This window comes from Rathayibacter sp. AY1E3 (assembly GCF_002932235.1).
In the GTDB taxonomy this organism is placed as follows: Bacteria; Actinomycetota; Actinomycetes; order Actinomycetales; family Microbacteriaceae; genus Rathayibacter.
In genome coordinates, this window is record NZ_PSVN01000008.1 from 1 (window position 1) to 57671 (window position 57671).

The window sequence follows — 57671 nt, forward strand, 5'->3', positions numbered from 1 at the left end:
TCCTCGAGGCCGAGGACGGCGGGGGGTTCGGGGGTGAGGCGTGTCGTGGGCGCGGACTAGGGGCCCGTCTGGGTCGTGTCGGAGCCGCCGACGGCGGCCCCGACACGACCCAGAAGGGCTCCTAGTCCGTGCCAACGACACGCCTCAGCACCGAACCCACCGCCGTCCTCGTCCTCGAGGACGGACGACGATTCCGGGGACAGGCCTACGGCGCCCGAGGCCGCACCCTGGGCGAGATCGTCTTCGCCACCGGCATGACCGGGTACCAGGAGACGCTGACCGACCCGAGCTACGCCGGCCAGATCGTCGTGCAGACCGCGCCTCACATCGGCAACACCGGGACCAACGACGAGGACATGGAGTCGCGCCGCATCTGGGTCGCCGGCTACGTCGTCCGCGACCCCTCCCGCGTCGTCTCCAACTTCCGCGCGCAGCGCTCCCTCGGCGACGACCTGGAGACCGACGGCATCGTCGGGATCTCCGGCGTCGACACCCGGGCGATCACCCGCCACATCCGCTCGGCCGGCTCGATGCGCGCCGGCGTGTTCTCCGGCGGGGACCTCGCCCTCCCCGAGGAGGAGCAGCTCGCGCTGGTCCTCGGCGGCCGGCAGATGCAGGGGCTCAACCTGTCCTCCTCGGTCTCGACCGACGAGCAGTACACGGTGCCCGCCCGCGGCGAGCGCGTCGGCTCGGTCGCGGTCATCGACCTCGGGGTGAAGACCTCGACGGTCGACTACCTCGCGGAGCGCGGCTTCGACGTGCACGTGCTGCCCGAGTCCGTGACCGCCGAGCAGGTGCTCGCGCTCGACCCGTCCGCGCTCTTCTTCTCCAACGGCCCCGGCGACCCCGATGCCTCGGACCGCCACGTCGAGCTGCTGCGCACCACCCTGCGCGCCGACCTGCCGTTCTTCGGCATCTGCTTCGGCAACCAGCTGCTCGGGCGCGCTCTCGGCTTCGGCACCTACAAGCTCCCGTTCGGCCACCGCGGGATCAACCAGCCCGTGCTCGACAAGCTCACCGGCCGCGTGGAGATCACCTCGCAGAACCACGGGTTCGCCGTGGACGCGCCGATCGAGGGCGAGCTGGACTCGCCCGAGGGCTTCGGCCGCGTCGAGGTCAGCCACTACTCCCTCAACGACTCGGTCGTGGAGGGCCTGCGCTGCCTCGACATCCCCGCCTTCTCGGTGCAGTACCACCCGGAGGCGGCGGCCGGCCCGCACGACTCCAACCACCTCTTCGACCGCTTCCGCGAGATGGTCGTGCAGCGCACGGCCGGGCGCGGGGCCTCGGAGCCCACCGACATCCCCACGACCAGCAGCATCGGAGAGCAGAAGTAATGCCGCGCAGGGAAGACATCCAGAGCGTCCTGGTCATCGGCTCCGGCCCGATCGTCATCGGACAGGCCGTCGAGTTCGACTACTCCGGCACCCAGGCCTGCCGCGTGCTGCGTGCCGAGGGGGTGCGCGTGATCCTCGTCAACTCCAACCCGGCGACGATCATGACCGATCCCGACTTCGCCGACGCCACCTACGTGGAGCCGATCACGCCCAAGGCGATCGAGGCGATCATCGCCAAGGAGAAGCCGGACGCCATCCTGCCGACCCTCGGCGGGCAGACGGCCCTGAACGCGGCCATCCAGCTGCACGACCTCGGGATCCTCGAGAAGTACGGCGTCGAGCTCATCGGCGCGAGCTTCGAGGCGATCAACCGCGGCGAGGACCGCCAGATCTTCAAGCAGCTGGTGCTGGACGCGGGCGCCGACGTCGCGAAGTCCTACATCGCGCACACCGTCGACGAGGCGATCGAGTACGCCGAGGACCTGGGCTACCCCCTCGTCATCCGCCCGTCGTTCACCATGGGCGGCCTGGGCTCCGGCTTCGCCTACACCCGCGAGGAGCTGGTGCGGATGGTCGGCGACGGCCTGCACCAGAGCCCCACCACCGAGGTTCTCCTGGAGGAGTCGATCCTCGGCTGGAAGGAGTACGAGCTCGAGCTCATGCGCGACACGGCCGACAACACGGTCGTCGTCTGCTCGATCGAGAACGTCGACCCCGTCGGCGTGCACACGGGCGACTCGATCACCGTCGCACCGGCGCTGACCCTCACCGACCGCGAGTACCAGAAGCTGCGCGACATCGGCATCCGGATCATCCGCGACGTGGGCGTGGACACCGGCGGCTGCAACATCCAGTTCGCGATCGACCCGGCGGACGGCCGGATCATCGTGATCGAGATGAACCCGCGCGTCTCCCGCTCCTCCGCCCTCGCCTCCAAGGCGACCGGCTTCCCGATCGCGAAGATCGCCGCGAAGCTCGCCATCGGCTACCGCCTGGACGAGATCCCGAACGACATCACCAAGGTGACGCCGGCGAGCTTCGAGCCGACGCTGGACTACGTGGTCGTGAAGGTCCCGCGGTTCGCGTTCGAGAAGTTCCCGGCCGCCGACAAGACGCTGACCACGACCATGAAGTCGGTGGGCGAGGCGATGGCGATCGGCCGCAACTACGCGCAGGCGCTGCAGAAGGCGCTCCGCTCGCTCGAGAAGCGCGGCTCGTCGTTCCACTGGGGCGCGCAGGAGCGCTCGGTCGAGGAGCTCCTCGAGATCGCGAGGACCCCCACCGATGGCCGCATCGTCACCGTGCAGCAGGCGCTGCGCCTGGGAGCCACGGTCGAGCAGGCGTTCGAGTCCACGAAGATCGACCCCTGGTTCCTCGACCAGATCGTGCTGATCAACGAGATCGCCGACCTGGTGCGCGAGCACGACGGCCTCGACGCCGGACTCCTCCGCCTGGCGAAGGACCACGGCTTCTCGGACGCGCAGATCGCCGAGCTCCGCGGGCTCGACGAGGCGGAGGTCCGCCGCACCCGCTACGCGCTGGACGTGCGCCCGGTCTACAAGACCGTCGACACCTGCGCGGGTGAGTTCCCGGCGCTCACGCCGTACCACTACTCCTCGTACGACGAGGAGACGGAGGTCGTCGCCGCCGACCGCCGCAAGGTCGTCATCCTGGGCTCCGGCCCCAACCGCATCGGCCAGGGGGTCGAGTTCGACTACTCCTGCGTGCACGCCTCGTTCGCGCTCTCGGACGCGGGCTTCGAGACGATCATGATCAACTGCAACCCCGAGACGGTCTCGACCGACTACGACACCTCGGACCGCCTCTACTTCGAGCCGCTGACTCTCGAGGACGTGCTCGAGGTCATCCACGCGGAGTCGCAGTCCGGCGAGCTCGTCGGCGTCGTCGTGCAGCTGGGCGGCCAGACGGCGCTCGGGCTCGCCGCGGGCCTCGAGTCGGCCGGCGTGCCCATCCTCGGCACCACCCCCGCGAACATCGACCTCGCGGAGGAGCGCGGCGCGTTCTCGCGGATCCTCGACGAGGCGGGGCTTCTCGCTCCGCGCAACGGCACCGCGACCGACCTCGACGGCGCCCGCGAGGTCGCGGTGGAGATCGGCTACCCGGTCCTCGTCCGTCCGTCGTTCGTCCTCGGCGGGCGCGGCATGGAGATCGTCTACGGCACGCCCCAGCTCGAGGACTACTTCGAGCGGATGGCCGGCGAGGGGATCATCGACGAGGCGCACCCGCTGCTGGTGGACCGCTTCCTCGACGACGCGATCGAGATCGACGTCGATGCGCTCTTCGACGGCGAGCAGCTCTACATCGGCGGCGTGATGGAGCACATCGAGGAGGCCGGCATCCACTCCGGCGACTCGGCGTGCACGCTCCCGCCGGTGACGCTCGGCCGCCGGCAGATCGACCAGGTGCGGGAGGCGACCCTCGCGATCGCGCAGGGCGTCGGCGTCCGGGGACTGCTGAACGTCCAGTTCGCGATCGGCCAGGGCGTGCTCTACGTGCTCGAGGCGAACCCCCGGGCCTCGCGCACCGTGCCGTTCGTGTCGAAGGCGCTGGGGATCCCGCTCGCGAAGGCCGCGTCGCGCCTGATGGTGGGCGAGACCATCGCCGCGCTGAAGGCCGAGGGCCTGCTGCCCGAGCGCGACGGCTCCGACGTCCCGATGGACTCTCCCATCGCGGTGAAGGAGGCGGTCCTGCCGTTCAAGCGCTTCCGTACCAAGGAGGGCCAGATCGTCGACTCGCTGCTCGGGCCCGAGATGCGCTCCACCGGCGAGGTCATGGGGATCGACCGCGACTTCCCGCGCGCCTTCGCGAAGAGCCAGGACGCCGCGTACGGCGGCATGCCGGCGAGCGGGACCGTCTTCATCTCGGTCGCCGACCGCGACAAGCGCTCGATCGTCCTGCCCGCGCTGCGCCTGCGCCAGCTCGGCTTCGACATCCTCGCGACCGAGGGCACGGCCGAGGTGCTGAACCGCAACGGGATCCAGGCCCGCGTGGTCCGCAAGTACAGCGAGACCGCCGAGGGCGACGCGCCCTCCATCGTCGAGCTGATCGCCCGCGACGAGGTCGACGTGGTGATCAACACGCCCAGCGGAGGAGCGACCCGCGCCGACGGCTACGAGATCCGCGCCGCCGCGGTCGCCGCGGACAAGCCGCTGTTCACCACGATCGCCCAGCTCGCGGCCGCGGTCGCCTCGCTCGACGCGGCGAACGAGCCCTTCGAGGTGACGAGCCTGCAGGACTACGCCCTGCGCCGCGCGGAGCGCACCGCGTGAGCGGCGGCGCGGCGGGCACCGCCTCCTTCGGCTCGCGCCTCGAGGCGGCGTTCGCCGCGCACGGCCGGCTCTGCGTCGGGATCGACCCGCACGCGTACCTGCTCGACGCGTGGGGCCTCGCCGACGACGCAGCCGGACTCGAGAGCTTCGGCCGCACGGTCGTCGAGGCGGCGGCCGGCCGCGTGGGCGTGGTGAAGCCGCAGATCGCGTTCTTCGAGCGGCACGGCTCGGCGGGCTACGCCGCGCTCGAGCGCGTGCTCGCCGACGCCCGCGAGGCCGGACTGCTGGTGATCGCCGACGTCAAGCGCGGCGACATCGGCACGAGCGTCACCGCCTACGCCGAGGCGTGGCTCCGGCCGGGCTCGCCGCTCGAGGCGGACGCCATGACCGCGGCGGCCTACCAGGGGCTCGGCTCCCTCGAGGGGATGCTGACCCTCGCCGAGGAGGCGGGCAAGGGCGTGTTCGTCCTCGCAGCCACCTCCAACCCCGAGGCCCGCCCCGTGCAGCGCGCCCTCGTGCAGGACGGCGGCCGGGCGGGATCCACCGTGGCACGCGCGGTCGTGGCGGACGTGGCATCCTGGAACGACGCTCACGCTCGCGCGTCGATCGGCTCGGTCGGCGTGGTGCTCGGCGCCACGGTCGCCCTGGGCGACTTCGGCATCGGCATCGACGAGCCGCTGCACCCCGCACTCCCGGTGCTCGCGCCCGGCTTCGGCCACCAGGGCGCGGCCGTCGCGGACGCGCAGCGGCTGTTCGGCGCGCTGAGCGCCGCCACCATCGTCAGCGAGTCGCGGAGCGTGCTCGGCGCCGGCCCCTCGGGGATCGCGGCCGAGATCACCCGCCGCGCGACCGACATCCAGGAGACCCTTGTCCGCTGAAACCGTCAGCCCCGATCCCGGCGCCTCCTCGCGCCCGGAGGCCGTGCGCCGTCCCTCGCCGCCCGAGGTCGACCGGCGCGCCGCCTCCGAGGCCGCGATCGCGGCGCGCCGTGCCCGCGCCGCCGTCAAGAAGGCCGTCGCCGCCGGACGCCGCCCCGCGACCGCCGTGCTCGCGGCGGCCCAGGCCGAGCCGCTCGGAGTCGAGGGGCGGATGCGCGTCAGCGAGCTGCTCCGCGCCGTGCCCGCACTCGGCGTGGTGAAGACGCCCCGGGTGATGGACCAGCTGCGGATCGCCGAGTCGAAGCGCCTCGGCGGGCTCGGCCGGCGCCAGGTCGAGGGCCTGTCGTCGTTCCTGGAGGAGCGGGAGTCGCGGCAGCGCCGCCCCGGCCGCAACCGCCTGCTCGTCCTCGCCGGTCCGACCGCGGTCGGCAAGGGCACCGTGTCGACCTACATCCGCGAGAACTACCCGGACGTCCTGCTCTCGGTCTCGGCCACCACCCGGGCCCCGCGTCCGGGCGAGGTGGACGGCGTCAGCTACTACTTCGTCGACGACGCCGAGTTCGACCGGATGGTCGCGGCGGGGGAGTTCCTCGAGTACGCCGTCGTCCACAACGCTCACCGCTACGGCACGCCCCGCGGCCCCATCGACGCCGCGCTGGAGCAGGGCCGGCAGGTGATGCTCGAGATCGACATCCAGGGTGCCCGCCAGGTGCGCGAGCGGATGCCGGACGCGCGGCTGGTCTTCCTCCTGCCGCCGAGCTGGGACGAGCTGGTCCGCCGCCTGGTCGGCCGCGGCACCGAGAGCGCGGAGGAGCAGGAGCGCCGTCTGGCCACCGCGAAGGTGGAGCTGGCCGCGCAGGACGAGTTCGATTTCGCCGTCGTCAACAGCACCGTGCCCGAAGCGGCCCGCGAGGTCGTACAATTGATGTCGCCTCGTGCCGACGGCGCGCCCGCTGACCCGGGCCGCTGAGACCGGGCCACCGACCACCTCCGGGCCGACGCCCCGGGTCCCACCGGGCACACGCCCCTCGGAGCCCGCGCGCCGTGTTGCTCCGGAGCCGCAGATCGGCGCTGATGCGCCTGCAAGGAGACACCCATGGCCAACAACCTCGGCATCATCGACCCGCCCATCGACGAGCTCCTCTCGAAGGTCGACTCCAAGTACGCGCTGGTGATCTTCGCCTCCAAGCGCGCCCGCCAGATCAACGACTACTACGCCGACCTCCACGAGGGCAGCCTGTTCGACAACGTCGGCCCGCTGGTCGACTCCACCATCGACGACAAGCCCCTCTCGGTCGCACTGCACGAGATCAACGAGGACAAGCTCGTCGCCAAGCCCCTCGCCGAGTAGTCCCCTCCGGGTGGGCTCCTCTCTCGAGGCCGGCCGACGGCTCAACGTCGTCGTCGGCATCACCGGCGGCATCGCCGCGTACAAGGCCGTCGGAGTCGTCCGCGCGCTGGTCCTCGCGGAGCACGACGTGCACGTCGTCGCGACCGAGGCCGCGCTGCGCTTCGTCGGCAAGCCCACCCTCGAGGCCATCTCGCGGAACCCGGTGCACACCGAGCTCTACGAGGGCGTCGCCGAGGTCCGGCACGTGGCCATCGGCCAGGCCGCCGACCTCATCGTGATCGCGCCCGCGACGGCGCACACGCTCGCCAAGCTCGCCGCCGGCCTCGCCGACGACCTGCTCGGCAACACGGTGCTCGCGAGCACCGCCCCGCTCGTGGTCGCCCCCGCGATGCACACCGAGATGTGGGCGAACGCCGCCACCGTCGCGAACACGGCGGTGCTCCGCTCCCGCGGCGTGCACGTCGTCGGCCCCGCGGTCGGCCGCCTCACCGGCGCCGACTCGGGCCCCGGCCGCATGGAGGAGCCCGAGACGATCGTGGCGGAGGCCCTCGCCGTCCACGCCCGCTCCGCCTCCGCCCGCCGCGACCTCGCGGGCGTGCGCGTCCTCGTGACCGCCGGCGGCACCCGCGAGCCCCTCGACCCGGTGCGCTTCGTCGGCAACCGCTCCAGCGGCAGGCAGGGCGTCGCGCTCGCGCTGGCCGCTGCGGCCCGGGGCGCGGAGGTCACCCTCCTCGCCGCGAACCTCGACGTGCCGGCGCCGGAGGGCGTCACGGTCCTCCCGGTGGGCACCGCGCTCGAGCTGCGCGAGGCCGCCCTCGCCGCGGCCCCCGGCGCGGACGTCGTGATCATGGCCGCGGCCGTCGCCGACTACCGGCCCGCCGCGGTCGCCGACGCGAAGATCAAGAAGGAGCAGCAGGGCGACCGTCTCGTCCTCGAGCTCGTCAAGAACCCGGACGTCCTCGCCGAGATCTCCGCCTCCCGGCGGGAGGGGCAGATCGTCGTCGGCTTCGCCGCGGAGACCGAGCCGGACCGGGACGCGATGCTCGCCCTCGGCCGCGCCAAGATCGCCCGCAAGGGCTGCGACCTGCTCGTCCTCAACAGGGTGGGCTGGGCCGAGGGTTTCCAGAGCGACAGCAACGCCGTCGTGGTCCTCGATCGGGCCGGCGATATAGTTGGCGAGGCCTCGGGCAGCAAGGCGGAGGTGGCCGATCGCGTCCTCGACGCGGTCGTGCGCTAGCCCCGCCGGTCCGCCCGCCCAGGCGCCGATCGCCTGCCGCCCGGCATCGCGCCCGCCAGGCCACTCCCGGTACGAACGACCCCGGTCCGCACGAGCCGGGACGAGAAGAGAAGCATGACCTCCGGTCCCCTCCGCCTGTTCACCTCCGAGTCCGTCACCGAGGGCCACCCGGACAAGATCTGCGACCAGATCTCGGACCGCATCCTCGACGCCCTGCTCCGCGAGGACCCGCACAGCCGGGTCGCCGTCGAGACGCTGGTCACGACGGGGCTCGTGCACGTCGCGGGCGAGGTCTCCACGAGCGGCTACGTCGAGATCCCCAAGATCGTGCGCGACACGATCGTCGAGATCGGCTACGACTCCTCGGAGAAGGGCTTCGACGGCCGCTCCTGCGGTGTCTCGGTCTCGATCGGCCAGCAGTCGCCCGAGATCGCGGCGGGCGTCGACACGGCGCTCGAGGTCCGCTCCTCCGAGGCGGGCGAGGACGCCTTCGACCGCCAGGGCGCGGGCGACCAGGGCCTGATGTTCGGCTTCGCGACCGACGAGACCCCCGAGTACATGCCGCTGCCGAGCTGGCTCTCGCACCGCCTCGCGGAGCGCCTGGCCGCCGTCCGCAAGTCGGGCGAGCTCGACTACCTCCGACCCGACGGCAAGACCCAGGTCACCATCGGCTACGACGGCACGACGCCGTCCACCATCGACACCGTCGTCCTGTCCACCCAGCACGCCGAGCACGTCAGCACCGAGACGATCCACGCGGACATCGCGGCGCACGTCATCCGCCCCGTCCTCGAGACGGTCGACCTCGACTCCTCCGCCGTGCGCCTGCTGATCAACCCGACGGGCCGCTTCGAGATCGGCGGCCCTCAGGGCGACGCCGGGCTCACCGGCCGCAAGATCATCGTCGACACCTACGGCGGAGCGTCCCGCCACGGCGGCGGCGCGTTCTCGGGCAAGGACCCGTCGAAGGTGGACCGCTCGGCCGCCTACGCCATGCGGTGGGTCGCCAAGAACGCGGTCGCCGCGGGGCTCGCCTCGCGGCTGGAGGTGCAGGTCGCCTACGCCATCGGCAAGGCGGCCCCGGTCGGCCTCTACGTCGAGACCTTCGGCACCGGCACCGTCTCCGACGAGACGATCACCGAGGCGATCCGCTCGGTCTTCGACCTGCGCCCGGCCGCGATCATCCACGCACTCGACCTGCTCCGCCCGATCTACGCGCAGACCGCGGCCTACGGCCACTTCGGCCGGGAGCTCCCCGACTTCACCTGGGAGCGCCTCGACCGGGTCGACGACCTGCGCTCCGCCGCGGGCCTCTCGTAGCGGGCGCGGCGGCGATGGCGACGAGCGGAGCCGTCGCGCGCGTGCTCCTGGACTCGCCCCTCCCGCAGCTCGACCGGCTCCTGGACTACGCGGTGCCGGAGGCGCTGCGCGGCGAGGTGGTCCCCGGCGTGCGCGTGCGGGTGCCGTTGCGGACCGGAGGCCGGATCGCCGACGCGTTCGTCGTCGAGACGGGGGAGGGGACCGAGCACGCCGGAGCGCTCAGCGGCATCGAGGAGCTGGTCTCGCCGCTCGTCGTGCTGACCCCGGAGGTCTGGGCCCTCGCCCGCCGGGTGGCCGACCGCGCCTCCGGAGGCGCGAGCGACGTGCTGCGCCTGGCCGTGCCGCGCCGCCACGTCCGCGTTGAGAAGGCGCGACTCGCCGCGGGTCCCGCTCCTGCGGCGCCCGCGGTCGAGGCGGGCGGCGTGACGGGCTACTCCGACGCCTCCTTCGCGGGACTCTTCGAGGGGGCTCGGCTGGCGGTCGGCGCCGTGCCGGCTCCGGTGAGGCTCGACTCGGGCGCGTGGGTCGGCGGCTGGGCCGTCACGCTCGCCGAGCTCGCCCGGGACACGCTCGCCGCGGGCCGCGACGCGATCCTGGCCGTCCCCGACTACCGCGACCAGGAGCAGCTGGAGCTCGCTCTCGCCGACCTCGTCCCCGCGGAGGCGGTGGTGCGCCTCGATGCGCGGCAGAAGGGCGCCGAGCGCTACTCCGCCTTCGTCCGCTGCCTCGATCCCGGGCCGCGGGTCGTCGTCGGCAACCGCTCCGTCCTCTACGCGCCCTCCTCCGCCCTCGGCCTGATCGCGCTCTGGGACGACGGCGATCCGCTCTTCGCCGAGCCGCTCGCACCCTACGCGCACGCCCGCGACGTCGCCCTGGTGCGGCAGGAGCAGAGCGGCGCCGGCCTCGTCCTGCTCGGCAACACGCGCACGGTCGAGGTCGAGCGGCTCGTCGAGATCGGCTTCGCGACCGAGGTGGAGCCGCGGCCGAGCCGCCGCCCGCACGTCGTGCCGACCGCGCAGCAGTGGGCGGCCGACGAGCACGACGCGGCAGCGCGCATCCCCTCCTCCGCCTGGCGGGAGGCGCGGAAGGCCCTCGACTCCGGTCCCGTGCTCGTCCAGGTCGCGCGCCCCGGCTACGCGCCGGTGGTCGCCTGCGCCCGCTGCCGGACCGTCGCACGCTGCAACCGCTGCCAGGGTCCGCTCGGCGTGCACTCCGAGGGCGGGCGGCCGAGCTGCGGCTGGTGCGGCCTGATCGCGGCCGACTGGACCTGCTCCGTCTGCGAGGCGACGGTTCTGCGCCTCGTCTCCCTCGGCGCGGGCCGCACCGCGGAGGAGCTCGGACGCGCCTTCCCGGGTGCCAAGGTGATCGTCGCCGACGGGCAGCGCCCCGTGCTCACCCTCCCCGACGAGCCCGCGCTCGTCGTGGCCACGCGCGGGGCGGAGCCGCGGGCCGACGGCGGCTACCACGCCGTCCTGCTGCTGGACGGCGAGCGGATGCTGGCCCGCGAGAGCCTGCGGGTCGCCGACGACGCGCTCCGCACCTGGTCGAACGCCGCGGCGCTGGCCCGCCCGTTCGCGCCGGTCCTCCTGGTCGGGGTCGGCGGCCGGCTCGCGACCGCCCTGGCGACCTGGCGGCAGGCCGAGTACCTCCGGGCCGAGCTCCAGGAGCGGCGCGCTCTGCGCTTCCCGCCCGCGGTGCGACTGGCCACGGTGAGCGGCGACGCGCACGCGGTGGAGGAGGCGCTCGACGCGCTCGACGAGGACGACCGGCACGAGGTCCTCGGTCCTGTCGGGCTCGAGGACGGCTCCGTCCGGGCGATCGTCCGGTTCGACTACGCTCGCGGTGCGGATGTGGCCGCGCGCCTCCGCTCCGCCGTGATCCGCAACGCCACGCGCCGTCGTCGCCCGCCGACCACGCCCGGCCGCTTCCGGCCGGCCCCCCGGCTCCGGGTCCGTCTCGACGACCCCGACATCCTCTGACTCCCCAGGAGACCCCCGTGCGCCTCGTCTTCGCCGGCACGCCCGCCGCTGCCGTTCCGACCCTCCGCGACCTCGCCGCCTCCGCGCACGAGGTCGTGGCCGTGGTCACCCGTGAGGACGCCCCGGTGGGCCGCAAGCGCGTGCTCACCCCCTCGCCGGTCGCCGTCGCGGCCGAGGAGCTGGGGATCCCGGTGATCCGGGCGAACCGCCTCGACGAGGACGTGACCGACCGGATCGCGGAGCTCGCCCCCGACCTCGGCGTGATCGTGGCCTACGGCGGCCTCGTCCGGCAGCGCCTGCTGGCGGTGCCGCGCCTGGGCTGGATCAACCTGCACTTCTCCCTGCTGCCGCGCTGGCGCGGGGCGGCTCCCGTCCAGCGGGCGCTGATGGCGGGCGACACGCGGATCGGCGCGAGCGTCTTCCAGCTGGTCGCCGAGCTCGACGCCGGTGACGTGTACGCCGAGCTCGCCGTCGACGCGGGGGAGCGCACCGCGGGCGAGCTGCTGACGGAGCTGGCCGGGAGCGGCGCCGGCCTCACCCTCGGCGTGGTCGACGCGCTGGAGGAGGGCACGGCCGTCGCGACTCCGCAGACCGGAGAGGCGACCCCCGCTCCCAAGCTCGACGCCGCCGACGGCCGGATCGACTGGAGCCTCCCGACCGCGCGGGTCCTCGCGCTCGTGCGCGGAACGACTCCCGAGCCCGGAGCCTCGACCGCAGTGGGCGACGCTCGCCTCAAGGTGCTCGCGGTCCGCGCGGCCGAGGGGGACCTCGCTCCCGGCGTCGTCCGCCTCGACTCGGGGCGCGCCCTCGTCGGCACCGCGGACGGAGCGGTGGAGCTGGTCACCGTCCAGCCCGCCGGCAGGACCCCGATGGCCGGCGCCGCCTGGGCCCGCGGCCTGCGCGAGAGCACGGTGCTCGCGTGAGCGCCCGGCGCGAGGCCGCTCCCGCCCGCCGGGTCGCCTACGACGTCCTGCTCGCGGTGAGCGGGTCGGACGCCTACGCCAACCTGGTCCTGCCCGCGCGGATCAGCGCCGCCGGCCTCTCGCCCGCCGACGCGGGACTGGCCACCGAGCTCTGCTACGGCACCCTGCGGATGTCCGGCTACTACGACCGCGTGATCGCCCTCGCGGCCGGCCGGTCCGTCGAGAGCATCGATGCGCCGGTGCTCGACGCGCTGCGCCTGGGCGTGCACCAGCTGCTCGCGACCCGCGTGGCCCCGCACGCCGCGGTGAACGAGAGCGTCGCGCTCGTCGCGGCCGGCTCCTCGCGGGGAGCGGTGGCCTTCGCCAACGCCGTGCTGCGCGCGGTCTCGCGCTCGAGCGCCGGCGAGTGGCGCGAGCGGGTCTCCGCGGCCGCGGTCTCCGGCGACGACCGGATCGCCGCGCTGAGCTCCCACCCCGTGTGGATCGTGCGCGCCCTGCGACGGGCGCTGGCGGCGGAGGGGGCGGCCGACGAGCTCGACGCGCTGCTCGCCGCCGACAACGCGGCTCCGCGGGTGAACCTTGTGGCTCTGCCGGGCCTGGCGTCTCCCGGCGAGATCGCCGACGCCGAATCCGACCGGTTCTCGCCGGTCGGCATGACCAGCACCGGCGGCGACCCGGAGGCGTTCCCCGCGGTGCACGAGGGCCGCGTGCGCGTGCAGGACGAGGGCTCCCAGCTCGCCGCTCTGGCGCTCTCCCGGGCACGGCCGGTCCGCCCGGGCGAGCGCTGGCTCGACCTGTGCGCGGGACCCGGCGGCAAGGCGGCGCTGCTCGCGGCGGAGGCGCGCGCAGGAGGGGCGGCGCTGCTCGCCAACGAGGTGGTCCCGGGCCGCGCGGGCCTGGTGCGGCAGGCGCTGGCCGCCGTCGACCCGTCGGTCGAGGTGCGCACCGGCGACGGGCGCGACCTGGGCGACGAGCAGCCGGGATCGTTCGACCGCATCCTCCTCGACGCGCCGTGCACCGGTCTCGGTGCGCTGCGGCGGCGGCCGGAGGCGCGCTGGCGCAAGTCCGCGGCCGACGTGGAGCCGCTGGCCGCACTCCAGGGCGAGCTGCTCGACTCCGCGGTGAGGGCTCTCGCTCCCGACGGTCTGCTGGCCTACGTGACCTGCTCGCCGCACCTCGGCGAGACCCGGCGCGTGCTCGCCCTCGCGCAGGAGCGGCACGAGCTCGAGCTCGTCGACACGCCGGCCGTGCTGCGCGCGGTGACGGCGGACCCGCTCCCGCTGCCGGACGGCCCCCTCCACGTGCAGCTCTGGCCGCACCGGCACGGCACCGACGCCATGTTCGTGCAGCTCCTCCGCCGGCCCCTCGAGGCGGCGTCCGGGAACGCCTGACCCCTCCGGAGCGGGAGCGTCCTCGGCCGGGCGGACGCGGAGGACGCTCCGATCTAGGCTGGAGGCATGCCCGCACGGATCAACCCCAGCATCCTCTCCGCCGACTTCGTGAACTTCGAGGCCGAGCTGCAGCGCATCGCCGGAGCCGACCTCGTGCACGTCGACGTGATGGACAACCACTTCGTGCCGAACCTCACCTTCGGGCTGACCATGGTCCAGCGCCTCCAGGACGTCTCGCCCCGCCCGCTCGATCTGCACCTGATGATCGACGACCCCGACCGGTGGGCCCCCGACTACGCCGAGACCGGCGCCTACTCCGTGACCTTCCACGCCGAGGCCGCGCGCGACGCCGTGGCCCTGGCGCGGCGCCTGCGCGAGATCGGCTCGCGGGCGGGGATCGCGCTCAAGCCGGGCACGATGGTGGACGACTACCTCGACCTCCTGCCCGAGTTCGACCAGGTCCTCGTGATGACGGTCGAGCCCGGCTTCGGGGGCCAGTCCTTCATGGAGGAGACGATGCCCAAGCTGCGGACCCTCCGGAACGTGGTGGACCGCACCGGGCTCGACGTCTGGCTCCAGGTCGACGGCGGGATCGCTCCCGGCACGATCGAGATCGCAGCGGAGGCGGGAGCCGACACCTTCGTCGCGGGCTCCGCGGTCTTCGGCGCGGACGACCCGGAGGCCGCGATCGCGTCGCTGCGCGAGACGGCGACCGCTCACCTGCACCGGCACTGAGGCGGCCCGCGCCCGGCCGCCGTATAGACTTCCCCGGTGAAAACTTTCGACGACCTCTTCGCTGAGCTGGGCGAGAAGGCCGCCGCCCGTCCCGAGGGTTCGGGCACCGTCCGCGAGCTCGACGCCGGCGTGCACTTCATCGGCAAGAAGATCGTCGAGGAGGCCGCCGAGGTGTGGATGGCCGCCGAGTACGAGGGCGACGAGCGCACCGCCGAGGAGATCTCGCAGCTGCTCTACCACCTGCAGGTGCTCATGCTCGCCAAGGGACTGACGACGGCCGACGTCTACCGGCATCTGTGAGCCCCGCCCCGCTCGCCGGGGTGCGCCTCCGCTCCGCGCCGTCGCGCCCGCACGCTCCCCGAGGAGCCGTGCCGCCCCCTGAACAGCCGTCGAGTCATGAAGGACGTCCCGTGACCACCACCCCCGCCCCGGCGCTCCTGCGCGTCGCCGTCCCCAACAAGGGCTCCCTCTCGGAGACCGCCGGTCAGATGCTCGCGGAGGCCGGCTACACCGGCCGTCGCGACCCGAAGGAGCTGCACGTCGTCGACGAGCGCAACGGGGTGGAGTTCTTCTACCTGCGCCCGCGCGACATCGCCACCTACGTCGGCTCCGGCGCTCTCGACGTCGGGGTCACCGGCCGCGACCTCCTGATCGACTCCGGCTCCGAGGCGCGCGAGATCGCGAGCCTCGGCTTCGCGAACTCCACCTTCCGCTTCGCCGGGCCCGCAGGCCGCTACGACGAGCTCGCGCAGATCGACGGCCTCCGCGTGGCGACCAGCTACCCGGGCCTCGTGGGCCGCTTCCTCCGGGAGCACGGCGTCGAGGTGACGCTGATCCGCCTCGACGGCGCGGTCGAGTCCGCGATCCAGCTCGGCGTCGCCGACGTCATCGCCGATGTCGTCGAGACCGGCACCACGCTCCGCAAGGCCGGCCTCGAGATCTTCGGCCCGGTCATCCTGGACTCGACCGCCGTCCTGGTCTCCGCCGCAGGGGAGCCCGAGGGCATCCCGGTGCTGCTGCGCCGCCTGCAGGGCGTGCTGGTCGCCCGCGAGTACGTGCTGCTCGACTACGACTGCCCCGTCGCGCTCCTGGAGAGCGCCACGGCGATCGCCCCGGGCTTCGAGTCCCCGACGGTCTCGCCGCTGCACGACGCCGAGTGGGTGGCTGTCCGCGTGATGGTGCCGCGCGCGGACATGAACCAGGTGATGGACCGCCTGTACGACCTGGGCGCCCGCGCGATCCTGGTCACCTCCATCCACGCCGCGCGCCTGTAGAGGGGGAGCCGATGAGTCTCGCCGTCCGCGTCATCCCCTGCCTCGACGTCGCCGCCGGCCGCGTCGTGAAGGGCGTCAACTTCCAGAACCTGCGCGATGCGGGCGACCCCGTCGAGCTCGCCCGCCTCTACTTCGAGCAGGGCGCCGACGAGCTGACCTTCCTCGACGTCACCGCCACGGTCGACGACCGCTCGACCACCTACGACGTGGTGCGGGCGACCGCCGAGCAGGTCTTCATCCCGCTCACGGTCGGCGGAGGCGTGCGCAGCGCCGAGGACGTCTCGCGACTGCTCGCGCACGGCGCCGACAAGGTGGGCGTCAACTCCGCCGCGATCGCCCGGCCCGAGCTCCTCGGCGAGATCGCCGACGTCTTCGGCGCGCAGGTGCTCGTGCTCTCGCTCGACGTCAAGCGGAGCGACGCCACGGCGTCCGGCTTCGTCGTCACCACTCACGGCGGACGCCGCGAGACCGAGCTCGACGCCCTGGCCTGGGCGGCCGAGGCCGTCGAGCGCGGCGCCGGGGAGCTGCTGGTCAACTCCATCGACGCCGACGGCACCAAGCAGGGCTTCGACCTCGAGCTGATCGCCGCGATGCGCGAGCTGAGCTCCGTGCCCGTCATCGCCTCTGGAGGCGCCGGTGCCGTCGAGCACTTCGCTCCGGCCGTCGACGCGGGGGCCGACGCCGTGCTCGCCGCCTCCGTCTTCCACAATCGCGAGCTGACGATCGGCGACGTCAAGCGCTCGCTCGCGGCCTCCGGGATCGAGATCCGATGACCCCCGCCGAGCTCGACGCCGTCCTGGACCGCGCCGCCTTCGATCCGACCGGGCTCCTGCCCGCGATCATCCAGCAGCACGACACCCGCGAGGTGCTCATGATGGGCTGGATGGACCGCGAGGCTCTCCGGCGCACCCTCACCGAGGGCCGCGTCACCTTCTGGTCGCGCTCGCGTCAGGAGTACTGGCGCAAGGGCGACACGTCCGGGCACGCGCAGTACGTGCGGGGTGCTGCCCTCGACTGCGACGCCGACACCCTGCTGGTCCAGGTCGAGCAGATCGGCGCCGCCTGCCACACGGGCGAGCACGCCTGCTTCGACGTCGACCCCCTCGTGCCGTTCACCGGCCTCGGCCCGGTGGAGTGAGCATGAGCGGACGGCGGCTGAAGTACACGGCGATCCTCGGGGTCGTGCTGCTCGCCGCGCTCGAGCTGACCTCCTCCACCCAGACCTGGTCCACGCTGACCCTGGCCGCGATCGAGGGGGAGGGCCAGCGGATCGACGTGGCCGGGACCGTCGCCGCGCCCGCGCTCTCCGCCCTGGCGCTCGCAGGCCTCGCCCTCGCCGCGGCCCTCGCCATCGCCGGCCCCGTCTTCCGGATCGTGCTCGGTCTTCTCCAGGCCGTCCTCGGCGCCTCGGTGGTGCTCGCGGCCGCGACGGCACTGGGCGACCCCGTGCGCGCCGGCGCCTCGCTGGTCACGGAGGCGACCGCCATCGCGGGGGAGCAGTCCGTCGCCGCGCTCGTGGCCTCGTCCTCCGCGACGGCCTGGCCCGTCGTCGCCCTGGTCTGCGGCGTGCTCACCGCGCTGCTCGGGATCGGCGTCCTCGCGACCTCGCGCCGCTGGCCGGGAGCGGCGCGGGAGCGCGCGTCCCGCTTCGAGCCCGCCGACGGCTACGGCCACGGCGCGTCGACCGTGCAGACGGACGACGGCGACATCGATCCGGTCGTCTCGTGGGACGAGCTCTCGCGCGGCGACGACCCCACCTCGGGCCGCTGACACCGGCCGGGGACGTGTCCGGCGGTCCGGCATCCCCGCCTCCTGCAGGCGACTGCGCAGGCGAGTCCGGGGCCGGGCGCTCAGGCGCCTCACGCTAGACTGCTCTCGTCCCGATGCACCCCCAGGAGGAGACCCATGAGCACCGAGCACGACGACGACAACCACGGCCACTCGCCCGCAGCGTGGACGGCCGTCGTCATCATGCTGGTCGGATTCACGATCGGGACGATCGCGTTCTGGTTCGACGTGCCCCTGGTGGTCTGGCTCTCGGCCGGCCTGGTCGTGGTGGGTCTGCTCGTGGGCATGGGCATGGCCAAGGCGGGCTACGGCGTCAACGGCGCGAAGGCGAACCCGAAGGCGCGCGCCTAGGTGCTCGCCGACCTCACCGCCGGCGCCCTGGCCGACGCGGCCCGGCGCCGCGAGAGCGCCCCGCTCGAAGCCGTCGAGCGCCGCGCGCTCGCCCAGGCCCCCGCCCTCGACGCCCTGGCCGCTCTGGCCCCCGCCGAGCGCGTCAGGATCATCGCTGAGGTGAAGCGCGCCAGCCCGTCGCGCGGAGCCCTCGCCGACATCCCCGTCCCCGCCGAGCTGGCCGGGCAGTACGAGCTCGGGGGAGCGAGCGCGATCAGCGTCCTCACCGAGGAGCGCCGCTTCAAGGGGTCCCTGGCGGACCTCGAGGCGGTCCGCGAGCGCGTGTCGATCCCCGTCCTGCGCAAGGACTTCGTCGCCGAGCCGTACCAGGTCCTCGAGGCCCGCGCGGCCGGAGCCGACCTGGTCCTCCTCATCGTCGCCGCGCTCGAGCAGCCCCTGCTCGCCGAGCTGCACGCCCTCGTCCTCGAGCTGGGGATGACCCCGCTCGTCGAGACGCACTCGGCCGACGAGCTCGAGCGGGCCGCCGACCTCGGCGCGCGGCTCATCGGCGTGAACGCCCGCGACCTCTCCACCTTCCAGCTCGACCGCGACCTCTTCGGCCGCCTCTCCGAGCGCTTCCCCGACGACGCGGTGAAGGTGGCCGAATCGGCCGTCCTCACCGCCGACGACGTCGCGCACTACCGCGGCTCCGGAGCCGACGTCGTCCTCGTGGGCGAGGCTCTCGTCACCGGCGGCGACCCCGTCTCCACCCTCGCCGGCTTCCTGGCGCACTGACCACACCGATAGGCGGTACCCCCATGGCACTCCGGGATGAACTCGGCCCCTACTTCGGCGAGTTCGGCGGACGCTACGTCCCCGAGTCCCTCGTCGAGGCCCTCGACGAGCTGAGCGCCGAGTACGAGCGCACGAAGGTCGACCCCGCGTTCGCGGCCGAGCTGATGGAGCTGCACCGCAGCTACACCGGTCGTCCGTCGATCATCACCGAGGTGCCGCGGTTCGCCGAGCACGCCGGCGGTGCGCGGATCATCCTCAAGCGCGAGGACCTCAACCACACCGGCTCGCACAAGATCAACAACGTGCTGGGCCAGGCGCTGCTCACCAAGCGGATCGGCAAGACCCGCGTCATCGCCGAGACGGGAGCGGGCCAGCACGGCGTCGCGACCGCCACGGCCGCCGCCCTGTTCGGCCTCGACTGCGTGGTCTACATGGGCGAGGTCGACACCGAGCGCCAGGCCCTCAACGTCGCCCGCATGCGCCTGCTCGGCGCCGAGGTGATCCCCGTGACGACCGGCTCGCGCACCCTCAAGGACGCGATCAACGACGCGATGCGCGACTGGGTGACGAACGTGGGCACCACGAACTACATCTTCGGCACCGTCGCGGGCCCGCACCCGTTCCCGGCCCTCGTCCGCGACTTCCAGAAGATCATCGGCGAGGAGGCGCGCGAGCAGGTCCTCGAGCTCACCGGCTCGCTGCCCACCGCGGTCACCGCCTGCGTCGGCGGCGGCTCCAACGCGATGGGGATCTTCCACGCCTTCCTCGACGACCCCGAGGTCCGCCTCGTCGGCTTCGAGGCCGGCGGCGACGGGATCGAGACCCCCCGCCACGCGGCGACCATCAGCAAGGGCCGCCCCGGCGTCCTGCACGGCGCCCGCAGCTTCCTCCTCCAGGACGAGGACGGCCAGACCGTCGAGTCGCACTCGATCTCGGCCGGCCTCGACTACCCGGGCATCGGCCCGGAGCACGCATGGCTCTCGAGCATCGGCCGCGCCGACTACCGCGCGGTCACCGACTCGGCCGCGATGGACGCGCTCATGCTGCTCAGCCGCACCGAGGGGATCATCCCGGCGATCGAGTCCGCGCACGCGCTGGCCGGCACGCTGGAGCTCGGGCGCGAGCTCGGCCCCGAGGCCACCATCCTGGTCAACCTCTCGGGCCGCGGCGACAAGGACATGACGACCGCTGCGCACTACTTCGGCCTCATGGACCAGGGCGCGGTGCAGTCGTGAGCGGCCGCGGACCGAGCGTCGCCGAGACCGTCCGGCGCCGGAACGAGGAGGCGGCGGGCGCCCTGATCGGCTACCTCCCCGTCGGCTTCCCCGACCTGCCGACCAGCATCGACGCCGCCGTGGCCATGGCGGAGAACGGCGTCGACGCGATCGAGCTCGGTCTGCCCTACTCCGATCCGGTGATGGACGGACCCGTCATCCAGGAGGCGACCCAGGCCGCCATCGCGGGCGGCTTCCGCCTCCGCCACGGCTTCGAGGCCGTCCGCGAGATCCGGGCGCGCGTCGACGTGCCGGTCCTGGTGATGACCTACTACAACCCCGTCCTGCAGTACGGGGTCGAGCGCTTCGCCACCGATCTGGCCGAGGCCGGCGGGTCCGGCCTCATCACGCCCGACCTGATCCCGGACGAGGGCGCCGAGTGGCTCGCCGTCTCCGAGCGGCTCGGACTCGACCGCGTGTTCCTCGCGGCGCCGTCCTCGACGGACACGCGCCTGCGCCAGGCCGTCGACTCGAGCCGTGGATTCGTCTACGCGGTCTCGACGATGGGCATCACCGGCGCGCGCACCGATGTCGACTCCGCGGCCCGCACCCTGGTCGACCGCCTCCGCGCCGCCGGCTCCGAGAGCGCGTGCGTCGGCCTGGGCATCTCGACCGGCGAGCAGGTCGCCGAGATCCTCGCCTACGCGGACGGCGCCATCGTCGGATCCGCCCTGGTGCGGGCGCTGGCGTCCGGCGGGGTCGACGCGGTCGCCGAGACCTCCCGCGGCCTCGCCGAGGGCACCCGCCTGCGCTCCGCGCGCTGACACCCTCCCGCTACAATCGGGATGCCCACCGGGGCGCGGCCGAGCCGCGCCCGGGGGACCCCCTCCTTCGAAAGGTCGAGTACCGGTGTCCGTACCGCTGAGCATTCCGAGCCCCCCCGACGCGTGGAGTCAGTACGACCTCACGATCGGCACCTTCACGCTCGCGATCCACACCTACGCGCTCTGCATCCTCGCGGGGATCATCGTGGCGACGATCATCACGAACCAGCGGCTCAAGCGCCGCGGCGCGGAGCCGTGGGTCGTGCTCGACATCATCATCTGGGCTGTGCCGCTCGGCATCGTCGGCGCCCGCGCCTACCACGTGCTCACCCACCCCGGCGACTACTTCTACGACGGCGCCGACCCGTGGGAGGTCGTCCGCATCTGGAACGGCGGCAACGCCATCTTCGGCGGGCTGATCGGAGGCGCGGTCGGCGCGTTCATCGGCTGCCGCTGGACAGGAGTGCGGTTCTGGACCTTCGCCGACGCCCTCGCCCCCGGCATGCTCGCCGCGCAGGCGCTCGGGCGTCTGGGCAACTGGTTCAACCACGAGCTCTTCGGCCTGCCCACGACCCTGCCCTGGGGCCTCGAGATCGAGACCACCAACCCAGCCTTCCCCGTCGGCCTCCCGGCGGGCACGCTCTTCCACCCGACCTTCCTCTACGAGATCCTCTGGAACGTCGTCGGCATCGCGGTCATCCTCCTGCTCGAGCGCCGTCTCAAGCTGCAGTGGGGCACCGTCTTCGCCGCCTACCTGATCTGGTACGGGATCGGCCGCGTCTGGTTCGAGTCCATACGGATCGACCCGAGCGAGTTCTTCTGGGGCATCCGCACCAACGTCTGGGCCGCGCTCATCGCCGTGGTCATCGGCCTGGTCCTCGTGGTGATCCAGAAGCGCGAGCACCCGGGCGCCGAGCCCTCGGCCTACCGGCCGGGTCGCGAGTGGACGCCCGCCCCGGCTGCGGTAGAATTCGAGGACGTCGAGTCCGACTCCGACGACACCACCACCCCTGCTTCCGGCACCGACGCCGAGAAGCCGACGGTCTCCCGCACCTGACGGAGGTCGCGGAGCCTCCGCGACCGCCTCCCGGGTGCCCGACACCTCCACGACCGCCCCATCGCGGCGCAGCCACGAGCGCTGCCGCGGGCGGGTCGTCGTGCAGGCACCGCCGGCGGCGCGCGACGCTCGCGCCACGGCAGAACCCTGCGGCCCTCCCGATCGGGGAGCCGCTCCTCCTCCACCACCGCGGGCCAGCGACGTCCCGATCAGCCATCACCCCCGTGAGGACGGTTCCCATGGCCTCCGCCCAGCCCTCGACCCCGGCCCGCGCCGTGCCCTTCCTGGGCATGCCGCCGGCGCAGGGGATGTACGACCCGGCCGCCGAGAAGGACGCGTGCGGTCTCGCGATGGTCGCCACCATGCGCGGCACCGCCGGCCACGACATCATCGACGCCGCGCTGAACGCGCTGCGCAACCTCGAGCACCGCGGCGCCGTCGGCTCCGACGCGGGAACGGGCGACGGCGCGGGGATCATCACGCAGATCCCGGACGAGTTCCTCCGCGCGGTCGCTCCCTTCGAGCTCCCGCCGCTGGGCCAGTACGCGGTGGGCAACGCCTTCCTCCCGGTGGACGTGTTCGAGCGCGAGCGGGTCAAGTCGACGATCGCCGACATCGCCCGCGAGGAGAACCTCGCCGTGGTCGGCTGGCGCTCCGTGCCCGTGCAGCCCGACGAGATCGGCACGCTCGCCCGGGCCGCCATGCCGGCGATCGAGCAGCTGTTCATCCGGAGCGAGCTGACCGACGAGAGCGGCACGCCCCTCTCCTCCGTGCGCCTCGACCGCCTGACCTTCCGCCTGCGCAAGCGCGTCGAGCGCGAGCTCGAGGTCTACTTCATGTCGCTCTCGAGCCGCACGCTCGTCTACAAGGGGATGGTGACGACGCTCCAGCTGGAGCCGTTCTACCCGGACCTGTCCGACGAGCGCTTCGCGTCGAAGCTCGCGCTGGTGCACTCCCGGTACTCCACCAACACCTTCCCCTCGTGGCCGCTCGCTCAGCCGTTCCGGATGATCGCGCACAACGGCGAGATCAACACGGTGCAGGGCAACCGCAACTGGATGCGCGCGCGCCAGTCGCAGCTGAAGAGCCGCGAGCTGGGCGACCTGGCCCCGCTGTTCCCGATCGTCTCGCCCGGCCGCAGCGACTCCGCCTCGTTCGACGAGACCGTCGAGCTGCTCAATCTGGCCGGCCGGTCGCTCCCGCACGCGATCATGATGATGGTGCCGGAGGCCTGGGAGAACCAGGACGGCGCGCTCGACCCGAAGCGCCGCGCGTTCTACGAGTACCACTCGATGCTCATGGAGCCGTGGGACGGCCCGGCCGCGATCGTCTTCACCGACGGCGAGCTCGTCGGCGCCACCCTCGACCGCAACGGGCTCCGACCCGGCCGCTACGTCGTCACCGACGACGGGCTCGTGGTGCTCGCCAGCGAGATCGGCGTGCTCGACATCGACCCCGCGAAGGTGGTCCGCAAGGGACGCCTGCAGCCCGGCCGCATGTTCCTGGTGGACACCGAGCAGGGCCGCATCGTCGAGGACGAGGAGATCAAGGGGCAGCTCGCCGCCTCCGGTCCGTTCGAGGAGTGGCTCGAGAAGGGCCGCATCAACCTCAAGGACCTCCCCGAGCGCGAGCACATCGTGCACACGCCCGCCTCGGTCAACCGCCGCCAGCGCACCTTCGGCTACACCGAGGAGGAGGTCCGCCTCCTCCTGCTGCCGATGGCGCGCGCCGGTGCGGAGCCGCTCGGAGCGATGGGCTCGGACACCCCCGTGGCCGTCCTGTCCAAGCGCCCCCGCCTGCTCTTCGACTACTTCACGCAGGCCTTCGCGCAGGTGACGAACCCGCCGCTGGACTCGATCCGCGAGGAGGTCGTGACCTCGCTCCGCCTGGGCCTCGGCCCCGAGCGCAACCTGCTGACCGCCGGTGCCGAGCACGCGCGCCAGGTCGTCCTCGACTTCCCGGTCATCGACAACGACGAGCTCGCGAAGATCCAGCACATCGCGCCGCGCCCGCTGAGCCACATCACCACGACGATCCGCGGCCTCTACCGCGTCGACGCGGGACCCCGCGCGATGCAGGACCGCATCGACGAGATGTGCGACGAGGCCGACGAGGCCATCGCCGCGGGAGCGCAGTTCCTGGTGCTCTCGGACCGCGACTCCACCAAGGACCTCGCGCCGATCCCCTCGCTGCTGATGCTCGCCGCCGTGCACCACCACCTCATCCGCACCGAGAACCGGATGCGAGTGGGGCTCGTGGTCGAGGCGGGCGACGTCCGCGAGGTGCACCACGTGGCGACGCTCATCGGCTACGGCGCCTCCGCGGTCAACCCGTACCTGGCGATGGAGACCTGCGAGGACCTCGTCCGCAGCGGCATGCTGTCGGACGTCTCGCCGGAGAAGGCCGTGAAGAACGTGATCAAGGCGCTCGGCAAGGGCGTGCTGAAGATCATGTCCAAGATGGGCATCTCCACCGTGTCGAGCTACGCCGGGGCGCAGACCTTCGAGGCCGTCGGCCTCAGCCAGGCGTTCGTCGACCAGTACTTCACCGGCACCGTCTCGAAGCTCGGCGGCATCGGCATCGACGTCGTCGCCGAGGAGAACGCCGCGCGTCATCGCGCCGCCTATCCCGAGGACGGCGCGATCGTCGCGCATGAGCGCCTGGCGGTCGGCGGCGAGTACCAGTGGCGCCGCGACGGCGCCCCGCACCTGTTCAACCCGGACACGGTGTTCCGCCTGCAGCACTCGACGCGCAACCGCCGCTACGACGTCTTCCGCGAGTACACGAAGATGGTCGACGACCAGGCGAGCTCGCTGATGACCCTCCGCGGCATGTTCAAGCTCGACACCGCGGGGCGCACGCCGATCCCGATCGACGAGGTCGAGCCGGTCGAGGCGATCGTCAAGCGCTTCTCGACGGGCGCGATGAGCTACGGCTCCATCTCGCCGGAGGCGCACGAGACGCTCGCCATCGCGATGAACCGCCTCGGCGCCAAGTCGAACACGGGCGAGGGCGGCGAGGACACCGAGCGGCTGCTCGACCCGGAGCGCCGCTCCGCGATCAAGCAGGTCGCCTCGGGCCGCTTCGGCGTTACGAGCATGTACCTCACCCACGCCGACGACATCCAGATCAAGCTCGCCCAGGGCGCCAAGCCCGGCGAGGGCGGTCAGCTGCCGCCGACGAAGGTGTACCCGTGGATCGCGCGCACCCGGCACGCGACCGCCGGCGTCGGCCTGATCTCGCCGCCGCCGCACCACGACATCTACTCGATCGAGGACCTCAAGCAGCTGATCTTCGACCTCAAGCGGGCGAACCCGTCGGCGCGCATCCACGCGAAGCTGGTCAGCCAGTCGGGCATCGGAGCGGTCGCCGCCGGCACCGCGAAGGCCCTCGCCGACGTGATCCTCGTCTCGGGTCACGACGGCGGCACCGGCGCGAGCCCGGTGAACTCGCTCAAGCACGCGGGCACGCCCTGGGAGCTCGGCCTGGCCGAGACCCAGCAGACGCTGATGCTCAACGGCATGCGCGATCGCGTGGTCGTGCAGGTCGACGGCCAGATGAAGACCGGTCGCGACGTCGTCATCGGCGCGCTGCTCGGGGCCGAGGAGTTCGGCTTCGCGACGGCCCCGCTGATCGTCGAGGGCTGCATCATGATGCGCGTCTGCCACCTCGACACCTGCCCGGTGGGCGTCGCGACGCAGAACCCGGAGCTGCGCCAGCGGTTCTCCGGAAAGCCGGAGTTCGTCGTCAACTTCTTCGAGTTCATCGCCCAGGAGGTGCGCGAGTACCTCGCGCAGCTCGGCTTCCGGAGCGTCGACGAGATCGTCGGCCACCGCGAGCTGCTCGACATCGACCAGGCGATCGAGCACTGGAAGGCGAGCGGGCTCGACCTGACGCCGATCCTCGTCGGACCGGTCTTCACGGCGGAGGAGCCGCGCCGCCACGGCCGCGCGCAGGAGCACGAGCTCGAGCACCACTTCGACAACGAGCTGATCCGCCTCGCGGCGAACGTGCTCGACCACCGCGGCACCGTGCGGATCGAGCGCGAGATCAAGAACACCGAGCGCGCCGTCGGCACCATGCTGGGCCACGAGGTCACCGTCCGATTCGGCGAGAACGGCCTGCCGGCCGACTCCATCGTCGTGTCGCTCCGCGGCTCGGCCGGGCAGTCGCTCGGAGCGTTCCTCCCCGCCGGCATCACGCTGCGGCTCGAGGGAGACTCCAACGACTACGTCGGCAAGGGCCTCTCGGGCGGCCAGATCGTGGTGCGGCCGGACCGCCGCAGCACCTTCGACGCCTCGACGAACGTGATCGCGGGCAACGTGATCGGCTACGGGGCGACCCAGGGCACGATGTTCATCCGCGGGATGGTCGGCGAGCGCTTCCTGGTCCGCAACTCCGGCGCCACCGCGGTGGTCGAGGGAGTGGGCGACCACGCGCTCGAGTACATGACCGGCGGCCTGGCGGTGATCCTCGGCGAGACCGGGCGGAACCTCGGCGCCGGCATGTCGGGCGGCACGGCCTACATCCACGGCCTGCGCCGCGAGCTCGTGAACCGCGACGCGATCGCCTCCGGCGAGCTGACCCTCTCCGAGCTCGGCAGCGCCGACGTGGAGATCCTGCGCGACCTGCTCGAGCGGCACGTCGCGGAGACCGAGTCGACCCTGGCCCAGGGGATGCTCGACGATTTCGACGGAACGGTCTCGCGTTTCGTCAAGGTACTGCCCCGCGACTTCGCCGCGGTGCTCGCGACGCGCGCATCCGCTGTGGAGGAGGGGCTCGATCCCGACGGCGACGTCGTCTGGGGACGGATTCTGGAGGTGACCGGTGGCTGATCCCAAGGGGTTCCTGAAGGTGCAGGACCGGGAGCTGCCCAAGCGGCGTCCCGTGTCCGTCCGCCTGATGGACTGGAAAGAGGTCTACGAGCAGGGCGACTCCGCCGTGCTGCGCCGGCAGGCGGGCCGCTGCATGGACTGCGGCATCCCGTTCTGCCACAAGGGCTGCCCGCTGGGGAACCTGATCCCCGAGTGGAACGACCTGATGTGGCGCGGCGAGGGCCGCCAGGCGATCGAGCGCCTGCACGCGACGAACAACTTCCCGGAGTTCACGGGCCGGCTCTGCCCGGCGCCGTGCGAGTCGTCCTGCGTGCTCGGCATCAATCAGCCCGCCGTCACGATCAAGCAGATCGAGGTCTCGATCATCGATCAGGCCTTCGGCAACGACTGGGTGCAGCCGCACCCGCCGGAGCGCCTGACCGGCAAGACCGTCGCGGTCGTCGGCTCCGGCCCGGCGGGGCTCGCCGCCGCTCAGCAGCTCACCCGCGCCGGGCACACCGTCGCGGTCTACGAGCGCGACGACCGCATCGGCGGCCTCCTGCGCTACGGGATCCCGGACTTCAAGATGGAGAAGAAGCACCTCGAGCTCCGCCTGAACCAGATGAAGGCCGAGGGCACCCGGTTCCGCGCGGGCGTCGACATCGGCTCCGACATCACCTGGGACGACCTGCGGGCGCGCTACGACGCGGTCGTGGTCGCCACCGGTGCTCTCGTGCCGCGCGACCTGCCGATCCCGGGTCGCGACCTCGACGGCGTGCACTTCGCCATGGAGTACCTCGTGCAGTCGAACCGCGCGATCGCGGGCGACCGCGTCTTCGAGCAGATCTCGGCCGAGGGCAAGCACGTCGTCGTCCTGGGCGGAGGCGACACCGGAGCGGACTGCATCGGCACCGCCCACCGCCAGAAGGCCGCGTCGGTCACGAACCTGGCGATCGGGCAGCAGCCGCCGTCGCAGCGCCCGGACAGCCAGCCCTGGCCGATGGACCCGACCGTGTTCGAGGTCTCGAGCGCCCACGAGGAGGGCGGGGAGCGGATGTTCCTCGCGTCGACCGTGGAGTTCCTCGCGAACGAGGGCGGCGAGGTCCGCGCGGTGCGCGTGGCCGAGACCGAGTACCTCGACGGGCGCCGCGTCCCCAAGGCGGGCACCGAGCGCGAGATCCAGGCCGACCTGGTCCTGCTCGCCCTCGGCTTCACCGGCCCGGAGGCGGACCACCTCGGCCGCCAGCTCGACGTCCCCTTCACCGAGCGCGGCAACGTCGCGCGCGGCGACGCCTTCGAGACCACCGTCCCCGGCGTCTTCGTGGCCGGCGACGCCGGGCGCGGCCAGTCCCTGATCGTCTGGGCGATCGCGGAGGGCCGCTCCGTCGCGGCCGAGGTCGACCGCTACCTCGAGGGCACGACCCAGCTGCCGGCGCCGGTCGGCCCCAACGACCGGGGCTTCACGCTCTAGTCCTCGGGACGCGATAGTCTCGGCCCGCCAGCAATCAGCTCACCCTCCCCGCTAACGACGCGCCTCCGGGCGCAGAACAACGGAGCACCCCCTCAATGAGACGAGCGAAAATCGTCGCCACCCTCGGCCCGGCAACGTCGTCGTACGAGACCATTCGTGCGATCATCGACGCCGGCGTGGACGTGGCCCGCATGAACCTCAGTCACGGAAGCTACGACGTCCACGAAGGCATCTACCGCATCGTGCGGAAGGCCGCGGACGACGCCGGGCGCGCGGTCGCGATCCTCGTCGACCTGCAGGGTCCGAAGATCCGCCTCGGCAAGTTCGAGGGCGGCCCGTACGCCCTCGCCGAGGGCGACGTCTTCACCATCACCACCGAGGACGTCCTCGGCACGCGCGAGCTCTCGGGCACCACGTTCAAGGGCCTCCCGGACGACGTGAACCCGGGCGACATGCTCCTCATCGACGACGGCAAGGTCGCTGTCCGCGTCACCGCCGTCGAGGGCCCCCGGGTCGTCACCGAGGTCGTCGTCCCCGGCAACGTCTCGAACAACAAGGGCATCAACCTGCCCGGTGTCGCGGTCAACGTCCCCGCCCTCTCCCAGAAGGACGAGGATGACCTCCGCTGGGCGATCCGTCTCGGCGCCGACATCATCGCCCTCTCCTTCGTGCGCAACGCCAGCGACATCGAGCGCGTGCACGAGATCATGGCGGAGGAGGGCCGCAAGGCTCCCGTCATCGCCAAGATCGAGAAGCCGCAGGCGGTCGACAACCTGCAGGAGATCATCGACGTCTTCGACGGCATCATGGTCGCCCGCGGCGACCTCGGCGTCGAGCTGCCCCTCGAGGCGGTGCCGATCGTGCAGAAGCACGCCGTCGAGCTCGCCCGCCGCTGGGCGAAGCCGGTCATCGTCGCGACCCAGATGCTCGAGTCGATGATCGAGAGCCCCCGCCCCACGCGGGCCGAGGCCTCGGACGTCGCGAACGCCATCCTCGACGGCGCGGACGCGGTCATGCTCTCGGGCGAGACCAGCGTCGGAGCCTGGCCCGTCGTCACCGTGCAGACCATGGCCCGCATCGTCGAGTCCACCGAGGAGCACGGCCTGGAGCGCATTCCCCCGCTGGGCAGCAAGCCCCGCACCCAGGGCGGATCCGTCACGCTGGCCGCCGCCGAGGTCGCGGAGTTCGTCGAGGCGAAGTTCCTCTGCGTGTTCACGGAGTCGGGCGACTCGGTCCGCCGCATGACGCGCCTGCGCCACGGCATCCCGATCATCGGCTTCACCCCCGAGCCGGCCGTCCGCCGCCGCATGGCGCTGAACTGGGGCGTCCAGTCCTTCGTCACGCCGCGCGTCAACCACACCGACGCGATGTTCGCGCAGGTGGACGCGGTGCTGCTCCGCGAGGGCCTCGCCCAGGCGGGCGAGACCGTGGTCGTCGTCTCCGGATCGCCCCCCGGGCGCGCCGGCACGACGAACGACATGCGGGTGCACATCGTCGGCTCGTCCAGCTCGGCCGACAGGGCCGAGAACTGGGACCACTGAGTCCAGCACCCTCCGGAGGGCCCGGTCGCGCGAGCGGCCGGGCCCTCCGGCGTTCCCCGGCGGCCCGCGTGGCGGGACGTGCCTCCGCGGGCGGATACCGTGGACCCATGCGACTCGGCGTGCTCGACATCGGCTCCAACACGGTCCACCTGCTCCTCGTCGACGCGCACCCCGGCGCCCGCCCGGTGCCCTACCGCTCGCACAAGCGGAGCCTCGCTCTCGTGGCGCACCTCGACGAGGCGGGGGAGATCACCGAGCGGGGCCAGCGCGAGCTGATCGCGTTCGTGACCGAGGCCGCGGAGGTCGCCCGCGAGCACCGCGCGGAGGACCTGCTGGCGTTCGCGACCTCGGCGATCCGCGAGGCCGGCAACGGCGCGGCGGTCCTCGACCGGGTCCGCGCCGAGACGGGCGTGCACCTCCAGGAGCTCGGCGGCGAGGCGGAGGCGTCGGCCACCTTCCTCGCCGTGCGCCGCTGGTTCGGCTGGGGCGCGGGCTCGATCCTGGACCTCGACATCGGCGGCGGCTCGTTCGAGCTCTCGATGGGCGTGGACGAGGTGCCTGAGCTCGCCGTGTCGGTCCCGCTCGGAGCGGGGCGGGTGACGCGGGACCTGCTGGTCGGCGATCCCGCCTCGGCCACGAGCGTGAAGGCCGCCCGGCGTCACGCCCGCGAGGTGCTCGCGGAGCCCGTCCGCGGCTTCCTCGCCCTGGGGCGCCCCGACCTGGTCGCAGGCACGTCGAAGACCTTCCGGTCTCTGGCGCGGATCACCGGCGCCGCTCCGAGCGCCGCCGGTCCGCTGGTGCGCCGCGAGCTGCACCTGGTCGACCTCCGGCTGTGGTCCGCCCGCCTCGCCGCGATCAGCGCGGCCGACCGCTCAGCGCTGCCCGGCGTCTCCGCTCTGCGGGCGCCGCAGCTGCTCGCGGGCGCTCTCGTCGCGGAGGCGGCCATGGACGCCCTCGGCATCGAGACGCTGGTGATCTGCCCCTGGGCCACCCGCGAGGGGCTGATCATCCGCCGCTTCGAGCTGCTCGACGCGCAGATCCAGCGCGACGTTCAGCTCAGCGCGATGCTGTAGGACAGCGACCGCCGGCCGCCCGGCTCGAGGACGATCTGGCGCGGCTTGTCGACGATGTCGCCGTCCCAGCCCTCGGGGGTCGGGACGCTCCGCCACGGCTCGAGGCAGACGAACGGGGCCCCGACGGGCTTCCACACGCCGACCACGTCGAAGTCCCCGGTGTCGACGACGATCGCGCGGGCGGCACCGTCGGCCTCGAGCCGGAGGGTCCGCCGGCGCGGCTCGTCGAAGATCATCACGCCCTCCTCGAAGTGCGCGTCGTCCACTGTCAGGACCCCGTCCTCGAGCGGCGCCGGGTGGCGCGCCTCGAGCAGCAGGTTCTCCGGAGCGCGGCGGTACCCCTCCGGCTCGGGCTGCGCGAAGCGGATGCGGTGCTCGCCGCGGCCCTCGGGCAGCGGCAGCGCGAAGGCCGGGTGGTTCCCGAGCGAGAAGCCCAGCGGAGAGGGACCCCTGTTCTCGACGGTCTGGGTGATCCGGAGCGAGGCCCCGGTCACGGCGTAGGCGATGAGGAGCGTCCAGTCGAAGGGGAACACCGCGCGCGTGGCGTCGTCGCTCCGGAGCCGGAACACCGCCTCGTCCGCCGAGACGCCCGCGAGCTCGAAGACCCGGTCCCGCGCGAAGCCGTGCTGCCCCATCCGGTGGTCCGCGCCGTCGTGGTGCAGCGTGTCGCCGGGGAGGCGGCCGATGATCGGGAACAGGACGGGAGCGTGCCGGCGCCATTCCGGGCCGGCCTGCCACAGGTACTCGCGGCCCTCGTCGTCGCGGAGGGACGTCATCTCGGCCCCGGCGGTCGTCAGGGCGAGGCGCAGGCTCTCGCTTCCGAGGGTGAGGACGGTGGGCGCGGGGGAGTCGCTGCTGGTCATCCTCCGATTCTGCCCGTCACGCGGCGCGGGCGGGGGTGTCGGCGGCGCGTGGCAGCATGGGGCGGTGCCTCCCGAGTCGACCCCCTCCTCCTGGCGCGCCCGCGTCGGCGAGCTCAGCGGATCCGCCGAGACCGAGTCGCCGACCGTCCTGACTCCGATCGGGCTGCAGTTCGAGCTGCGCCGGCTGGTGCGCCGGGCCGACGATCCGTGGCGGGCGCCGGCGAGCGAGCGCGTCACGGCGAAGACCTACGACCCCGACGAGCGCCGCGACCACCGTCTGGCCACCCGCCCCGTCGTCCGCGGGCGCGGGGGCGCCTGGAACCGCACCACCCTGACCTGGAAGTCGCTGAACTTCCAGACCCACCGGCTCTCGCTCGACCCCGCTCACCAGCGCTGGTTCGCCGAGTTCGCGGCCCTGCACCGCGCCACGCGCACCGTCCACCTGGGGCAGGACCCCGACTGGATCCACCTCGACGACTACGAGAGCCCACTGCTCTGGCGGCTGCTCGAGCAGGCGCAGGCCGCCGGGATCCCGCTGCTCGCCCCGGAGAAGGGCGCGGTCCGCCTCGCCGGTCCCGCGCATGTGGCGGTGACGGTCTCGGCGGAGGAGGGAGCGCTCCGGCTACGGCCCGTCCTGCGGATCGACGGCGCGGAGCACGCGCCCGAGTCGGCGCGTCCGGTCGCCCGGCACGGCGTCTACGCAGTCGAGGGCGGCGATCCGTCCTCGCTCCTGCTCGCGCCCGCGTCCCTGCCCTTCGACGACGAGGAGCTGCGGCTCCTCGACCACCCCGAGGAGACGGAGGTCCCGGCGGAGGACGTGCCCGAGTTCGTCGGCGAGCACCTCCCCGCCCTCCGCAGCCGCGTCGCGGTCCGCGAGGAGGGCGTCGACCTCCTCCTGGACGATCCGGAGCCCCCGCGCCTGGTCTGCACGGTCTCGTTCGAGCCGCGGCGAGCTGTCGGAGTGGGCTGGCACTGGCGCCGCGCGCCCGATCGCGCGGGCGAGCTCGACGGCACGGCCGACGCGGCTCTCGAGCGCGCGGTGCTCCGCCGGGTGCGCTCGGTGCTCGGCGAGGCCGGGTCCGCTCTCGTGCCGGAGCCGGGGACGAGCGCGGTCCTGCGCGGGGCCGAGGCGGCGGTGTTCGTGGTGGAGCAGCTCCCGCAGCTGGAGGGGATCGGCGGGGTCCGGATCGAGCGCGAGGGCGCGGCCCCGGACTACCGCCTGCTGACCGGACCGCTCACGCTCACCATCACCGCGGTCGACACCGAGAGCGCCGACTGGTTCGACCTCGGCGTCGTCGTGACCATCGGCGACGCGACCGTGCCGTTCCTGCCCCTCTTCCGCGCTCTGGCCGCGGGCGGCGACCGCATCCGCCTGGTCGACCACTCCTACCTCTCGCTCGCGCACCCCGGCCTCGACCGGCTCCGGGAGCTGCTGACCCGGGCGGACGAGCTCGAGGAGTGGGAGACGGGACCCCGGCTCGGCCGGCACCAGACCGGGCTGTGGAACGAGCTGGAGGAGCTCGCCGACGAGAGCGTCCCCTCCGACGCGTGGCGCGCCGTGCTCGACTCCGCGCTGGCCGCCGGGTCGCCGGAGGACGTGGACCCGCCGGAGGGACTGACCGCCCGGCTGCGCCCGTACCAGCGGGCGGGCTACGCCTGGCTCGTCCACCGCCTCCGTCACGGGCTCGGCGGGATCCTGGCCGACGACATGGGCCTCGGCAAGACCCTGCAGGCGCTGGCCATGATGCTCGACGCGGTCGAGGAGGCGGGCCGCGCCGGGATCCGCCGCGCGCCGTTCCTCGTGGTCGCCCCCACCTCGGTCGTGCCGGGCTGGCGCTCGGAGGCCGAGCGCTTCGCGCCCGCCCTGCGCGTCCACGTCGTCGCGAGCTCGCGGGAGGGCGCGCTCGACGCGATCCCGGCCGACGCGGACGTGGTCCTCATCAGCTACGCGGTCCTGCGCCTCGGCGGCGAGCGCTGGGCGTCGAGGACGTGGTCGGCGCTGATCCTCGACGAGGCCCAGTTCGTCAAGAACTCCGCCTCGCAGACGCACCGGGCCGCCCGCGGGGTCGGCGCGCCCGTCACGCTCGCGCTCACCGGCACACCGCTGGAGAACTCGCTCGACGAGCTCTGGGCGGTCCTCGCCCTGGTGGCGCCCGGGCTCCTGCCTCCGCTGCGCCGCTTCCGCGAGGAGTACACCCGGCCGATCCTGCACGCGGAGGCGCCCGTCGGCATCGCCTCGCCCGATCTGTCCGAGGGACGGACCGTCAGCCACACCGAGGGCGCGCGCCGCCGCCTCGAGAGACTGCGCCGACGACTGCGTCCGTTCCTGCTCCGCCGCACCAAGGAGGCGGTGGCGCCGGAGCTCCCCGAGAAGCAGGAGCAGACGATCGAGGTCGCGCTGACGCCCGCCCACAGGGTGCTCTACGACGGCTACCTCCAGCGCGAGCGGCGGAAGCTCCTGGGCCTGGTCGACGACCTCGACCGGCAGCGCTTCACGGTGTTCCGATCGCTCACCCTCCTGCGCCTGCTCGCGCTCGACGCGTCCCTGGTCGACCCGGCCTACCGGCACGTCCCGTCCGCGAAGCTCGACGTGCTCGTCGAGCAGCTCGACGACGTGATCGCGGAAGGCCGTCGGGCCCTCGTCTTCAGCACATTCACCTCGTACCTGGAGCGGGCGGGGGAGCGGCTGCGCCGGCGCGGCATCCCGTTCGTGCAGCTCGACGGCTCCACGCGGGACCGCGCGGGAGTGATCGAGGAGTTCCGCTCGGGAGCCGCGCCCGTCTTCCTGATCAGTCTGAAGGCGGGCGGCACAGGGCTCACCCTCACCGAGGCCGACCACGTCTTCATCCTCGACCCGTGGTGGAACCCGGCGGCCGAGGCGCAGGCCGTCGACCGCGCGCACCGCATCGGCCAGGAGCGGCGGGTGAACGTGTACCGGCTGGTGGCGACGGACACGATCGAGGAGAAGATCGTGCGCCTCCAGGAGCGCAAGGGCCGCCTCAGCACGGCGGTGCTCGACGAGGGCGAGCTCTTCGCCCGGGCGCTGTCGGCCGACGACGTCCGCGAACTGCTGGCCGAGTGACCACGGCCCCACGAAGGGTGACAGAACGGCCAGCCGCGGCCCAGGATCCGAGCGCACACTGAGCGGGTGAGACGCCGCCGCCCCCGCCCCCGCGCCGACTGGATCGTCGCCCTCGAGAAGGGCGACGACGCCGGGCTCTTCGGACCGGGCAGCGCGGTCTGGGCGGTCAACGGCGGCCTGCCCACGATGATCGCCGGAGTGCGGGCTCTGCTCATGCAGACCCTCCACGCCGGAGCGATGGCCGGTGTCCACGACCACTCCCGCTACCGCGAGGACCCGATGGGCCGGCTCGACAACACGGTCCGCTGGGTCCTGACCACCAGCTTCGGCGACACCGCCGCGGCGAGCGGAGCGGCGCGCTGGGTGACCGGCGTGCACGAGCGGATCGTCGGCTCCTACGAGGACGCCGGCGGGCGCGAGCGCTCCTACTCGGCGCAGGACCCCCGCCTGCTGCTCTGGGTGCACGACGCCTTCACCGACGCGTTCCTCGGCGCCCACGAGATCTGGGGCGGACGGATCCCCGGCGGCCCCGACGCCTACGTGCGCGAGTGGGCCGCCTCCGGCCGGCTGCTCGGAGTGCAGGATCCGCCCGAGAGCGTCGCGGAGCTCCGCGCGCAGCTCGCCGGATTCGCGGGCGAGCTCAAGCCCGACGCACGCGTGCACGAGGCGGTCGGCTTCCTCCGCGACATCCGGCTGCCGGGCGAGGCGGGCGTGGTCTACCCGCTGCTGTTCGCCGGCGCGGTCGCCTCGCTCAGCCCCGAGGTGCGGAGGCTCCTGGGCCTCCGGCGCCCGTGGTGGCCCGCGATCACGGCGAACCGCCTGCTGTTCGTGTTCCTGGGCCGGTATCTCGGCCGGGTCTCGCCGAGCGAGCAGGCCGCGATCGACCGCATCGCCGGCCTCGACCAGGTGCGCACCGGCGCCTGACGCTCTTCCCGTACACCTGTCCGGGAAGTGGTAGACTGACGTCGATGACTTCCGCCCGCCTCGCCTCCGTGCCCGCGGCGGAGTCCCCCTCGGCGCTCGGCTCCGCCGATCCGCGAGCCCGGCGCACCCGCCGCCGCGTGTTCGACGCGGTCGAGCGGCTCGTCATGCAGAGCGACGGCGAGAGGGCCGAGGGCATCGCGGTGAGCGACATCGTGCGCGAGGCCGGGATCAGCCGCAGCTCGTTCTACGCCCACTTCGACGACGCGGCGGGAGTCGCCTCCGCGCTGCTCCGCCAGGACCTCGTGGTCGCCGACGTCGCCGAGGGCGATCCCGCCGACCGCTCCGGAGCCGACGCCCTGCAGCGCGGCTACTCGCGGCTCGTCGAGCGGCTGGTCGACCGCCACGCCTTCCATGCCCGGCTCCGCGCGCGGGCCTCCGCCCGGGTCGCCTCCGACGACGCCGTGCTCGACACGGCGCTCGCCCTGCACCGCGAGGTGCTCGCCCGGGTCGACGTCCCCGCAGCGGTCGACCCCGAGCTCACCGCGGTCTTCGCGGCCGGCGGCGTCCTCTCCGTGGTCGGCGCCTGGCTCGCCGGCTCCCTCGACGGCACCGACGAGGAGCTGGTCGAGCACCTCGTCGCGCTGCTCCCGGCCTGGCTCGCCGCGGCGCCGCTGCGCCCCCTGGACTCCTCACTCCCACCACGCCCCACGACGAAAGGCACGACATGATGACATTCGAGGTCGGCGAGACCCTGGTCTACCCGCACCACGGAGCGGTGACGATCACCGGGCTCGAGAAGCGCTCGGTCAAGGGCGTCGAGAAGACGTTCATGACGATGAACGTGCACACCAGCGAGCTCACCATCACCCTCCCCGTCGAGAACGCCGAGCTCGTCGGCGTCCGCGAGATCATCGACGACGCCGGAGTCCAGGCGGTCTACGACGTCCTGCGCAGCGACGTCGCGGAGGAGGCCAGCAACTGGTCCCGCCGCTTCAAGGCCAACCAGGAGAAGATGGCCAGCGGCAGCGTGTACCGCGTCAGCGAGGTCGTCCGCGACCTGTGGCGCCGCGAGCAGGCGGGCGGCGTCTCGGCCGGCGAGAAGCGGATGCTCCTCAAGGCGCGTCAGATCCTCGTGTCGGAGCTCTCGCTCGCCCTGAAGGGCACCGACGAGGAGGCCTCGGCCAAGCTCGACGAGGTCCTCGCCTCGGCGATCTGACCCCGCGTCGCGGCGGGTCGGCTCACTCGGGCCGGCACGCCGCGATGATCCTCGCGGCGACCTCGTCCTGCGAGGCGGAGCCGTCGATCCGCACCAGGAGCTCGCGCTCGTCGTAGACCTCCGCCAGAGGAGCCGTCTCGCGCTCGTAGACCTCGATCCGGTTCCGCACCACCTCGGGGTCGTCGTCGGCGCGGTCCTGCTCCTGCGCCCGCACGTGCAGCCGTTCGAGGACCACGTCCGCGTCGGCCGTCAGCAGCACGACGCACGAGAGCGGCGTGCCCCGCTCCTCGAGGAGCTCCGCCAGCGCGTCCACCTGGGCGAGCGTGCGCGGGTAGCCGTCGAGGATGAACCCGTCCCGGGCGTCCTCCTCGGCGATGCGCTCGGCGACCAGGGCGTTCGTCAGCTCGTCCGGCACGTACTCGCCGGCCTCCACGAGCGCCCGCAGACGCCGTCCGAGGTCGGTGCCGTCGGCGACGTGCGCGCGGAACAGATCGCCGGTGGAGATCGCCGGCACCCCCAGCTCGCGCGACAGCACGGCCGCCTGGGTGCCCTTGCCCACGCCGGGCGGGCCCATCATGATGACGCGCATCGCTCGTCCTCCTCGGTGTCGTCAGGCGATGCTAGCGGTGCGGAGCGGGGTGGCCGGTGCACACCGCGCCCGTAGGCTGGCGGGACGAGCCGAGGAGGAGCGATGCCCGCAGCACCCGGGGCCGAGCAGGCCGCCGCCGATCTGGCCGCGCTCCTGCGCGGGGTCTCCGCCGAGCTCGACGCCCGCGGCATCGCCGACCAGGCCGTCGCCGAGCTGCGGACGCCGCGCGCGATCCTCGGCTTCCGCCGCAAGCCGGTGATGGCGCCGGTGACCCGCGCGTGGCGCCTCGGCGTGGTGCTCCTCGGACGCGAGGGCGAGCTCCTCGCGACGGGCTCGGTCACTCGTGCCGTCGCTCCGCTTCACGCCAACAACCAGTCCGAGTCGCAGGAGGCGCGCCGCGAGATCCGGCGCGCCGCCTTCGACGGTCCGTTCCAGGAGGGCGAGATCGTCAACTACGGCTGGCGGCGCCTCGCACTGGACGCCGCAGCGCTCGAGTCGGGCCAGGAGCCGCTGGCCCTGCGCGGCTCCGAGGTGCTCGTGCGCTGGGCGCCCGGTCTGGGCGAGCAGGGACTGATGCCGCTGCGCCGGTACCTGGCCGACCGCCTCGACCTCCTCGAGGCCGACTAGCGCCGGGTCACTCCTCCTCGGCCACCGGGTGGAACCACGGCGGATAGACGGCGACGCGGGGAGAGGCGTCGATGCCCTCGAAGAGAGCCTTGACGCGGTTGCGGGCGGCGACCGACGCCACGCCGACCGTCGCGACGCCCTCGAGCGGGAAGCGCTCGGGCACGAGCGCCTCCGCGCTGCGCAGGGCCGGCTCGTCGACCAGGAGGCGCGCGAAGGTGCGCACGAGCGCGTCGCCCTCGGTGAAGCGCGTGAGGACGTGGGAGGCGTCGCCGTCGCTCAGCACCGGGGCGGAGGCGAGCGAGCCCACCAGGACGACGTACTGCGAGGCGGTGGTCTCGTGGGCGCTCGGCGACCAGTGCGGAGCGACACGCTCGCCGCGCAGGTCGGCCCAGAGGGCGGCGTCGGGGGAGAGGAAGAAGGGCACGAAGCCGGCGACGCTGACGCCGTCCTTCACCTGCACGGCACGGCGGTGCTCGCGGGTGGTCTCGGCGCTGACGTCGATCGCGGGGCGCTCCTGGAGCTGCTGGTCCGCCAGGATCGCGCCGGCGGCGACGATCGCCTCGAGGTTGTCGAGGTGGGTGACGTGGTAGATCCGCTGCGCGGCGATGTCGACCTTCGGCAGGGGCTTCTCGCGCGCCGTGCCGCGGGCGGCGGCGCGGGCGGTGGCCGCACGGGAGGTCCCGGGCACGCGCGCGGGGGTGCGGGTGGCACGGCCGACCTGCTCGGGGAGCTTCTTCGGGGTGCAGACGTCGCAGAGCGCGATGTCGAGGCCGTGGATGCATTCGGTGGGCACTCTGGATTCCTTCTGCGCGCGGGCTCGGGGTTCCGCCGCAGGGACGACGTTACGCGACCGGGGCCCCCGCGCGTCCCGGCGGCGGGGATCTGCGGAGCCGCGGCGTCCGCCCGGGCATCCTCTGGGAGGCGCCGGAGCACCGCTCCCCGCCGCGTAGCGTGAGCGGGATGAAGCGCGTGCCGCCCGCCGAGGGCCAGGAATCCGTCTGGGACTACCCGCGACCCCCGAGGGTCGAGACCACCACCGAGCACGTGGTCGTGCGGCTGGGCGGCGTCGTCGTCGCCGAGTCCCGCGACGCTCTCCGCGTCCTCGAGACGAGCCACCCTCCCGTCTACTACCTCCCCGTGTCCTCGTTCGCGCCCGGGGCGCTCGAGCCCGCGCCCGGCCGCAGCATCTGCGAGTTCAAGGGCGCGGCCTCCTACCTGACCGTGCGCGGGGGAGGAGGAGCGGTCGCGGAGGCGGCGGGCTGGACGTACCCCGAGCCGATGGCCGGCTTCGAGGCCCTCGTCGACACCGTCGCCCTCTACCCCGGCCGGATGGACTCCTGCACGGTCGACGGCGAGGCGGTCCAGCCGCAGCCGGGCGACTTCTACGGCGGCTGGATCACCTCGCGCGTGGTCGGTCCGTTCAAGGGCTCGCCGGGCACGATGTTCTGGTGAATCAGACGGGGGAGGGCGGACCGAGCGGGTCCTGGACGAGGACCGCTCGTGCGGCGTCGATCCCCGAGGCCTCCAGCGTCCATTCCGGCCGCACCAAAGTCTCCGGCGTGACGCGGAACCGCAGCTCCTCGACCGACATACCGTCCGGACCGACGATCCGGTGCGTCCCGTTCGGCCGGTAGCCGAGGGTCTCCGAGACCCGGATCGAGCGGGTGTTCCAGGCGAGAGCGGCGCTCTCGGCGACCTCGGCTCCGAGGTGGTCGAAGGCGAGGAGGAGGACGGCGGCGCGCATCTCCTGCCCGAGGCCGCGGCCCTGCGCCGAGCGGGTGAGCCACGAGCCCGAGGTCAGGGTGCGGGTGGCGGCGAAGGACTCGGCGACCACGTCCTGGCAGCCGACGACGCGGCCGTCCTCGACCACGGCGAACGCGATGCGCCACGACTCCCGCGTCGTCTGCGCGCGCTGCGACCAGTGGAAGCGGGCGAGCTCGCCGGGCAGGCGCTCCGCCGGCGCCTCGGCCCAGGGGGAGGGGAACGGCGAGCGGCCGCTCTCGTGCACGCCCGCGAGGGCTGCCTCGGCGAGAGGGCCGAGGTCGGCGTCGCGGACCGGATGCAGCTCGAGCCGCGGCGTGCGCAGCTCCAGCGAGAACAGGGGCCAGGGGTCGGTGCTCATCCGACGACGCTAGCGAGCGGAGGCGCGCACCGCGCGACCAGGCGGGTACCGGTGGTGGGACTCGAACCCACAAGCCCTCTCGGACAGAGCATTTTGAGTGCCCCGCGTCTGCCATTCCGCCACACCGGCTCATCACCAGCCCGTCGAGAATACCGTAGGCTCATCGGCGTGACTGACCAGGAACCCTCGTCGACCGCACCCCGTCGGGTCGTCGTCGCCGAAGACGAATCCCTCATCCGCCTCGACATCGTGGAGATCCTCCGCGACAACGGCTTCGAGGTCGTCGGCGAGGCCGGCGACGGAGAGACCGCTGTGGCCCTCGCCACCGAGCTGCGCCCCGATCTCGTCATCATGGACGTCAAGATGCCCCAGCTCGACGGCATCTCGGCGGCCGAGCGCCTCTCGAAGGCGCACATCGCGCCCGTCGTCCTGCTCACCGCCTTCAGCCAGAAGGAGCTCGTCGAGCGCGCCAGCGAGGCCGGAGCGCTCGCCTACGTCGTGAAGCCCTTCACGCCCAACGACCTGCTGCCCGCGATCGAGATCGCCCTCTCGCGGTACGCCCAGATCCTCACCCTCGAGGCCGAGGTCGCCGACATGGTCGAGCGCTTCGAGACCCGCAAGCTCGTCGACCGCGCCAAGGGCCTGCTCAATGAGAAGATGGGGCTCACCGAGCCCGAGGCTTTCCGCTGGATCCAGAAGGCCTCCATGGACCGCCGGCTCACCATGCACGACGTCGCGCAGGCGATCATCGAGCAGCTGAGCACGAAGAAGGCGTAGCGCGAGGCCGGGCCCGAGGGCCCACGGCCTCAGGGCCAGAGGCGGGTGCGCTCCCACGGGGAGCCGCCCGCCTCCGTCGTTCCCGGGCGGTACTCGAGACGGGTGTGATCCTGCTCCGGCGCGGTCGAGCCCTGCCAGAACTCGATGCGCTCGGGCACGACGCGGTAGACGGCCCACTCCCGGTCGAGCGTCGCGGGTGAGCAGCCCACGGCGACGCTGGTCTGGAGCGTGACGAGGCCGAAGTCCTGCGCGCTGCGCATCGGCTCGCTCTGGCGTCCGACGAGCAGGGCGGTGCGAGCGGCCTCGGAGCGGCGGCGGAAGTCGTCGGCCGACTCCTGCGCGGAGGCGCGGTCGACCCGGCCCTCGACCCGGACCTGACGGCCCTGGACCGGCCAGAAGAAGGTCAGCGCGGCGTGCGGGTTCTCCTCCATGGCGCGTCCCTTGGGGCTGGTGGCATGGGTGGAGAACGCCCAGCCCGCCTCGTCGATCTCGCGCAGCACGAGCACGCGCGCCGAGACGGTGCCGTCGTCGGAGGCGGTGGAGAGCGTGGCGCCGTGGGGGAGGAGCTGGCCCGCGTCCTTCGCCTCCTCGAGCCACTGCGCGAACAGCTCGAGAGGATCGGCCGGAGCCGCCTCCGCATCGAACGAGGGCAGCTCGGAGGGCATGGACGGGAGGCTCTTGAGGAGATGGCGAAGGCTCATCCGCTCAGTGTCGCCCTTCGGGCACCACCGGGCACAGTCGCGCGCCGTCGCTTGACAGTGCCGCTCGCCGCGGTGCCGGGTCCCCGAGCGGCGCGGCCGACCGGTCGATCCCCGGTCGCGCGCAGGCGCGGGCGGTCCCGACGACGGTCGCGGTCCTGGGCGCGGTCCTCGCGCACCGCTCCCGCGAGGGGGACCCGTCCGCTCCCGTCAGCGGGCGTCGCGGATGATGTTGGTGATCCGCACGGTGGAGAGGCGGCGCCCCTCCTGGTCGCGCACGACGATCTCGTGGGTGGTGAGGGTGGAGCCCAGGTGGATCGCGTCGCAGGTGGCGATCACGAAGCCCGAGTGGACCGACCGGCTGTGGCTCGCGTTCAGCTCGATGCCCATCGCCAGGCGGCCCGCGCCGGCGTGCACGTTCGCCGCGATCGAGCCCATCGACTCGGCGAGCACGACGTGCGCGCCGCCGTGCAGGATGCCGACCGGCTGCCGGTTGCCCTGGACGGGCATCGAGGCCACCGAGTGCTGCGGGGTGAGCTCGTGCCAGAGGATCCCCATCCGCTCGGCGAGCTCGCCCATGCCGCGGCCGATCCCGGCGACCAGGTCGAGCGCGGGCGGGCGGATCCAGGCGGTCGTGGTGGGGGTCGGCTCGGTCACGTCGCTCCTCGCGCTGGAGCCTCGGAGCGGCCCTGACCGGCGGGCGCGAGCGGGCCGATCCGGTGTCGGAGGCGCTGTGTAGTCTGGCCCTGTGTCAGATCCGGAACAGCCTACCCTCCTGCTCGTCGACGGCCATTCCCTGGCGTTCCGGGCGTTCTACGCGCTCCCGGTCGACAGCTTCCAGACCCGCGAGGGCCAGCACACGAACGCCATCCACGGCTTCCTCTCGATGCTGATCCTGCTGCTGAAGAACGAGAAGCCGACCCACCTCGGCGTCGCGTTCGACATCTCCCGCTACTCGTTCCGCACGCGCGAGTACCCGGAGTACAAGGGCACCCGCGGCGAGACGCCGCCCGAGTTCAAGGGCCAGGTCCCCCTCCTCGAGGAGGCGCTGCACGCCATGAACATCCGGACCGTCTCGAAGGAGGACTTCGAGGCCGACGACATCCTCGCGACGCTCGCGCGCCAGGGGGCCGAGGCCGGCTTCCGCGTGCTGGTCGTCTCGGGCGATCGCGACACCATCCAGCTGGTGACCCCGGACGTCACCCTGCTCTACCCCTCCACCCAGGGCGTCTCGCAGCTCACCCGCTACGACCGCGACAAGGTGTTCGAGAAGTACGGCGTCGAGCCGCACCAGTACCCCGAGATCGCCGCCCTCGTCGGCGAGACCAGCGACAACCTGCCCGGCGTCGACAAGGTCGGCCCCAAGACGGCCGCGAAGTGGGTCAACCAGTACGGCACGGTCGCCGACATCATCGCCCACGCCGACGAGATCAAGGGCGTGGTCGGCGAGAAGCTGCGCGAGCAGAAGGAGAACGCGCTCCGCAACCGCCGCCTCAACCGGCTGGTGACGGACGTCGAGCTCCCCCTCGGGCCGCACGATCTGACGCGCCGTCCGATCGATCCCGACGCGGTCCGCGAGATCTTCAGCCGCCTCGAGTTCAAGACCCTGCAGGAGCGGGTCCTCACGATCGCCGCGGAGGAGGGCGTCGACGGCGCTGCCGCGGCCCTGGCGGGCGACGTGGTCACGACCTCCGCACCCGCCGTCCGCACCCTGGTCGACGAGGAGCTCGCGCACTGGCTCGACCGCGTGTCGGCGAAGGGCACCGCGCCCGTCGCCGTGCAGGTCCTGCTCGGAGCCGGCGGGCTCGAGGGTGTGGGCCTCGCGGTCGAGAAGGAGACGGCGTTCGTCCCGTGGGCCGCCGAGCGGCCCGACTACACCGCGCTCGAGCAGTGGCTGGCTGGGCCCGCCCCCAAGTACTTCGCCGACGCGAAGCCCCAGATCAAGGCGCTGCGGAGGGCCGGACTCCCCGTCGCGGGGCTCGCGTTCGACACCCGCGTCGCCTCCTGGCTGGTGCAGCCCACCGGGCATCCGGCCACGCTCGCGGCGCAGGTCGCGCAGCACCTCGACGAGACCATGGCGCAGGGCGACCCGAACCAGCTGGTCCCCACCGTCGAGCCGATGGGGCCCGCCACCGAGGCCTGGTACGCGTACCGGCTCGTCGCTCCGCTGCGCGAGCGGCTGGGCGAGGGGATGCTCTCGGTGCTCGTCGACATCGAGCTGCCGATCGTCCAGGTCCTCGCGACGATGGAGCTCACCGGCGTCGCGATCGACGCCGACGTGCTGGCGCGCCTCCGCGCCGAGCTGACCGTCTCGGCCGCCGACCTCGCGAGCCGCGCGTTCGCCGAGATCGGTCACGAGATGAACCTCGGCTCGCCCAAGCAGCTGCAGCAGGTCCTCTTCGAGGAGCTCGACATGCCGCGCACCCGGGCCACGAAGACGGGCTACACCACCGACGCCTCCGCCCTCGCCGACCTGCAGGAGTCCCACCCGCACCCGTTCCTCGGGCTGCTCCTCGAGCACCGCGACGCGACCAAGCTCAAGCAGATCATCGAGACGCTCGAGAAGTCGGTCACCGCCGACGGCCGGATCCACACCAGCTACGACCAGACCGGCACGGCCACCGGCCGGATCTCCTCCAACGACCCGAACCTGCAGAACATCCCCGTCCGCAGCGAGGTGGGCCGCCGCATCCGCACCGCCTTCGTCCACGGAGCGGAGGCGAGCACCCTCCTCACCGCCGACTACTCGCAGATCGAGATGCGGATCATGGCGCACCTCTCCGGGGACGCCGGGCTGATCGAGGCCTTCCACTCCGGCGAGGACCTGCACCGCTTCGTCGGATCGCGGATCTTCGGCGTCGATCCGGGCGACGTCACCTCGGCCATGCGCAACAAGGTCAAGGCGATGTCGTACGGTCTCGCCTACGGCCTGAGCGCCTTCGGCCTGTCGAAGCAGCTGCGCATCTCGAGCGCCGAGGCCAAGCAGCTGATGACCGACTACTTCGTCCGCTTCGGCGCGGTGCGCGACTACCTCCGCAGCGTCGTCGAGCAGGCCCGCGAGACCGGCTACACCGAGACGATCTTCGGACGCCGGCGTCCGTTCCCCGACCTGCAGAGCGCGAACCGCGTCCTCCGCGACAACGCCGAGAGGGCGGCACTCAACTCGCCGATCCAGGGCTCGGCCGCCGACATCATGAAGCGCGCGATGATCGGCGTGCAGGCCGACCTCGACGAGCAGGGGCTCGGCTCGCGGATGCTCCTCCAGGTGCACGACGAGCTGATCTTCGACGTCGCCCCCGGCGAGGAGGAGCCGCTCGAGGCGGTCGTACGCGGCCGGATGGCGGGTGCCGCCGACCTGAGCGTCCCGCTCGAGGTGCAGGTGGGCCACGGGTCCGACTGGGACGTCGCCGCGCACTGAGCCGGCCGCAGGGCCTGGCTAGGCTCGGAGGCATGAGCACCGACACCCCCCGCGAGCCCACCGCCGTCGACGCCGTCGCCGAGCGCTGGGTCGACACGCTCGTCGACCTCGACCCCACCCTCGGCACCGCGATCGGACGCAGCGGCGCGAACGGCCGTCTGGGCGACTACTCGCCGGCCGGTCTCGAGCAGGCCCGGGCGGCGACCGCCTCGGCCCTCGCCGAGCTCGAGGCCGCCGACCCCGTGGACGACGTCGACCGCGTCACGGCCGCCGACCTCGGCGCCGAGCTCCGGCTCTCCCTGGAGGGGCACGACGCCGGTCTGCCGCTGCGGGACCTCAACGTGATCGCGTCTCCGGCGCAGGAGCTGCGCGACGTCTTCGACCTGATGCCGACGGACGAGGTCGCCGACTGGGAGGCGGTCGCCGAGCGGCTGCTGGCCGTGCCGGCCGCCCTCGAGGGCTACGCGGAGACCCTGCGCGAGGGGATCCGCACCGGCGTGGTCCCCGCCCGCCGCCAGGTCGAGCTCGTCGCCGAGCAGGCGCGGAAGATCGCCGCTCCCCGCGGGTTCTTCGCCGAGCTGGCCGCGGAGGCCGCTCCCGCCGCCGGATCCCTGCCCGCGTCGCTCGCTCAGCGACTGGAGGACGGCGCCCGCCGTTCCTCGGCCGCCTACGGGTCGCTCGCGCAGTTCCTCCGGGGCGAGCTCGCCCCCGCCGCGACCGAGCAGGACGCCGTCGGCCGGGAGCTGTACGCGCTGCACTCCCGCCGCTTCCTCGGCGCTGTCGTCGACCTCGACGAGACCTACGAGTGGGGGATCGAGGAGCTGGCCCGCATGACGTCCGAGCAGGAGGCGATCGCGCGCGAGATCCTGCCCGGCGCCTCCGTCGCCGAGGCGATCGCCCACCTCGAGGCGGACCCGGCCCGCACTCTGCACGGCGTCGACGCTCTGCAGGCCTGGATGCAGGAGACCAGCGACCGCTCCGTCCGCGAGCTCGCCGGCACCGCCTTCGACATCCCGGAGGAGGTGCGCCGCCTCGAGTGCAGGATCGCGCCGACCCAGGAGGGCGGCATCTACTACACCGGTCCGAGCGACGACTTCTCGCGCCCGGGGCGGATGTGGTGGTCGGTCCCGGCCGGAGTCACCGAGTTCGCCACCTGGCGGGAGCTGACCACGGTCTACCACGAGGGCGTCCCGGGCCACCACCTGCAGATCGGCCAGGCCGTCCACAACCGCGCCCGCCTCAACACCTGGCGCCGTCAGCTCGCCGGGACCTCCGGCCACGCCGAGGGCTGGGCGCTCTACGCGGAGCGGCTGATGGAGCGCTTCGGCTACCTCGACGACCCGGCCGACCGCCTGGGCATGCTCGACGGCCAGCGGATGCGCGCGGCGCGCGTCGTGCTGGACATCGGCGTGCACCTCCAGAAGCCGATGCCGGGCTCCGGCACCGTCTGGACCGCCGAGTCGGCCCTCGACTTCATGCGGGCCAACGTGAACATGGACGACGCGTTCGTGCGCTTCGAGGTGAACCGGTACCTCGGCTGGCCGGGGCAGGCTCCGTCCTACAAGATCGGGCAGCGGATCTGGGAGCAGCTGCGCGACGAGGCGGAGGCGCGCGAGGGCGCCGCGTTCTCGCTCGCGGCCTTCCACCGGAGGGCGCTCGACCTCGGCGGCGTCGGTCTCGACACCCTCCGCTCCTCCCTCGCCGGCTGACTCCGGAACCCGCGCTTGGACGGGCGCGGCGAGATTGCCGTGCGCCTCCCGGGGCGTCTAAGCTGGGGTGTCACATCTGTGGCGCCGCCGTGCCCGCGGCGCGCGAGGAAGGCCGGTCCTCCGGCCGGCCGAGCGCGGCTCCCGGGCCGGAGGCACATCCCTCACCACCGCAGTGGTCACCACTCCGCCGAGCCGCGAGGCCCGCCGGCGGCCGCCGCCCGAGACCCATCCATCCTGGAGCATCCCTTAATGACAACCGCAACGACCGACAAGGCAACCAAGCAGGTCGCGATCAACGACATCGGGTCTGCTGAAGACTTTCTTGCCGCGGTCGAAAAGACTCTGAAGTTCTTCAACGACGGAGACCTCATCGAAGGCACCGTCGTGAAGATCGACCGCGACGAGGTCCTCCTCGACGTCGGCTACAAGACCGAGGGCGTCATCCCCTCGCGCGAGCTCTCCATCAAGCACGACGTCGACCCCTCCGAGGTCGTCAACGTGGGCGACAGCGTCGAGGCCCTCGTCCTCCAGAAGGAGGACAAGGAGGGTCGCCTGATCCTGTCCAAGAAGCGTGCGCAGTACGAGCGCGCGTGGGGCGACGTCGAGAAGATCAAGGAGTCGGACGGCGTCGTCACCGGCTCGGTCATCGAGGTCGTCAAGGGCGGTCTCATCGTCGACATCGGCCTCCGCGGCTTCCTCCCGGCCTCGCTCATCGAGCTGCGCCGCGTCCGCGACCTCACGCCGTACCTCGGCCAGGAGATCGAGGCGAAGATCCTCGAGCTCGACAAGAACCGCAACAACGTGGTCCTGTCGCGTCGCGCGCTCCTCGAGCAGACCCAGTCCGAGAGCCGCACCACGTTCCTGAACAACCTGCACAAGGGTCAGGTCCGCAAGGGCGTCGTGTCGTCGATCGTCAACTTCGGTGCGTTCGTCGACCTCGGCGGCGTCGACGGTCTCGTCCACGTCTCCGAGCTCTCCTGGAAGCACATCGAGCACGCCTCCGAGGTCGTCGAGGTGGGCCAGGAGGTCACCGTCGAGATCCTCGAGGTCGACCTCGACCGCGAGCGCGTGTCGCTCTCGCTCAAGGCGACCCAGGAGGACCCGTGGCAGGTCTTCGCCCGCACCCACGCGATCGGACAGGTCGCGCCGGGCAAGGTCACGAAGCTGGTCCCGTTCGGTGCCTTCGTCCGCGTCGCGGACGGCATCGAGGGCCTCGTCCACATCTCCGAGCTGTCGGGCAAGCACGTCGAGCTCGCCGAGCAGGTCGTGTCGGTCGGCGAAGAGGTGTTCGTCAAGGTCATCGACATCGACCTCGACCGTCGCCGCATCTCCCTCTCGCTCAAGCAGGCGAACGAGAACGTCGACCCCGAGGGCACCGAGTTCGACCCGGCGCTCTACGGCATGGCCACGGAGTACGACGACCAGGGGAACTACAAGTACCCCGAGGGCTTCGACCCCGAGACCAACGAGTGGCGCGAGGGCTTCGAGTCGCAGCGCGAGGCCTGGGAGCAGGAGTACGCCGCTGCTCAGGCGCGCTGGGAGGCCCACAAGGCCCAGGTGGCCAAGTCGCAGGAGGAGGCGGCCACCGTCTCCGAGGGCGTCTCGGTCGGCGCCGGCTTCACCAGCGAGTCGACCACCGGCGGCACCCTCGCCGACGACGAGTCGCTCGCCGCGCTCCGCGAGAAGCTGTCCTCGAACAACTGATCGCGAGCACATCGCATCGAACGGCCGGTCCCCTCGGGGGCCGGCCGTTCGGCGTTCCGGGCGACGGCGCTGGGTAGGGTGGCCGGGTGCATCTCGTCGCCCTCACCGGAGGCATCGCCTCGGGCAAGTCCACTGTCGCCCGCCGTCTCGCCGAGCACGGAGCGGTGGTGGTCGACGCCGACGTCCTCGCGCGCGAGGTCGTCGAGCCGGGGGAGCCGGCGCTGGCGGCGATCGCCGAGCGCTTCGGCCCGTCCGTGATCCGCGCGGACGGCGCGCTGGACCGCCCGGCGCTCGGCGCGATCGTCTTCTCGGACGCGGCGGCCCGCGCCGACCTCAATGCGATCACCCATCCGGCGGTGACGCTCCGCTCGCAGCGGCTGTTCGCGGAGGCCGCCGAGGCGGACCCGGACGCGGTGGTCGTCTACGACGTCCCCCTCCTGGCCGAGGGCCGAGGAGCGGGGGAGTTCGACGAGGTGGTCGTCGTGCACGCGCCGCAGCACCTCCGCATCGAGCGTCTCGTCGCCCGCCGGGGATTGACCGAGGAGGAGGCGCGGGCGCGGGTCTCGTCGCAGGCGAGCGACGAGGAGCGCCTCGCCCTCGCCGACGTCGTGATCGACTCCTCCGGCACGCTGGAGGACACGCTCGCTCGGACCGACGCGCTGTGGGAGCGGCTCGCCCGCTGACGGTCCCTCCCCGACACCCGCCCTCGTGACCGAGCGGCCCGGCCGGAGAGCGCACCCCCGTTCGCCGCCAGCGCACGCGCCGTCCGGTGTCGGTGGTCGCGGCTACGCTTCGAACCATGGAGCCAACCCGTGCCGTGCACCCGTTCGAGGTCATCAGCGAGTACAAGCCGAGCGGTGACCAGCCCGGCGCGATCGCCGATCTGAGCGCCCGCATCAACGCCGGCGAGACCGATGTCGTCCTGCTGGGCGCCACCGGAACCGGCAAGTCCGCGACCACGGCCTGGCTCGTCGAGGCCGTGCAGCGCCCCACGCTCGTGCTCGCGCACAACAAGACCCTCGCCGCGCAGCTCGCCAACGAGTTCCGCGAGCTGTTCCCCAACAACGCCGTCGAGTACTTCGTCTCGTACTACGACTACTACCAGCCCGAGGCCTACGTCCCGCAGACGGACACCTTCATCGAGAAGGACAGCTCGGTCAACGCCGAGGTCGAGCGGCTGCGCCACTCCACCACGAACTCGCTCCTGAGCCGCCGCGACGTGATCGTGGTGTCGACCGTCTCGTGCATCTACGGCCTCGGCCAGCCCGAGCAGTACCTCGAGGCGATGGTGGCGCTCCAGGTCGGCCAGCGGGTCGATCGGGACCGCCTCATCCGCAAGTTCGTGTCGATGCAGTACGCGCGCAACGACGTCGACTTCGCCCGCGGCACCTTCCGGGTGCGGGGCGACACGATCGAGATCATCCCGATGTACGAAGAGCTCGCGATCCGGATCGAGATGTTCGGCGACGAGATCGAGGCGCTCTACACGCTCCACCCGCTCACCGGCGACATCGTCCGGAAGCTCGACTCCGTGTCGGTCTTCCCCGGCTCGCACTACGTCGCCAGCCAGGACGTCATGCACCGTGCGATCGACACCATCCAGCAGGAGCTCGAGGTGCGCCTGGCCGACCTCGAGAAGCAGAACAAGCTCCTCGAGGCGCAGCGCCTGCGGATGCGCACGACCTTCGATCTCGAGATGATGCAGCAGATCGGATTCTGCTCCGGCATCGAGAACTACTCCCGCCACATCGACGGCCGCGAGTCGGGCGAGGCCCCGCACTGCCTGCTCGACTACTTCCCGGACGACTTCCTCGTCGTGATCGACGAGTCGCACGTGACTGTGCCGCAGATCGGTGCGATGTACGAGGGCGACGCCTCCCGCAAGCGCACGCTGGTCGAGCACGGCTTCCGCCTGCCCTCGGCGATGGACAACCGGCCCCTGAAGTGGGAGGAGTTCAAGTCGCGCGTCGGTCAGACCGTCTACCTCTCGGCGACCCCGGGCCGCTACGAGATGGGCATCGCCGACGGCATCGTTGAGCAGATCATCCGCCCGACCGGCCTGATCGACCCCGAGATCGTCGTCAAGCCGACGAAGGGCCAGATCGACGACCTGCTCGAGGAGATCAAGCGCCGCACCGAGCGCGACGAGCGCGTGCTCGTCACGACGCTGACGAAGCGCATGGCCGAGGAGCTCACCGACTTCCTCACGGAGGCGGGCGTCCGCGTCCGCTACCTGCACTCCGATGTCGACACCCTGCGCCGCGTCGAGCTCCTCTCGGAGCTGCGGGCGGGCGTCTACGACGTCCTGGTCGGCATCAACCTGCTGCGCGAGGGGCTCGACCTGCCCGAGGTCTCGCTCGTGGCGATCCTCGACGCCGACAAGGAGGGCTTCCTCCGCTCGTCCACGTCGCTCATCCAGACGATCGGCCGTGCGGCGCGCAACGTCTCGGGCGAGGTCCACATGTACGCCGACAAGGTGACGGACTCGATGCGGCTCGCGATCGACGAGACCGACCGCCGACGCGAGAAGCAGGTCGCCTACAACCTCGACCACGGCATCGACCCGACACCGCTGCGGAAGAAGATCGCCGACATCACCGACGCCCTCGCCCGCGAGGGGGCCGACACCGCCAAGCTGCTCGCCGGGCGCGACGCCAAGAAGAAGAGTCCGACGCCGAACCTGCGCCGCCAGGGTCTCGCCGCGAACGGCGGCAACGACCTCGAGGCGATCATCTCCGACCTCAACGGGCAGATGCTCCAGGCGGCGGGCGAGCTCAAGTTCGAGCTCGCGGCCCGGCTGCGGGACGAGGTCCAGGAGCTCAAGCGCGAGCTCCGCCAGATGGAGAAGGCCGGGCACCTGTCCTGATCGGGGGCGCTGATCCGCAAGGGGAGGGGCCCGCGGATCAGCGCCCAGCGAACGCCACGGGCGATGTCGGTGGCTCCGCATACACTTTCGGAGTGTCGATCCTGAACGCCGTTACGGACCCCTCCTCCACCCCCTCTCCCTCCTTCCACCGCTTCGTCTCCTCGCTCGACGAGTCGTCCTCGAAGCTGGTGGTGAGCGGCGCGCGGGTGCACAACCTGCAGAACGTCGACCTCGAGATCCCGCGCGACTCGATGGTGGTGTTCACCGGTCTCTCGGGCTCGGGCAAGTCCTCCCTGGCCTTCGACACGATCTTCGCGGAGGGCCAGCGGCGCTACGTCGAGTCCCTCTCCGCGTACGCCCGCCAGTTCCTCGGGCAGGTGGACCGGCCGGACGTCGACTTCATCGAGGGCCTCAGCCCCGCGGTCTCGATCGACCAAAAGTCGACGAACCGCAACCCGCGCTCCACCGTCGGCACGATCACCGAGATCTTCGACTACATGCGTCTGCTCTGGGCGCGCATCGGCGTCCCGCACTGCCCCATCTGCAGCGAGCGGATCTCCGCGCAGACCGTGCAGCAGATCGCCGACCAGCTGATGGAGCTCGAGACCGGTACCCGCTACCAGATCCTCAGCCCCGTCGTCTCGCAGAAGAAGGGCGAGTTCGTCGACCTCTTCAAGGAGCTGACCGCGGGCGGCTACTCCCGCGCCATGGTGGACGGGAAGCTCGTCCAGCTGAGCGAGCCGCCGGTGCTCAAGAAGCAGTACAAGCACGACATCTCCGTCGTGGTCGACCGGCTCGTGGCCGGCCCCGACATCCTCGGGCGCCTCACCGACTCGCTCGAGACGGCCCTGCGGCTCACCGACGGCATCGTGCAGATCAACTACGTCGACGGCGAGGGCGACGGCGCCTGGACCACCTACTCCGAGAAGCTGTCCTGCCCCAACAACCACCCGATCTCGCTGACCGAGATCGAGCCGCGGACCTTCTCCTTCAACGCGCCCTTCGGCGCCTGCCCGGAGTGCTCGGGCCTCGGCACGCGCATGTCGGTCGACGACGAGCTGCTGCTCGGCGACCCCGACCTGAGCATCGCCGAGGGCGTCATCATCCCCTGGACCACCCAGGGCAAGGGCCTGTTCCAGTACTACGAGAAGCTGCTCGACGGCCTCTCCCGCGACCTCGGCTTCACGCTCACCACCCCGTGGAAGCGCCTCAGCACCGAGGTGCAGCAGGCCGTCCTCCACGGCGACAACTTCGAGGTCAAGGTCAAGTGGAAGAACCGCTACGGCCGCGAGATGAGCTACACCTCGGGCTTCGAGGGCGTCGTGCCCTACATCGAGCGCCAGTTCGTCCAGGCCGAGACCGACGTCCAGCGCACCCGCTGGTCCGAGTTCCTCCGCGAGGTGCCCTGCCCCGTGTGCAAGGGCTCCCGCCTCAAGCCCGAGGTGCTCGCCGTGCTCGTGCACGGGGCGAGCATCGCGGACGTGGCCGACCTCAGCCTCGGCGACGCCCAGGACTTCATGAGCCGGCTCGAGCTGACCGACCGCGAGGCGCACATCGCCGCGCAGGTGCTGCGCGAGATCCGCGCGCGCATCGACTTCCTCATCGAAGTCGGGCTCAACTACCTCAACCTCTCGCGCGCCGCCGCCTCCCTGTCGGGCGGCGAGGCGCAGCGCATCCGCCTGGCGACCCAGATCGGCTCCGGGCTGACCGGCGTGCTCTACGTGCTCGACGAGCCGAGCATCGGCCTGCACCAGCGCGACAACCGCCGCCTGATCGACACCCTCATCAAGCTGCGCGACCTGGGCAACACGCTGATCGTGGTCGAGCACGACGAGGACACCATCCGCACCGCCGACTGGATCGTCGACATCGGCCCGGGCGCCGGGGTCAACGGCGGCAAGGTCGTGCACTCCGGCTCCTACGAGTCGCTGCTCGAGAACACCCACTCGCTCACCGGCGACTACGTCTCGGGCCGCAAGGCGATCGAGGTCCCGAAGAAGCGGCGGAAGATCGACCGCAAGCGGATGATCAAGGTCGTCGGGGCGAACGCCAACAACCTCCGCAAGGTCGACGCGGAGTTCCCGCTCGGCACGTTCGTCGCGGTCACCGGGGTCTCCGGCTCCGGCAAGAGCACCCTCGTGAACGACATCCTCTACCGCGTGCTCGCCAACCAGCTCAACGGCGCCCGCAAGGTGCCGGGCAAGCACACGCGCGTCACCGGCCTCGAGAACCTCGACAAGGTCGTGCACGTCGACCAGAATCCGATCGGCCGCACGCCGCGCTCGAACCCCGCCACCTACACGGGCGTGTTCGACCGCATCCGCAACCTCTTCGCCGAGACCACCGAGGCGAAGGCGCGGGGGTACCTGCCCGGCCGCTTCAGCTTCAACGTCAAGGGCGGCCGCTGCGAGGCCTGCTCGGGCGACGGCACCATCAAGATCGAGATGAACTTCCTGCCCGACGTCTACGTGGCGTGCGAGGTCTGCGGGGGAGCGCGCTACAACCGCGACACCCTGACCGTGCACTACAAGGGTAAGAACATCGCCGAGGTGCTCGACATGCCGATCGCCGAGGCGGCCGACTTCTTCGAGCCGATCACGGCGATCCACCGCTTCCTCCGCACGCTGGTGGAGGTGGGCCTCGGCTACGTCCGCCTCGGGCAGAGCGCGACCACGCTCTCCGGCGGCGAGGCGCAGCGCGTCAAGCTGGCGACCGAGCTCCAGCGCCGCTCCAACGGCCGCAGCGTCTACGTGCTCGACGAGCCGACGACGGGCCTGCACTTCGAGGACGTCCGCAAGCTCCTCCTCGTCCTCAACGGCCTGGTCGACAAGGGCAACACGGTGATCACCATCGAGCACAACCTCGACGTCATCAAGTCGGCCGACTGGCTGATCGACATGGGTCCCGAGGGCGGCGCCGGCGGCGGACAGGTGGTCGCGGTGGGCACCCCCGAGCACGTGGCGAAGGTCGAGGGCAGCCACACCGGCATGTTCCTCGCCGAGATCCTCGGCTGACGCGAGCGAGAGGCATGGCGCAGACAGTCGACTTCCGGCCGAAGCCGGGTGAGATCCCGACCCTCCCGGGCGTGTACCGCTTCACGGACGCCCGGGGGCGGGTGCTCTACGTGGGCAAGGCCAAGAACCTCCGCGCGCGGCTGAGCAACTACTTCGCCCCGCTGCCGAGCCTGCACGAGCGCACCCGCCGGATGGTCACCTCGGCCTCCGGGGTCGAGTGGACCGTCGTCGGCACCGACGTCGAGGCCCTGCAGCTCGAGTTCACCTGGATCAACGAGTTCGATCCACCCTTCAACGTCAAGTTCCGCGACGACAAGTCCTACCCCTACATGGCGGTGACGCTCGGCGACGAGGCCCCGCGGGTGATGGTCACGCGGAACGCCAAGATCAGGAAGGCCCGCTACTTCGGGCCCTACCCCAAGATCTGGGCGATCCACGAGACGATCGACCTGATGATCAAGGCGTTCCCGATCAGGACCTGCAACGACTCCAACTACAAGCGCGCCATGCAGAGCGGCAAGCCCTGCTTCGCGTCGCAGATCGGCCGCTGCGGCGGGCCCTGCTCCCACCGCGTCACCTTCGCCGAGCACCGCGAGATGGTCGACCGCTTCGTCGCCTTCATGGGCAGCCACGACCGCCGGATGATCGGCGAGCTCGAGAAGGAGATGCGCGAGGCCGCGGCGGCGATGGAGTACGAGCGCGCGGGGAAGCTGCGCGATCAGGCCGCCGCCCTCGACGCGGTCCTCGCCAAGAGCGCGGTCGTGCTCAAGGACAACGTGGACGTCGACCTCTACGCGATCGTCCACGACGAGCTCGCCGCCTCCGTGCAGCAGTTCCGGGTCCGCGGCGGGCGCATCCGCGGCGAGCGGGGCTGGGTCGTCGACAAGGAGCTCGACATGAGCACGGCGGAGCTCGTCGACACGGCCCTCCAGGCCGCCTACGAGACCGGCGACGTCCCGCCCCGGGAGGTCGTCGTGCCGGAGCTGCCCGAGGACACCGAGGCGCTCGAGGAGTGGCTGAGCGGACTGCGCGGCACGAACGTGCGCCTCCGAGCGGCCCAGCGCGGAGACAAGGCCGCCCTTCTCGAGACGGCGACGCAGAACGCGAAGCACTCGCTGATGCTCTACAAGACCCGCCGCTCCGCCGACTTCACCGCTCGGACGCAGGCTCTGGAGGACATCCGCGACGCCCTCGGCATGAGCGAGGCGCCGCTCCGGATGGAGTGCTACGACGTCTCCCACCTCAGCGGCACCAACATCGTCGCCTCGATGGTGGTCTTCGAGGACGGGCTCGCGCGGAAGGACCAGTACCGGCGGTTCTCCATCGCGGAGTCGACGGACGACACCGAGTCGCTGTACCAGGTGCTCACCCGCCGCCTCGCCTACCTCCGCGAGCCGGTCGAGCCCGCGGCGGTCGACCCCGAGACCGGCGAGGCCAAGCGGCGCAAGTTCTCGTACCCCCCGCAGCTGCTGATCGTCGACGGCGGCCAGCCGCAGGTCGCGGCGGCGCAGCGCGCGCTCGACCAGTCCGGGGTGACCGGCATCACCCTCTGCGGGATCGCCAAGCGCCTCGAGGAGATCTGGCTGCCGGACTCCGACTTCCCCGTCATCCTGCCGCGCAACAGCGATGCGCTCTTCCTCTTCCAGCGCATCCGCGACGAGGCGCACCGCTTCGCGATCACCCACCAGAGGACGCGTCGCAAGCGCGACATCTCGTCGCAGCTGGCCGAGGTGCCCGGGCTCGGAGGCACGCGAGTCCGCGACCTGCTGAAGCACTTCGGATCCGTCGCCCGGCTCCGCGAGGCGGGCGAGGCCGAGATCGCCGAGGTCAAGGGGATCGGCCCGACGCTGGCGGGCGCGATCCACGCGCACCTGCATCCGGACGGGTCCGCCGTCGGGGGCACGCCCTAGGCTGGAGGCCCGCGCTCCGGGGGAGAGCGGCCGGTGCCCGGCACCGAGGACACGAGCAGACACGAGCACGGAGAGCGCATGAGCACGGAGAGCGAGCAGCAGGACGTGCTGATCGTCACGGGGATGTCCGGAGCGGGCCGGTCCACGGCCGCGAACGCGCTGGAGGACCTCGGCTGGTACGTCGTCGACAACCTGCCGCCGCAGATGCTGCGCCCGCTGGTCGACCTGGCGCAGCGTGCGGGGGACACGCTGCCGAAGATCGCGGCGGTCGTCGACGTCCGCGGACGCGACTTCTTCGAGGACCTCGGCGACATCGTCCGCGAGCTGCGCGCCGGGGTCGACCTCCGAGTGGTGTTCCTCGAGGCCACCGACGCCGCGCTCGTCCGCCGCTTCGAGCAGGTGCGCCGTCCGCACCCGCTGCAGGGCCGGGGGACCCTCCTCGACGGCATCTCCGCCGAGCGGACGCGCCTCGCTCAGCTGCGGGAGTCGGCCGACATCGTCATCGACACCTCGGACCTCAACATCCACCAGCTGGCCACCAGCATCACCGAGCGCTTCGCCGAGGCCGGCCGCGCGGGCCTCCAGGTCACGGTGATGAGCTTCGGCTTCAAGTACGGGCTGCCGACGGACGCCGACATGGTGGCCGACGCGCGGTTCCTGCCGAACCCGTACTGGATCCCGGAGCTGCGTCCACACACGGGTCTCGACGAAGAGGTGAGAGACTACGTGCTGGCCCAGCAGGGCGCCGAGGAGTTCATCGACTCCTACTCCCGGGCCCTGCGCCCCGTGCTCGACGGCTACCAGCGCGAGAACAAGCGCCACGCGACCATCGCGATCGGCTGCACGGGAGGCAAGCACCGCTCCGTCGCGGTCGCGGGCCGTGTCGCGGCCCGTCTGGCCGAGCTGCCGGGCGTCGCCGTCAACGTGGCGCACCGCGACCTCGGCCGAGAATGATCCCCGCGCGCTCAGCCGCGCACCCGACGTAAGGAAGACTCCGTGGCCCTCACCGCAGACGTCAAGGGCGAACTGGTCGCGATCGTCTCGCGCAAGAACACCGTCCGTGCCGCCGAACTGGCGACCATCCTCCGCTTCTCCGGAGGACTGCACATCATCTCCAACCGCCTCGCGGTCGAGGTCGAGCTCGACTCCGCCCCGCTCGCGACCCGCGTGCGCCGCGACCTCGCCGAGCTGTACGGCGTCCGCAGCGAGGGCAGCATCGTCTCGGCCGGCGGATCCCGGAGGACCACGAGCTGGCTGGTGCGCGTCGTCGAGGGCGGGGACACCCTCGCCCGGCAGACCGGCCTCCTCGACCAGCGGGGCCGGCCCGTCCGCGGCCTGCCCAACCGCCTCACGACCGGCTCCCGCGAGGAGCTCGCCGCCCTGTGGCGCGGCGCCTTCCTCGCCCAGGGCTCGCTGACCGACCCGGGCCGCTCCGCGGCGCTCGAGATCATCTGCCCCGGCAACGAGGCGGCCATGGCGATCGTCGGAGCCGCCGGACGCCTGGGAGTCCAGGCCAAGTCCCGCGAGGTG

General features: G+C 72.4%; 47 protein-coding genes and 1 tRNA gene (1 of these 48 running past the window's edge). 41 read left to right on the forward strand and 7 right to left on the reverse strand.

All coding sequences use genetic code 11. The features are described 5' to 3' along the window. The first annotated feature begins 128 nt into the window (after positions 1-128). The 25 genes from carA (at position 129) to C5C53_RS08390 (ending at position 30622) form a co-directional block, all read left to right on the forward strand. The gene (carA, locus tag C5C53_RS08275; RefSeq protein ID WP_104267299.1) at positions 129-1337 is read left to right on the forward strand and encodes a glutamine-hydrolyzing carbamoyl-phosphate synthase small subunit; all 1209 of its coding nucleotides are present in this window, start codon (positions 129-131) and stop codon (positions 1335-1337) included. Next, positions 1337-4627, forward strand: a complete 3291-nt coding sequence (gene carB, locus C5C53_RS08280) for a carbamoyl-phosphate synthase large subunit (protein WP_104267300.1) — start codon at positions 1337-1339, stop codon at positions 4625-4627. Before carA ends, carB begins: the two co-directional genes overlap by 1 nt. Beyond that, positions 4624-5505, forward strand: a complete 882-nt coding sequence (gene pyrF / locus C5C53_RS08285) for an orotidine-5'-phosphate decarboxylase (protein ID WP_104225320.1) — start codon at positions 4624-4626, stop codon at positions 5503-5505. Before carB ends, pyrF begins: the two co-directional genes overlap by 4 nt. 43 nt (positions 5506-5548) lie before the next feature. Then, entirely contained in the window at positions 5549-6475 is a 927-nt protein-coding gene (gene gmk / locus C5C53_RS08290) for a guanylate kinase (RefSeq protein ID WP_181127739.1), read from the forward strand. Between the two features lie 126 nt (positions 6476-6601). Beyond that, a complete protein-coding gene (rpoZ, locus tag C5C53_RS08295; protein WP_104221835.1) occupies positions 6602-6856 on the forward strand; it encodes a DNA-directed RNA polymerase subunit omega in 255 nt (84 codons plus the stop codon). Positions 6857-6866: 10 nt separating this feature from the next. Further along, entirely contained in the window at positions 6867-8093 is a 1227-nt protein-coding gene (gene coaBC, locus C5C53_RS08300) for a bifunctional phosphopantothenoylcysteine decarboxylase/phosphopantothenate--cysteine ligase CoaBC (protein WP_104237507.1), read from the forward strand. Between the two features lie 114 nt (positions 8094-8207). Next, complete coding sequence (gene metK / locus C5C53_RS08305; protein ID WP_104221839.1) at positions 8208-9413, forward strand: methionine adenosyltransferase; 1206 nt, start codon at positions 8208-8210, stop codon at positions 9411-9413. A 14-nt stretch (positions 9414-9427) separates the two neighbouring features. After that, complete coding sequence (locus C5C53_RS08310; RefSeq protein ID WP_104267302.1) at positions 9428-11392, forward strand: hypothetical protein; 1965 nt, start codon at positions 9428-9430, stop codon at positions 11390-11392. 17 nt (positions 11393-11409) lie between these two features. Continuing rightward, positions 11410-12315 (forward strand): methionyl-tRNA formyltransferase, encoded by a 906-nt coding sequence (locus C5C53_RS08315; RefSeq protein WP_104250384.1) that lies wholly within the window; start codon positions 11410-11412, stop codon positions 12313-12315. Continuing rightward, the gene (locus C5C53_RS08320; RefSeq protein ID WP_258064087.1) at positions 12312-13706 is read left to right on the forward strand and encodes an RsmB/NOP family class I SAM-dependent RNA methyltransferase; all 1395 of its coding nucleotides are present in this window, start codon (positions 12312-12314) and stop codon (positions 13704-13706) included. Before C5C53_RS08315 ends, C5C53_RS08320 begins: the two co-directional genes overlap by 4 nt. A 66-nt stretch (positions 13707-13772) precedes the next feature. Further along, the gene (gene rpe / locus C5C53_RS08325; protein WP_104232661.1) at positions 13773-14441 is read left to right on the forward strand and encodes a ribulose-phosphate 3-epimerase; all 669 of its coding nucleotides are present in this window, start codon (positions 13773-13775) and stop codon (positions 14439-14441) included. 36 nt (positions 14442-14477) lie between these two features. Then, positions 14478-14741, forward strand: coding sequence for a phosphoribosyl-ATP diphosphatase (locus tag C5C53_RS08330; protein ID WP_055791842.1), 264 nt, complete (start codon positions 14478-14480; stop codon positions 14739-14741). Between the two features lie 110 nt (positions 14742-14851). Next, entirely contained in the window at positions 14852-15715 is an 864-nt protein-coding gene (hisG, locus tag C5C53_RS08335) for an ATP phosphoribosyltransferase (protein ID WP_104232660.1), read from the forward strand. 11 nt (positions 15716-15726) lie between these two features. After that, complete coding sequence (hisF, locus tag C5C53_RS08340) at positions 15727-16488, forward strand: imidazole glycerol phosphate synthase subunit HisF (protein ID WP_104246786.1); 762 nt, start codon at positions 15727-15729, stop codon at positions 16486-16488. Then, positions 16485-16853: a phosphoribosyl-AMP cyclohydrolase gene (hisI, locus tag C5C53_RS08345; RefSeq protein WP_104237502.1), complete on the forward strand. Its 369-nt coding sequence runs from the start codon at positions 16485-16487 to the stop codon at positions 16851-16853. The genes hisF and hisI overlap by 4 nt, the downstream gene beginning before the upstream one ends. 2 nt (positions 16854-16855) lie before the next feature. After that, complete coding sequence (locus C5C53_RS08350; RefSeq protein WP_104267304.1) at positions 16856-17485, forward strand: Trp biosynthesis-associated membrane protein; 630 nt, start codon at positions 16856-16858, stop codon at positions 17483-17485. A 135-nt stretch (positions 17486-17620) separates the two neighbouring features. Beyond that, positions 17621-17854: a DUF6704 family protein gene (locus C5C53_RS08355; protein WP_104221860.1), complete on the forward strand. Its 234-nt coding sequence runs from the start codon at positions 17621-17623 to the stop codon at positions 17852-17854. Then, positions 17855-18628, forward strand: coding sequence for an indole-3-glycerol phosphate synthase TrpC (trpC, locus tag C5C53_RS08360; RefSeq protein ID WP_104221862.1), 774 nt, complete (start codon positions 17855-17857; stop codon positions 18626-18628). A gap of 23 nt (positions 18629-18651) precedes the next feature. Beyond that, on the forward strand, positions 18652-19863 hold the full coding sequence (gene trpB / locus C5C53_RS17295) for a tryptophan synthase subunit beta (protein WP_104225310.1): 1212 nt from the start codon (positions 18652-18654) through the stop codon (positions 19861-19863). Then, positions 19860-20666: a tryptophan synthase subunit alpha gene (trpA, locus tag C5C53_RS08365; RefSeq protein WP_104232657.1), complete on the forward strand. Its 807-nt coding sequence runs from the start codon at positions 19860-19862 to the stop codon at positions 20664-20666. Before trpB ends, trpA begins: the two co-directional genes overlap by 4 nt. A gap of 85 nt (positions 20667-20751) precedes the next feature. Next, positions 20752-21723 (forward strand): prolipoprotein diacylglyceryl transferase, encoded by a 972-nt coding sequence (lgt, locus tag C5C53_RS08370; protein WP_258075398.1) that lies wholly within the window; start codon positions 20752-20754, stop codon positions 21721-21723. Between the two features lie 239 nt (positions 21724-21962). Next, positions 21963-26558, forward strand: coding sequence for a glutamate synthase large subunit (gene gltB / locus C5C53_RS08375; protein ID WP_104267305.1), 4596 nt, complete (start codon positions 21963-21965; stop codon positions 26556-26558). Further along, complete coding sequence (locus tag C5C53_RS08380; protein WP_104267306.1) at positions 26551-28008, forward strand: glutamate synthase subunit beta; 1458 nt, start codon at positions 26551-26553, stop codon at positions 28006-28008. The genes gltB and C5C53_RS08380 overlap by 8 nt, the downstream gene beginning before the upstream one ends. A gap of 95 nt (positions 28009-28103) precedes the next feature. Then, positions 28104-29549: a pyruvate kinase gene (gene pyk, locus C5C53_RS08385; RefSeq protein ID WP_104221869.1), complete on the forward strand. Its 1446-nt coding sequence runs from the start codon at positions 28104-28106 to the stop codon at positions 29547-29549. A 107-nt stretch (positions 29550-29656) separates the two neighbouring features. Next, complete coding sequence (locus C5C53_RS08390; RefSeq protein ID WP_104267307.1) at positions 29657-30622, forward strand: exopolyphosphatase; 966 nt, start codon at positions 29657-29659, stop codon at positions 30620-30622. On the opposite strand, the gene C5C53_RS08395 is transcribed toward C5C53_RS08390, so the two are convergent. Beyond that, positions 30601-31485: an aldose 1-epimerase family protein gene (locus tag C5C53_RS08395; RefSeq protein WP_104221873.1), complete on the reverse strand. Its 885-nt coding sequence runs from the start codon at positions 31483-31485 to the stop codon at positions 30601-30603. The two genes, C5C53_RS08390 and C5C53_RS08395, sit on opposite strands and share 22 nt — an antisense overlap. A 64-nt stretch (positions 31486-31549) precedes the next feature. Between C5C53_RS08395 and C5C53_RS08400 the strand changes: the two genes are divergently transcribed. From C5C53_RS08400 to C5C53_RS08415, 4 genes are all read left to right on the forward strand, one after another. Next, complete coding sequence (locus C5C53_RS08400) at positions 31550-34567, forward strand: DEAD/DEAH box helicase (RefSeq protein WP_258075399.1); 3018 nt, start codon at positions 31550-31552, stop codon at positions 34565-34567. A gap of 66 nt (positions 34568-34633) precedes the next feature. Continuing rightward, the gene (locus tag C5C53_RS08405) at positions 34634-35491 is read left to right on the forward strand and encodes an oxygenase MpaB family protein (RefSeq protein ID WP_104221875.1); all 858 of its coding nucleotides are present in this window, start codon (positions 34634-34636) and stop codon (positions 35489-35491) included. A 44-nt stretch (positions 35492-35535) separates the two neighbouring features. Then, positions 35536-36219 carry a TetR/AcrR family transcriptional regulator gene (locus C5C53_RS08410; protein WP_104267308.1) on the forward strand — a complete coding sequence of 228 codons (684 nt, stop codon included), beginning with the start codon at positions 35536-35538 and terminating at the stop codon, positions 36217-36219. After that, positions 36219-36707 (forward strand): CarD family transcriptional regulator, encoded by a 489-nt coding sequence (locus C5C53_RS08415; RefSeq protein ID WP_068257183.1) that lies wholly within the window; start codon positions 36219-36221, stop codon positions 36705-36707. Before C5C53_RS08410 ends, C5C53_RS08415 begins: the two co-directional genes overlap by 1 nt. Before the next feature lie 22 nt (positions 36708-36729). On the opposite strand, the gene C5C53_RS08420 is transcribed toward C5C53_RS08415, so the two are convergent. Continuing rightward, entirely contained in the window at positions 36730-37296 is a 567-nt protein-coding gene (locus C5C53_RS08420; RefSeq protein ID WP_104221879.1) for an adenylate kinase, read from the reverse strand. A gap of 102 nt (positions 37297-37398) precedes the next feature. On the opposite strand from C5C53_RS08420, the gene C5C53_RS08425 reads away from it, so the two are divergent. Next, positions 37399-37923 (forward strand): hypothetical protein, encoded by a 525-nt coding sequence (locus C5C53_RS08425; RefSeq protein ID WP_104267309.1) that lies wholly within the window; start codon positions 37399-37401, stop codon positions 37921-37923. Positions 37924-37930: 7 nt separating this feature from the next. Here C5C53_RS08425 and C5C53_RS08430 read toward each other — a convergent pair whose 3' ends face one another. Beyond that, on the reverse strand, positions 37931-38716 hold the full coding sequence (locus C5C53_RS08430) for a DarT ssDNA thymidine ADP-ribosyltransferase family protein (protein ID WP_104267310.1): 786 nt from the start codon (positions 38714-38716) through the stop codon (positions 37931-37933). A gap of 167 nt (positions 38717-38883) precedes the next feature. Here C5C53_RS08430 and C5C53_RS08435 point away from each other — a divergent pair, with 167 nt between their 5' ends. Continuing rightward, on the forward strand, positions 38884-39375 hold the full coding sequence (locus tag C5C53_RS08435) for a DUF427 domain-containing protein (RefSeq protein ID WP_104221885.1): 492 nt from the start codon (positions 38884-38886) through the stop codon (positions 39373-39375). A 1-nt stretch (position 39376) separates the two neighbouring features. Here C5C53_RS08435 and C5C53_RS08440 read toward each other — a convergent pair whose 3' ends face one another. Together C5C53_RS08440 and C5C53_RS08445 are read right to left on the reverse strand one after the other, a co-directional pair. Then, positions 39377-40045 (reverse strand): GNAT family N-acetyltransferase, encoded by a 669-nt coding sequence (locus tag C5C53_RS08440; protein WP_104267311.1) that lies wholly within the window; start codon positions 40043-40045, stop codon positions 39377-39379. 46 nt (positions 40046-40091) lie between these two features. Then, positions 40092-40174 (reverse strand) — tRNA-Leu (locus C5C53_RS08445). Positions 40175-40213: 39 nt separating this feature from the next. Between C5C53_RS08445 and C5C53_RS08450 the strand changes: the two genes are divergently transcribed. After that, a complete protein-coding gene (locus tag C5C53_RS08450) occupies positions 40214-40822 on the forward strand; it encodes an ANTAR domain-containing response regulator (RefSeq protein WP_104221889.1) in 609 nt (202 codons plus the stop codon). A 29-nt stretch (positions 40823-40851) separates the two neighbouring features. On the opposite strand, the gene C5C53_RS08455 is transcribed toward C5C53_RS08450, so the two are convergent. Both C5C53_RS08455 and C5C53_RS08460 read right to left on the reverse strand, forming a co-directional pair. Beyond that, the gene (locus C5C53_RS08455) at positions 40852-41523 is read right to left on the reverse strand and encodes a pyridoxal 5'-phosphate synthase (RefSeq protein WP_104267312.1); all 672 of its coding nucleotides are present in this window, start codon (positions 41521-41523) and stop codon (positions 40852-40854) included. Between the two features lie 207 nt (positions 41524-41730). After that, a complete protein-coding gene (locus C5C53_RS08460; protein WP_374954337.1) occupies positions 41731-42177 on the reverse strand; it encodes a PaaI family thioesterase in 447 nt (148 codons plus the stop codon). A gap of 91 nt (positions 42178-42268) precedes the next feature. Here C5C53_RS08460 and polA point away from each other — a divergent pair, with 91 nt between their 5' ends. The 9 genes from polA to whiA all read left to right on the forward strand — a co-directional run. Next, entirely contained in the window at positions 42269-44938 is a 2670-nt protein-coding gene (gene polA / locus C5C53_RS08465; RefSeq protein ID WP_104267313.1) for a DNA polymerase I, read from the forward strand. A 32-nt stretch (positions 44939-44970) separates the two neighbouring features. Continuing rightward, positions 44971-46647: a DUF885 domain-containing protein gene (locus C5C53_RS08470; protein WP_104267314.1), complete on the forward strand. Its 1677-nt coding sequence runs from the start codon at positions 44971-44973 to the stop codon at positions 46645-46647. Between the two features lie 249 nt (positions 46648-46896). Beyond that, positions 46897-48351, forward strand: a complete 1455-nt coding sequence (rpsA, locus tag C5C53_RS08475) for a 30S ribosomal protein S1 (RefSeq protein WP_104221897.1) — start codon at positions 46897-46899, stop codon at positions 48349-48351. A gap of 86 nt (positions 48352-48437) precedes the next feature. Continuing rightward, the gene (gene coaE, locus C5C53_RS08480; RefSeq protein ID WP_104267315.1) at positions 48438-49034 is read left to right on the forward strand and encodes a dephospho-CoA kinase; all 597 of its coding nucleotides are present in this window, start codon (positions 48438-48440) and stop codon (positions 49032-49034) included. 116 nt (positions 49035-49150) lie between these two features. After that, the gene (gene uvrB / locus C5C53_RS08485; protein ID WP_104221901.1) at positions 49151-51217 is read left to right on the forward strand and encodes an excinuclease ABC subunit UvrB; all 2067 of its coding nucleotides are present in this window, start codon (positions 49151-49153) and stop codon (positions 51215-51217) included. 188 nt (positions 51218-51405) lie between these two features. After that, positions 51406-54231, forward strand: coding sequence for an excinuclease ABC subunit UvrA (uvrA, locus tag C5C53_RS08490; protein WP_244229661.1), 2826 nt, complete (start codon positions 51406-51408; stop codon positions 54229-54231). Positions 54232-54245: 14 nt separating this feature from the next. Further along, positions 54246-56141 (forward strand): excinuclease ABC subunit UvrC, encoded by a 1896-nt coding sequence (gene uvrC, locus C5C53_RS08495; protein ID WP_104267316.1) that lies wholly within the window; start codon positions 54246-54248, stop codon positions 56139-56141. A gap of 78 nt (positions 56142-56219) precedes the next feature. Then, positions 56220-57095 carry an RNase adapter RapZ gene (gene rapZ / locus C5C53_RS08500; protein ID WP_097166020.1) on the forward strand — a complete coding sequence of 292 codons (876 nt, stop codon included), beginning with the start codon at positions 56220-56222 and terminating at the stop codon, positions 57093-57095. 42 nt (positions 57096-57137) lie between these two features. Continuing rightward, on the forward strand, positions 57138-57671 hold the 5' portion of the coding sequence (gene whiA, locus C5C53_RS08505) for a DNA-binding protein WhiA (protein WP_104221905.1). Its footprint extends 447 nt past the window's final position; only the first 534 of its 981 coding nucleotides appear in the window; the start codon lies at positions 57138-57140; the stop codon falls past the right edge of the window.

Coding starts and splice junctions, on each gene's coding strand:
- uvrC (WP_104267316.1), top strand. CDS start 54,246: ATGGCGCAGACAGTCGACTTCCGGCCGAAGCCGGGTGAGATCCCGACC.
- C5C53_RS08470 (WP_104267314.1), top strand. CDS start 44,971: ATGAGCACCGACACCCCCCGCGAGCCCACCGCCGTCGACGCCGTCGCC.
- rpe (WP_104232661.1), top strand. CDS start 13,773: ATGCCCGCACGGATCAACCCCAGCATCCTCTCCGCCGACTTCGTGAAC.
- rpsA (WP_104221897.1), top strand. CDS start 46,897: ATGACAACCGCAACGACCGACAAGGCAACCAAGCAGGTCGCGATCAAC.
- trpB (WP_104225310.1), top strand. CDS start 18,652: ATGGCACTCCGGGATGAACTCGGCCCCTACTTCGGCGAGTTCGGCGGA.
- C5C53_RS08420 (WP_104221879.1), bottom strand. CDS start 37,296: ATGCGCGTCATCATGATGGGCCCGCCCGGCGTGGGCAAGGGCACCCAG.
- C5C53_RS08355 (WP_104221860.1), top strand. CDS start 17,621: ATGAGCACCGAGCACGACGACGACAACCACGGCCACTCGCCCGCAGCG.
- hisI (WP_104237502.1), top strand. CDS start 16,485: ATGACCCCCGCCGAGCTCGACGCCGTCCTGGACCGCGCCGCCTTCGAT.
- gltB (WP_104267305.1), top strand. CDS start 21,963: ATGGCCTCCGCCCAGCCCTCGACCCCGGCCCGCGCCGTGCCCTTCCTG.
- rpoZ (WP_104221835.1), top strand. CDS start 6,602: ATGGCCAACAACCTCGGCATCATCGACCCGCCCATCGACGAGCTCCTC.
- C5C53_RS08440 (WP_104267311.1), bottom strand. CDS start 40,045: ATGAGCACCGACCCCTGGCCCCTGTTCTCGCTGGAGCTGCGCACGCCG.
- rapZ (WP_097166020.1), top strand. CDS start 56,220: ATGAGCACGGAGAGCGAGCAGCAGGACGTGCTGATCGTCACGGGGATG.
- C5C53_RS08415 (WP_068257183.1), top strand. CDS start 36,219: ATGACATTCGAGGTCGGCGAGACCCTGGTCTACCCGCACCACGGAGCG.
- uvrB (WP_104221901.1), top strand. CDS start 49,151: ATGGAGCCAACCCGTGCCGTGCACCCGTTCGAGGTCATCAGCGAGTAC.
- pyk (WP_104221869.1), top strand. CDS start 28,104: ATGAGACGAGCGAAAATCGTCGCCACCCTCGGCCCGGCAACGTCGTCG.
- C5C53_RS08455 (WP_104267312.1), bottom strand. CDS start 41,523: ATGAGCCTTCGCCATCTCCTCAAGAGCCTCCCGTCCATGCCCTCCGAG.
- C5C53_RS08435 (WP_104221885.1), top strand. CDS start 38,884: ATGAAGCGCGTGCCGCCCGCCGAGGGCCAGGAATCCGTCTGGGACTAC.
- carB (WP_104267300.1), top strand. CDS start 1,337: ATGCCGCGCAGGGAAGACATCCAGAGCGTCCTGGTCATCGGCTCCGGC.
- C5C53_RS08310 (WP_104267302.1), top strand. CDS start 9,428: ATGGCGACGAGCGGAGCCGTCGCGCGCGTGCTCCTGGACTCGCCCCTC.
- C5C53_RS08395 (WP_104221873.1), bottom strand. CDS start 31,485: ATGACCAGCAGCGACTCCCCCGCGCCCACCGTCCTCACCCTCGGAAGC.
- hisF (WP_104246786.1), top strand. CDS start 15,727: ATGAGTCTCGCCGTCCGCGTCATCCCCTGCCTCGACGTCGCCGCCGGC.
- C5C53_RS08350 (WP_104267304.1), top strand. CDS start 16,856: ATGAGCGGACGGCGGCTGAAGTACACGGCGATCCTCGGGGTCGTGCTG.
- C5C53_RS08410 (WP_104267308.1), top strand. CDS start 35,536: ATGACTTCCGCCCGCCTCGCCTCCGTGCCCGCGGCGGAGTCCCCCTCG.
- C5C53_RS08425 (WP_104267309.1), top strand. CDS start 37,399: ATGCCCGCAGCACCCGGGGCCGAGCAGGCCGCCGCCGATCTGGCCGCG.
- metK (WP_104221839.1), top strand. CDS start 8,208: ATGACCTCCGGTCCCCTCCGCCTGTTCACCTCCGAGTCCGTCACCGAG.
- C5C53_RS08390 (WP_104267307.1), top strand. CDS start 29,657: ATGCGACTCGGCGTGCTCGACATCGGCTCCAACACGGTCCACCTGCTC.